The organism is Pseudomonas sp. BIGb0176, assembly GCF_024810175.1.
In the GTDB taxonomy this organism is placed as follows: Bacteria; Pseudomonadota; Gammaproteobacteria; order Pseudomonadales; family Pseudomonadaceae; genus Aquipseudomonas; species Aquipseudomonas protegens.
The window spans coordinates 171026-228696 of sequence record NZ_JANUEC010000002.1; the positions used below are offsets into that span (position 1 = coordinate 171026).

44 protein-coding genes, 1 other RNA gene and 1 pseudogene (2 of these 46 running past the window's edge) are annotated in these 57671 nt (G+C 62.8%); 20 read left to right on the forward strand and 26 right to left on the reverse strand.

Annotation, left to right across the window (positions count from 1 at the left end; genetic code table 11):
- Positions 1–1657, reverse strand: partial view of a DNA polymerase III subunit gamma/tau gene (gene dnaX, locus M2395_RS11610; protein ID WP_011060224.1) — the 5' portion only. Its footprint begins 422 nt before the window's first position; only the first 1657 of its 2079 coding nucleotides appear in the window; the start codon lies at positions 1655–1657; its stop codon lies off the left edge, out of view.
- 139 nt (positions 1658–1796) lie between these two features.
- Here dnaX and M2395_RS11615 point away from each other — a divergent pair, with 139 nt between their 5' ends.
- A complete protein-coding gene (locus M2395_RS11615) occupies positions 1797–2567 on the forward strand; it encodes an ABC transporter substrate-binding protein (protein ID WP_019093852.1) in 771 nt (256 codons plus the stop codon).
- Here the strand turns inward: M2395_RS11615 and M2395_RS11620 are convergent.
- The 3 genes and pseudogenes from M2395_RS11620 to M2395_RS31800 all read right to left on the reverse strand — a co-directional run.
- On the reverse strand, positions 2540–4258 hold the full coding sequence (locus tag M2395_RS11620; RefSeq protein ID WP_011060222.1) for a bifunctional diguanylate cyclase/phosphodiesterase: 1719 nt from the start codon (positions 4256–4258) through the stop codon (positions 2540–2542). The two genes, M2395_RS11615 and M2395_RS11620, sit on opposite strands and share 28 nt — an antisense overlap.
- 18 nt (positions 4259–4276) lie before the next feature.
- On the reverse strand, positions 4277–5386 hold the full coding sequence (locus M2395_RS11625) for a methyl-accepting chemotaxis protein (protein WP_373365324.1): 1110 nt from the start codon (positions 5384–5386) through the stop codon (positions 4277–4279).
- A 174-nt stretch (positions 5387–5560) separates the two neighbouring features.
- Positions 5561–5842 (reverse strand): annotated as a pseudogene (locus M2395_RS31800) (PAS domain-containing protein); the annotation flags it as partial.
- 444 nt (positions 5843–6286) lie between these two features.
- Between M2395_RS31800 and M2395_RS11630 the strand changes: the two are divergent.
- The 3 genes from M2395_RS11630 to M2395_RS11640 all read left to right on the forward strand — a co-directional run bounded on the left by M2395_RS11630 (position 6287) and on the right by M2395_RS11640 (position 8144).
- Positions 6287–6601, forward strand: a complete 315-nt coding sequence (locus tag M2395_RS11630; RefSeq protein WP_011060220.1) for a helix-turn-helix domain-containing protein — start codon at positions 6287–6289, stop codon at positions 6599–6601.
- Between the two features lie 146 nt (positions 6602–6747).
- The gene (locus M2395_RS11635; RefSeq protein ID WP_053150057.1) at positions 6748–7119 is read left to right on the forward strand and encodes a VOC family protein; all 372 of its coding nucleotides are present in this window, start codon (positions 6748–6750) and stop codon (positions 7117–7119) included.
- A gap of 131 nt (positions 7120–7250) precedes the next feature.
- Positions 7251–8144, forward strand: coding sequence for a DUF2167 domain-containing protein (locus M2395_RS11640; protein WP_123430276.1), 894 nt, complete (start codon positions 7251–7253; stop codon positions 8142–8144).
- A 55-nt stretch (positions 8145–8199) separates the two neighbouring features.
- On the opposite strand, the gene M2395_RS11645 is transcribed toward M2395_RS11640, so the two are convergent.
- A complete protein-coding gene (locus M2395_RS11645; RefSeq protein WP_041752046.1) occupies positions 8200–9129 on the reverse strand; it encodes a DMT family transporter in 930 nt (309 codons plus the stop codon).
- A gap of 105 nt (positions 9130–9234) precedes the next feature.
- Here M2395_RS11645 and M2395_RS11650 point away from each other — a divergent pair, with 105 nt between their 5' ends.
- Positions 9235–10101, forward strand: coding sequence for a LysR family transcriptional regulator (locus M2395_RS11650; RefSeq protein ID WP_011060216.1), 867 nt, complete (start codon positions 9235–9237; stop codon positions 10099–10101).
- A 53-nt stretch (positions 10102–10154) separates the two neighbouring features.
- Here M2395_RS11650 and M2395_RS11655 read toward each other — a convergent pair whose 3' ends face one another.
- The 7 genes from M2395_RS11655 to M2395_RS11685 all read right to left on the reverse strand — a co-directional run bounded on the left by M2395_RS11655 (position 10155) and on the right by M2395_RS11685 (position 20214).
- Positions 10155–10658, reverse strand: coding sequence for a GrpB family protein (locus M2395_RS11655; protein ID WP_015634772.1), 504 nt, complete (start codon positions 10656–10658; stop codon positions 10155–10157).
- A gap of 192 nt (positions 10659–10850) precedes the next feature.
- Positions 10851–10947, reverse strand: an RNA gene (gene ffs / locus M2395_RS11660) — signal recognition particle sRNA small type.
- A gap of 225 nt (positions 10948–11172) precedes the next feature.
- A complete protein-coding gene (locus M2395_RS11665) occupies positions 11173–12339 on the reverse strand; it encodes a putative zinc-binding metallopeptidase (protein WP_011060214.1) in 1167 nt (388 codons plus the stop codon).
- Between the two features lie 120 nt (positions 12340–12459).
- Positions 12460–14826, reverse strand: a complete 2367-nt coding sequence (ligA, locus tag M2395_RS11670) for an NAD-dependent DNA ligase LigA (RefSeq protein ID WP_011060213.1) — start codon at positions 14824–14826, stop codon at positions 12460–12462.
- Between the two features lie 125 nt (positions 14827–14951).
- Positions 14952–15806 carry a cell division protein ZipA gene (zipA, locus tag M2395_RS11675; RefSeq protein ID WP_011060212.1) on the reverse strand — a complete coding sequence of 285 codons (855 nt, stop codon included), beginning with the start codon at positions 15804–15806 and terminating at the stop codon, positions 14952–14954.
- Positions 15807–16063: 257 nt separating this feature from the next.
- Positions 16064–19552: a chromosome segregation protein SMC gene (gene smc, locus M2395_RS11680; protein ID WP_053157085.1), complete on the reverse strand. Its 3489-nt coding sequence runs from the start codon at positions 19550–19552 to the stop codon at positions 16064–16066.
- Between the two features lie 2 nt (positions 19553–19554).
- Entirely contained in the window at positions 19555–20214 is a 660-nt protein-coding gene (locus M2395_RS11685) for a GntR family transcriptional regulator (RefSeq protein WP_011060210.1), read from the reverse strand.
- Between the two features lie 266 nt (positions 20215–20480).
- Between M2395_RS11685 and xdhA the strand changes: the two genes are divergently transcribed.
- The 4 genes from xdhA to guaD all read left to right on the forward strand — a co-directional run bounded on the left by xdhA (position 20481) and on the right by guaD (position 26584).
- The gene (xdhA, locus tag M2395_RS11690) at positions 20481–21935 is read left to right on the forward strand and encodes a xanthine dehydrogenase small subunit (RefSeq protein WP_123430275.1); all 1455 of its coding nucleotides are present in this window, start codon (positions 20481–20483) and stop codon (positions 21933–21935) included.
- Positions 21928–24327: a xanthine dehydrogenase molybdopterin binding subunit gene (xdhB, locus tag M2395_RS11695; RefSeq protein WP_011060208.1), complete on the forward strand. Its 2400-nt coding sequence runs from the start codon at positions 21928–21930 to the stop codon at positions 24325–24327. The genes xdhA and xdhB overlap by 8 nt, the downstream gene beginning before the upstream one ends.
- Before the next feature lie 85 nt (positions 24328–24412).
- Entirely contained in the window at positions 24413–25255 is an 843-nt protein-coding gene (gene xdhC / locus M2395_RS11700; RefSeq protein WP_123430274.1) for a xanthine dehydrogenase accessory protein XdhC, read from the forward strand.
- A 24-nt stretch (positions 25256–25279) separates the two neighbouring features.
- On the forward strand, positions 25280–26584 hold the full coding sequence (gene guaD / locus M2395_RS11705; protein ID WP_123430273.1) for a guanine deaminase: 1305 nt from the start codon (positions 25280–25282) through the stop codon (positions 26582–26584).
- A gap of 83 nt (positions 26585–26667) precedes the next feature.
- On the opposite strand, the gene M2395_RS11710 is transcribed toward guaD, so the two are convergent.
- From M2395_RS11710 to M2395_RS11720, 3 genes are all read right to left on the reverse strand, one after another.
- Positions 26668–27501, reverse strand: coding sequence for a hypothetical protein (locus M2395_RS11710; RefSeq protein WP_015634766.1), 834 nt, complete (start codon positions 27499–27501; stop codon positions 26668–26670).
- A 148-nt stretch (positions 27502–27649) separates the two neighbouring features.
- Entirely contained in the window at positions 27650–28600 is a 951-nt protein-coding gene (locus M2395_RS11715; protein WP_123430272.1) for a LysR family transcriptional regulator, read from the reverse strand.
- Between the two features lie 208 nt (positions 28601–28808).
- On the reverse strand, positions 28809–29573 hold the full coding sequence (locus M2395_RS11720; protein ID WP_011060203.1) for a GntR family transcriptional regulator: 765 nt from the start codon (positions 29571–29573) through the stop codon (positions 28809–28811).
- A 319-nt stretch (positions 29574–29892) separates the two neighbouring features.
- Here M2395_RS11720 and M2395_RS11725 point away from each other — a divergent pair, with 319 nt between their 5' ends.
- A complete protein-coding gene (locus tag M2395_RS11725) occupies positions 29893–31083 on the forward strand; it encodes a benzoate/H(+) symporter BenE family transporter (protein WP_015634764.1) in 1191 nt (396 codons plus the stop codon).
- 190 nt (positions 31084–31273) lie between these two features.
- On the opposite strand, the gene M2395_RS11730 is transcribed toward M2395_RS11725, so the two are convergent.
- The gene (locus tag M2395_RS11730; protein WP_011060201.1) at positions 31274–31618 is read right to left on the reverse strand and encodes a YggL family protein; all 345 of its coding nucleotides are present in this window, start codon (positions 31616–31618) and stop codon (positions 31274–31276) included.
- 234 nt (positions 31619–31852) lie between these two features.
- On the opposite strand from M2395_RS11730, the gene dacB reads away from it, so the two are divergent.
- Positions 31853–33313 (forward strand): D-alanyl-D-alanine carboxypeptidase/D-alanyl-D-alanine-endopeptidase, encoded by a 1461-nt coding sequence (dacB, locus tag M2395_RS11735; protein WP_015634763.1) that lies wholly within the window; start codon positions 31853–31855, stop codon positions 33311–33313.
- Between the two features lie 42 nt (positions 33314–33355).
- Here dacB and M2395_RS11740 read toward each other — a convergent pair whose 3' ends face one another.
- Both M2395_RS11740 and rlmKL read right to left on the reverse strand, forming a co-directional pair.
- Positions 33356–35755, reverse strand: a complete 2400-nt coding sequence (locus tag M2395_RS11740; protein ID WP_123430271.1) for a diguanylate cyclase — start codon at positions 35753–35755, stop codon at positions 33356–33358.
- A gap of 136 nt (positions 35756–35891) precedes the next feature.
- Complete coding sequence (gene rlmKL / locus M2395_RS11745; RefSeq protein WP_015634761.1) at positions 35892–38156, reverse strand: bifunctional 23S rRNA (guanine(2069)-N(7))-methyltransferase RlmK/23S rRNA (guanine(2445)-N(2))-methyltransferase RlmL; 2265 nt, start codon at positions 38154–38156, stop codon at positions 35892–35894.
- A 544-nt stretch (positions 38157–38700) separates the two neighbouring features.
- Here rlmKL and rmf point away from each other — a divergent pair.
- Positions 38701–38916: a ribosome modulation factor gene (rmf, locus tag M2395_RS11750; RefSeq protein WP_015634760.1), complete on the forward strand. Its 216-nt coding sequence runs from the start codon at positions 38701–38703 to the stop codon at positions 38914–38916.
- Positions 38917–39049: 133 nt separating this feature from the next.
- Here rmf and M2395_RS11755 read toward each other — a convergent pair whose 3' ends face one another.
- Positions 39050–40069: a quinone-dependent dihydroorotate dehydrogenase gene (locus M2395_RS11755; RefSeq protein WP_011060197.1), complete on the reverse strand. Its 1020-nt coding sequence runs from the start codon at positions 40067–40069 to the stop codon at positions 39050–39052.
- 232 nt (positions 40070–40301) lie between these two features.
- Between M2395_RS11755 and M2395_RS11760 the strand changes: the two genes are divergently transcribed.
- From M2395_RS11760 to cobA, 8 genes are all read left to right on the forward strand, one after another.
- Entirely contained in the window at positions 40302–41513 is a 1212-nt protein-coding gene (locus M2395_RS11760) for a CmpA/NrtA family ABC transporter substrate-binding protein (RefSeq protein ID WP_123430270.1), read from the forward strand.
- Positions 41514–41528: 15 nt separating this feature from the next.
- A complete protein-coding gene (locus M2395_RS11765) occupies positions 41529–42104 on the forward strand; it encodes an ANTAR domain-containing response regulator (RefSeq protein ID WP_123430269.1) in 576 nt (191 codons plus the stop codon).
- Positions 42105–42448: 344 nt separating this feature from the next.
- Entirely contained in the window at positions 42449–43660 is a 1212-nt protein-coding gene (locus M2395_RS11770) for a NarK/NasA family nitrate transporter (RefSeq protein WP_041116866.1), read from the forward strand.
- Between the two features lie 7 nt (positions 43661–43667).
- Positions 43668–45338, forward strand: a complete 1671-nt coding sequence (locus M2395_RS11775; protein WP_041116865.1) for a bifunctional protein-serine/threonine kinase/phosphatase — start codon at positions 43668–43670, stop codon at positions 45336–45338.
- A gap of 390 nt (positions 45339–45728) precedes the next feature.
- Positions 45729–48182, forward strand: coding sequence for a nitrite reductase large subunit NirB (nirB, locus tag M2395_RS11780; protein WP_123430268.1), 2454 nt, complete (start codon positions 45729–45731; stop codon positions 48180–48182).
- A complete protein-coding gene (gene nirD, locus M2395_RS11785; protein WP_015634753.1) occupies positions 48179–48496 on the forward strand; it encodes a nitrite reductase small subunit NirD in 318 nt (105 codons plus the stop codon). The genes nirB and nirD overlap by 4 nt, the downstream gene beginning before the upstream one ends.
- Positions 48496–51213, forward strand: a complete 2718-nt coding sequence (locus tag M2395_RS11790) for a nitrate reductase (RefSeq protein WP_077933640.1) — start codon at positions 48496–48498, stop codon at positions 51211–51213. Before nirD ends, M2395_RS11790 begins: the two co-directional genes overlap by 1 nt.
- 9 nt (positions 51214–51222) lie before the next feature.
- A complete protein-coding gene (cobA, locus tag M2395_RS11795; protein ID WP_015634751.1) occupies positions 51223–51975 on the forward strand; it encodes a uroporphyrinogen-III C-methyltransferase in 753 nt (250 codons plus the stop codon).
- Between the two features lie 76 nt (positions 51976–52051).
- On the opposite strand, the gene M2395_RS11800 is transcribed toward cobA, so the two are convergent.
- The 7 genes from M2395_RS11800 to M2395_RS11830 all read right to left on the reverse strand — a co-directional run.
- Positions 52052–53029 carry an OmpA family protein gene (locus tag M2395_RS11800; RefSeq protein ID WP_011060196.1) on the reverse strand — a complete coding sequence of 326 codons (978 nt, stop codon included), beginning with the start codon at positions 53027–53029 and terminating at the stop codon, positions 52052–52054.
- A gap of 107 nt (positions 53030–53136) precedes the next feature.
- A complete protein-coding gene (gene sigX / locus M2395_RS11805) occupies positions 53137–53727 on the reverse strand; it encodes an RNA polymerase sigma factor SigX (RefSeq protein WP_011060195.1) in 591 nt (196 codons plus the stop codon).
- 88 nt (positions 53728–53815) lie between these two features.
- Positions 53816–54640 carry a mechanosensitive ion channel family protein gene (locus tag M2395_RS11810; protein ID WP_008048604.1) on the reverse strand — a complete coding sequence of 275 codons (825 nt, stop codon included), beginning with the start codon at positions 54638–54640 and terminating at the stop codon, positions 53816–53818.
- A 2-nt stretch (positions 54641–54642) separates the two neighbouring features.
- Complete coding sequence (locus M2395_RS11815) at positions 54643–54888, reverse strand: hypothetical protein (RefSeq protein ID WP_011060193.1); 246 nt, start codon at positions 54886–54888, stop codon at positions 54643–54645.
- A 63-nt stretch (positions 54889–54951) separates the two neighbouring features.
- Complete coding sequence (locus M2395_RS11820; protein ID WP_077933638.1) at positions 54952–55947, reverse strand: zinc transporter ZntB; 996 nt, start codon at positions 55945–55947, stop codon at positions 54952–54954.
- A gap of 25 nt (positions 55948–55972) precedes the next feature.
- Positions 55973–56464 (reverse strand): ribonuclease E activity regulator RraA, encoded by a 492-nt coding sequence (gene rraA, locus M2395_RS11825; protein ID WP_011060191.1) that lies wholly within the window; start codon positions 56462–56464, stop codon positions 55973–55975.
- Positions 56465–56711: 247 nt separating this feature from the next.
- Positions 56712–57671: the 3' portion of an alpha/beta fold hydrolase gene (locus M2395_RS11830; protein WP_015634749.1), read on the reverse strand. 30 nt of this gene lie beyond the right edge of the window; 960 of the gene's 990 nt are visible here — the last part of the coding sequence; its start codon lies beyond the right edge, outside the window — the gene reads right to left on this strand; its stop codon occupies positions 56712–56714.

Consider the following 57671-nt stretch of genomic DNA (forward strand, 5'->3'; position numbering starts at 1 on the left):
GTTCGGGCTCGGGTTCCGGCGCCGGATCGGCTGCGTGCTCACTGGCCAGTTCGTCCAGGTAGCTGTAGGCCGAATCCATGTCCGGCTCGATATAGTCCTCGTCCAGCGGCGGCTCGTCGTCCAGGTCGATACCCGGAGTGGCGGCGTCGACTTCCGCCACCGTGGGTTCCGGCACCGGGGCGCTGACCCACTCCGGCGCGTCCGGCACCACGCTGTCCGGCGTCGGGGTCGGCATCGGCGTCAGCTCAGGCTGCTCGGCGGCCACCTCCAGCACCGGCTCGACCGCTGGCTGCTGTTCGATCTGTGGCTCCACCGGATCGTTCCAGGGCAGGTCGACCACCGCTTCGGCAACCACCGGCTCGGGTTCGACAGCGACCGCTTCGGCCACAGGGGGCGCGACAGGTTCGGGCGCGGCAACAGGTGCTGGCGCCACTGGAGCACTCACAACCGGAGCCGGGGCAACGGTCGCTACAGGCACGGCAGGTGCCGGCGCCGCCACGGCTTGGGCGGAATCAACTGTGGCCTGGCTGATCCCCACTGGCTTTAGCGGCTGTCTCGGTGCATCCGCGGTATCGGCTGGGCGGAAGGCCAGCATTCGCAGCAGGACCATTTCAAAGCCGCCGCGCGGGTCCGGCGCCAACGGCAGGTCGCGTCGACCGATCAGGCCCATCTGGTAATAGAACTGCACGTCTTCGGCAGGCAGGGCCTGGGCCAGGGCCAGCACCCGGTCACGATCGCCGTGCCCGTTGTCGACCCCTTCCGGCAATGCCTGGGCAATCGCCACCCGGTGCAGCACGTTGAGAATTTCCGAAAGCACGCCGTTCCAGTCCGGCCCCTGCTCCGCCAAATGCCGCACCGCCTCGAGCAACGCCTTGGCGTCGCCGTTGATCAGCGCATGCAGCACGTCATAGACCTGGCCGTGATCGAGGGTGCCGAGCATGGCCCGCACATCGGCCGCCATGACCTTGCCTTCACCGAAGGCAATCGCCTGGTCGGTGAGGCTCATGGCATCGCGCATCGAGCCATCGGCGGCGCGGCCCAGCAGCCACAGGGCGTCATCCTCGAACGGCACGTTCTCCACGCCCAGGACGTGGCTCAAGTGCTCCACCACCCGTTCCGGGGTCATGTTCTTCAGGGAGAACTGCAAGCAGCGCGAGAGGATGGTCGCCGGCAGCTTCTGCGGATCAGTGGTCGCCAGGATGAACTTGACGTAGGGCGGCGGCTCTTCGAGGGTCTTGAGCAGGGCGTTGAACGAGTGGCTGGAGAGCATGTGCACTTCGTCGATCAGGTAGACCTTGAAGCGCCCGCGGCTCGGTGCGTATTGCACGTTATCCAGCAATTCACGGGTATCCTCGACCTTGGTCCGGCTCGCGGCGTCGATCTCGATCAGGTCGACAAAGCGCCCCTCATCGATCTCGCAGCACACCGAACAGGTGCCACAGGGCGTGGAAGTGATACCTGTTTCACAGTTCAGGCATTTGGCAATGATTCGCGCGATGGTGGTCTTGCCCACCCCGCGAGTGCCGGTAAACAGGTAGGCGTGGTGCAGCCGCTGGCTGTCCAAGGCATTGATCAGAGCCTTGAGCACATGGGTCTGGCCGACCATTTCGCGGAACGAGCGCGGACGCCATTTACGTGCAAGAACCTGATAACTCATCGAAAACCGTCGCAACTGGAAAGCGGAAGCCGGTAATGCTAGCGGAGCAAGGGCGAAATTGCATCCGGCGCGCTCGTCTAATCTGTCTAAGCTTGCATTTTGCAAAGGATTGCTCGCCCGCCGACACCCTGGAGACTGTATGCGTTTGACCTGGTGCGCCCTGTTTCTCTTCAGCGCCAGCCTGGAAGCCGCAGAGCCGCCCCTGCGCTTTGCCATCGCCGACAGTTGGACCATGCCGGCCATCGAGGTCGAAGGCGACCAGCCCACCGATGGCATCCTTTTCGACACCATGAACAGCCTGGCCCGGCACCTGGGTACCCCGGCGCAGTTTCATGTCCTGGCCCGGGCCCGGGTGCAGAACGCCATGGCCCAGGGCGAAGTCGACGTGCGCTGCTACGCTGCCCAGGCCTGGCTGCCGAACCTCTCTGGGGATTACCTGTGGAGCGTGCCGCTGTTCATCCAGCGCAACCTGCTGGTGAGCACCCATCCGGAGCCCTCGGTGGTCAACCTGCAGCAACTGTCGCGCCAGCATATCGGCACCGTCCTCAGCTATACCTACACCCCCTTGCAGCCGCTGTTCGACACCAACCAGCTGATACGCGACGACGCCCGCAACGAGGAGCAGGTGCTGCAGAAACTGGTGGTCGGGCGTTACCGCTACGCCATCGCCAGCCAGTGGACCCTGGACTGGTTCAACAAGACCCAGGCCACCGGCAACCCGCTGTACAGCGTCGCGGTGCTGCAGGAGCAGGCCGTCGGCTGCTATGTACGCAACGATCCGAGAGTGCCGGCCCAGCGCATCCTGCGCACCCTGTTGCGAATGAAGATGTCCGGCGAGATCGACGCCATCATCCAACGTTACGTCGGCCCTCAGGACGACGCTCAGCCTCCCGACATCGCCTCGCCCTGAAGCTCGTCGCTTCGCCATGCCCGCGGTGGCTCAAAGCTACGCACCCAGTCCAGCACCGCCTCGGCGGGCATTGGTGGCGCAATGAAATCCCCCTGGGCGACGTCGCAGCCAAGGGCCATCAAGCGCTCGCCATGCGCCAGGCTTTCCAGCCCCTCGGCCACCACGCGCCGGCCAAAGGCCTGGGCCAGCCCCACCAACGCCTGGATCAGCGCCTGATCGTCCGCGTCGTGCAGCATGTCGCGCACGAACAGCCGGTCGATCTTGATGGTCTGGGTGCGCAGGCGCTTGAGGTAGCTGAGGGACGAATGGCCAGTGCCGAAGTCCCCCAGGGAGAACTGCACGCCAAATCCCTGGCAGGCATCGAGGCAATCGCTGACCCGCTGGATATTGTCGATGGCCACCGACTCGACGATTTCCAGGTCCAGCAACGCCGGCAATACATCCGGATAGCGATCGAGCATGTCCTTGAGCCGCTCGACGAAGTCCGGGCGCTGGAAATGCCGGGCCGCCACGTTCAGGCTCACCGGCCAGCCCAGCCCCGCCTGCTGCCAGCCTTGCAGGCGGGTCATCACCTGGTCCATGACCCATTCGCCGATCTCGACGATCAGGTCGGTCTCCTCCACCTGCTGCAGAAACTCCTGGGCCCCCAGCATGCCGCGCTGCGGGTGCTGCCAGCGCAGCATCGCCTCGAAGCCCACCACCTCACCGGTGCGCATGTTCACCTTGGGCTGGAAGTACAGGCGCAACTCGCCTGCGAGCAAGGCCTGGCGCACCTGCTCGACGGTCTGATAGGTGACCATCACTTCACGGTCGCGCAGTACATCGAACAGGTGGAAGCGGTTGCGTCCGCTCTGCTTGGCCACATACATGGCCTGGTCGGCGTGGCGCAACAAGGTGTCGGCGTCGTGATTGTCGGTGGGGTACAGGGTCACGCCGATGCTGGCGAAGACGTTGATGTCCTTGCCCTGGATCGAGTACGGCTGGGAAATGGTCGCCAATACCCTTTGCAACGCCGCGCGCAGCTCCAGCATGTCGCGCACGTAACGCAAAATCAGCACGAACTCGTCGCCGGCCAGGCGAGCCACCACGTCCTCGCCGCGGATGATCGAACGCAGCCGCGCAGCCACCTCCACCAGCAGCAGGTCGCCACAGGCGTGGCCATAGCCGTCATTGACCGCCTTGAAGCCATCCAGGTCGAGCATGCAGACCGCCAGGGGAATATCCTGCGCCCGGGAGAAATCCAGAGCCTGGTGCAGCAGGTCCGAGAGAAAGGCCCGGTTGGGCAGCCCGGTAAGCACGTCGTGGCCGACCCGCCATTGCAACGAATGCAACAGCTGACGCTTTTCGCTGACATCGAAGCGGATCGACACATAACGCACCACCTGCCCGGAGCGCTGATCCACCAGCGGCACCATGGTGCTGTCGACCCAGTACAGGCTGCCGTCCTTGGCGCGGTTGCAGATCTCGCCCTTCCACACCCGGCCCTGGGTAATGGTCTGCCACAACTCGGCAAAGAACTCCGGCGGATGCAGCCCGGAACTGAGCATGCGGTGGTTGGCGCCGATCAGTTCTTCACGGCTGTAGCCCGAGACCTGGCAGAACAGATCGTTGACATAAGTGATGCTGCCGCCCAGGTCCGTCTCGGAGAAGATGGCGGCGGCATCGACGGCCCTGCGGTATTTCTCATCCATGAGTCGAACTCACTGTCGCTAGCGGTTGAACCGCTCGACCAGGGCACGCAGCCCGGAAGAGATGTTTTCCAGCTCGGCGCCGCGAACCACTCCGGCGCTGGCATTCTCGGCAGTGCGCTGCACAGTGACGGCGACACTGTTGATCTGTTCGGAGACCGATTCGGCTACATGGGACTGCTCCTGGGATGCCGCGGCCATTTGCTGGCTCATATCGGTAATGCGCTCCACTGCCGCGCCGATGCCTTGCAGCGCCTGCTGGGCCTGGACCACCTGCTGCACGCCCTGCTCCGCCTCCTCGATGCCCAGGCTGGCGATCTGCACGGCTTCGTCGGCCCCGGCGCGCAGGCTCTGGATGATGCCCTGGATCTGCTGGGTCGACTCGCGGGTCTTGCCGGCCAGGGCCCGCACCTCATCGGCGACCACGGCAAAACCACGGCCCTGCTCACCAGCTCGGGCTGCCTCGATGGCCGCATTCAGGGCCAGCAGGTTGGTCTGGTCGGCAATCGCCTGGATCATGCTCGCCGCCACCATGATCTCCTGGGTCTGCCCGGCCAGGTCGCCCACGGCCTGGTTGATCTGGGTCACGGTGCGCGCCAGCAACTGGATGGCATCCCGCGAGGTGCCGGCCACCTCGCTGCCCTGCCGGGCCAGCAGGTTGGCGGTGTGGGCTTCGCTGGCGGTGTGCTGGACGTGTTCAGCGACCTCGGTGATTGAAGCAGCCATCTGGGTCATGGCGGCCGCGGTCATGTCGGTTTCCGCCCGCTGCTCCAGCAGCGCCGACTCGGTGCGGCTGGACAATTGGCTGGAATCGGCCGCTGCGGTAGCCATCTGCCGGGCCAGATCGCTGAGGCGGGTCAGGGCGGTCTTTAGGCGCGCCTCCTCACTGATCAGGATCATCTGCAACTGCGCCGCCGGCCCCAGTGCTTCGCTGTAGGCCAGGGCGCAGATCGGATCGGCAAAGGTGTTCGGTGTGCTACTGACAATCTGCTTGAGCTGCTGCCCCAGGCGGCGCTGGGCCAGCAGCCCGACAGCCACGAAACCCGCGACCGTACAGCCCTGGGCGGCCAGCGTCGGCAGCCAGTGGAAGGCGGCCAGGCAGCCTACCGCCACCGCCACCGGCAGCAGCAAGGGCCGGGCTGCGGCCTCGATGCGGCGCCAGGCGCAAACCGGCGCCTTGTCGGCCCGCAGGCGCGCATACAAGGTTTCGGCGCGGCTGACCTGCTCTCGGCTTGGCTTGACCCGCACCGACTCGTAGCCCACCAGTTTTCCGTCCTCCAGGATCGGCGTGACATAGGCGCTGACCCAATAGAAATTGCCGTTCTTGCAACGGTTCTTCACCACACCCATCCAGCTCTGGCCGGCCTTCAGGTAACCCCACATCGACTCGAACACCGCCGCCGGCATGTCCGGGTGGCGAACCAGGTTATGGGTGCTGCCGATCAGTTCGGCCTGGCTGAAACCGCTCATCGCTGCGAACTCGGCGTTGCAGTACGTGATGTGACTGTTGATGTCGGTGGCGGATATGAGCCGCTGCTGGTCGGGAAAGGTCTGCTCAACAGAGGTGACCGGCAAATTGAGACGCACTTTAGAACTCCATAGACAGCCTGCGATCAACAGTTACCGGCACCCGGCAAGAGGCTGATTCGCGATGTACTTTCCTGGCGGTACGGCTCAATCGGAAGGTTCGCCCTGATTGCAGCCGTACAGCGGTTTGCGCGGCAGTTGACCATCGATTCGACGGAGATCAACTAGGATCAGATGAGGCGTCAGGTGGGGACGGCGGACGGAGCGTTGGCGGGATTTACGAGACGTTCGAGCCTCTGCCAAGTCCTTGGTTTAGGTGAACAAGGGAAATGCAATGATTTCTTGTTTCATAAACCAGCCTTCTGAAACTAGATCACCAAATACCTGTCCGAAGCGCCGATTCTACGAAATGCATCACATTTTGCAAAGCAAGGTGATGAACCATGGTGTTGTCTAATGCCAATATTTATCGTTAAGTTCTTGATTCTAAATGGGAATTGAGCGATGCAAATTTCAAGTTTGGGTGCAGCCATCAAGCGCTATCGAAAGGTAGCGGGGCTTACTCAGGCTGAACTAGGTGAAAAAACCGGTTTTGACCCAAAAACCATCAGCCGCTTCGAAACCGGCACCTACACCCCCAGCGTTGAAGCTCTATTTCTGCTAGCCGAAGTACTGGGAGTGAAGCTGAAAGCCTTCTTCGCCGATCTGGGCGACGAAGAGGAACAGCGGGCTTATTTGTTCGGTGTCATTCACAAAGCCACCCCGAAGGATCTGGGAAAGCTGATAGCAGCGGTAGACCAGGCCTTGTCCAAGCCTTGAGCCCCGCAACAAATCAACTCCAAGAGGCAGGTTTATCGACACCGATAAGCCGGCCTCTTTTTCAATCGACGACTCCTGACAGGAACTGACAGGCCAGCCCCCTAAGCTTGCGCCCAACGCACCACCCAAAGGCCTCTGGAGTCGCCATGATCACCAACACCTATTTCCTGCTCTACGTGGACAGCCCTGCCCTCAGCGCAGAGTTCTACAGCCGCTTGCTGGATAAACCGCCGGTGGAATCCGGCCCGACTTTCGCCTTGTTCATCCTCGACTCGGGGATCAAGCTTGGCCTCTGGTCCCGACACACTGTCCAGCCGAGCGCTCAGGCCGTCGGCGGTGGCGGCGAACTGGGCTGGGCCGTGGACAGCCGCGAAGCGGTGGATGAACTGCATCGGCACTGGCAAGCCCTGGGCATGACCATCGCCCAGCCGCCGACCCAGATGGATTTCGGCTACACCCTGGTGGCCCTCGACCCGGACGGCCACCGCCTGCGGGTGCTGTACCTGACCATCGACTGAGTCGCCAGCCCTGAAACGGCGCCGTATCGGCGCCCGACCCTGCAGCAAAATAAAACCGACCGCCACATTGAGCCGCCCGGCACTCATCGTTATCCTCCCCGCCAACTTGTCACAAAATGTAAGGGAATACGATGAAGTACCTGCGCCTCCTCATGGCCATGGCCGCCCTCTGCGCCATGCCCTTTCTTGCCAGCGCCGCCACCGCGCCCGAGAGCAAGGACGCCGAACCCCAGACCGCCGAACAGTTTCTCGCCTCGCTCTCCCCACGCCACGGCAACGTCAAGCTGCCCGGGGATATCGCCAGCCTCGATCTGAGCAAGGAGTTCTACTACCTCAACCCCAAGGACACCGAGAAGCTGCTCACCGAGGGCTGGGGCAATCCACCTGGCTTCACCACCCTGGGCATGATCGTGCCCAGCGCCGTCAGCCCGCTGTCCGCCGAAGGCTGGGGCGTGATCATCAGCTACAAGAACGATGGGCACATCTCCGACGACGACGCCGCGAAGATCAACTACCAGGACCTGCTCAAGCAGATGCAGGAAGCGGACGAGGAAGACAACAAGCAGCGCCAGGAACAGGGCTACGGCGCCATTCACCTGTTGGGCTGGGCCGAGCAGCCAAGCTATGACGCGCAATCGCACAAGATGTACTGGGCCCGTGAACTCAAGGCCGAAGGCGCCCAGAGCCACACCCTGAACTACAGCATCCGCGTGCTGGGCCGCGAAGGCGTGCTGGAACTCAATGCCGTGGCTTCAATGGACGACCTGGACACCATCAAGCGCGAGATTCCCAAGGTGCTGGCCTTTACCAACTTCACCGACGGCAATCGCTACGCCGACTACAACCCGAGCACCGACAAACTGGCTTCCTACGGCCTCGCCGCCCTGGTGGCCGGCGGCCTCGCCAGCAAGGCCGGGCTCTTCGCCAAGCTCGGCGTACTGCTCCTGGCCGGCAAGAAATTCATCGTCCTGGGGGTATTGGGCCTTGCCGCCTTCATCGGCCGCCTGTTCAAGAAAAAGAGCTGAATCCCGCCCGGCAGCGCCCCGCCATTGCGCGGCGCTGGCACTTGCAAGGCCGGCACTAGCGGCCTTGCCCGGCAGGCACCTCATTGGCAGGTGTCGCCGACAAGCGCCGGCGCCACCGCCAACGCCCGTCCAATTGCATCGCCATCACGCTACCCAGCACCACCGCCGCCCCCAGCACCACGCTGGACTGCAGAGTTTCGCCCAGCACCGTCGCGGCCAGCAGCATCGCCACCGGCGGGATCAGGTACATGGCGATCGACGCGCGGCTGACCTCGACCCGTGCCAGCACATAGGCCCAGGCCAGGTAAGCCAATGCACTGGGAAACAGCCCCAGCAATAGCACCGCGAGGTTCACCCGTAGTGATGCCTGGGCCACCGCCTGCGTCAGCCCGGGGGCATACACCAAGAGCAGTAGCGTACCGCCCCAGACCATGTAGCAGACAGTGGTCAACACCCCATAACGCCCGGAAAAGCGCCGCTGCAAGACGAAGTACAGCCCCCAGGAAAACGCCGCCAGAAGCACCAGCAGCCCTCGCGGCTCGATCGCCCCCAGGCCCTTGTCACCGGCCACCACCAGCACCGCCCCCAACAGCCCGATCACCACACAAAGCCAACGCCAGCCACTGACCGGCTCCCTGAGCCAGAAAAACGCGATCAGCGTGCTGAAGATCGGCGCGGACTGCGCCAGCACGCTGGATGCTCCGGCGCTCAGCCCTTGCTGGCCGTAGTTGAGGCTGACGTGATGAAAAGCGATGGCGAAGAAACCCAGTACCAGCAACCAGGGCAGGTCGCGCCAGCGCGGCAGGGAGATCTTCAGCACCAGCGCCATTGCCGCCATGAACAGCGAGGCAATCAGGAACCGCAGCAAGGCCAGGTGCCCGGGGCTGTAGCCCTCCAGGCCGATATGGATACCCACCGGCGAATAGGCCCAACACAGAATCACCGCAGCGGTGGCCAGCACCAGCTTGAACAGGGGCGAGAGCATCACGACACAGATATCCAGAGGCAAGAAGAGGACCTGCAGTGTCCCGCCCTGCACAACTCACCACAATTAATCGATACTGAGGTTATTCCTCACTGGAAATGAGCAATGGAACTGACCCAACTGAAAATGGTGAAGGCCGTGGCCCGCACCGGCAGTATTGCCCGAGCGGCCGAGCAACTGCATTGCGTGCCGTCCAATATCACCAACCGCCTCAAGCAGCTGGAAGGCGAGCTGGGCACCGAGCTGTTTACCCGGGTCGGACGCGGCCTACGGATCAGCCCCGCCGGGGAAATCTTCCTCGGCTACAGTGAACGCATCCTGGCCCTGGTGGATGAAGCCAAACGTGCGGTGGACAACCAGGCCGAACCCAGCGGCCTGTTGCGCCTGGGCTCGATCGAGTCATGCGCCGGTGGGCGCCTGCCTCCCCTGCTGGCGCAATACCACAAGCGCTATCCGAAGGTGAGCGTGGAGCTGGTGACCGGAACCTGGTCGCAACTCTTTGAAGAGCTGCTGCACCAACGCATCGACGGCGCCCTGGTGGCCATCGACAGCCTGCCGGCCAAACTGCAACAGACCGTGCTCTACCACGAACCGCTGGTGCTGATCTCCAGCGGAAACAGCGCCCCTATCCGCAGCGCCAGCGACTTGCAGCACCACAACCTGTTCATGTGGCCGCCGGGCTGCCCCTATCGCCGCGCCCTGGAAAACTGGCTGGGCAGGCACGGTCTGAACCTGCCCATCACCGGCTATGCCAGCTGGGGCACCATCATCGGCTGCGTCAGCGTGGGGGCCGGGGTCTCGCTGATACCGGAAGGGGTGCTGGAGCGCTATTCGCAATCGGCCAACCTGAGCGTGCAGCGCTTCGACGACCTGCTACCGGTGGATAACCGTTTTGTCTGGCACAAGGATGTACAACACCATGGCGCCAGGGACGCCTTTGCGCAGTTGCTGAGGGAGCAGCTGGGGGCCTGACAGCCCGCAGCAACCTTGCAGGCAACACCGAGCATTTGGGCACAACGAGGCAGTCACGATGACTGAGCCCCCATCAGGGCGTCGATAAAGGGGGCCTTCTGCGCAAGGTACTCGCCAATGCCCTCGCGATTGCTGGCCTCAAGCCGAAACTTCAGATCCTGATACTGTTGGCGGATGCCGCTGTCCTGACGCAACAGATCGCGAAAGCGCAGCATGCGCCCCACCTGCTCATGACCGGCGACACAGACATGCACCTTGTGGGTGCGTATACCCTCTACATCGCGACGGTAAAAATGATGCCCGGGGGACAGATTGCTACCCCGGACATACCCCAGGGTCGCCATGAAGGCATTGCGCGCGGCTTCATCCACCTGCTCCGCGACCACCACCAGCAGATCGATTTCCGGCTTGGCCGCCAATCCTGGAACAGCAGTGCTCCCCACGTGATGAATATCCATCAGCTCGCAACCGAAGCCTTTGGCTATGCGCGCCTTCTCCCCTGCAAATGCCGCAGGCCAACGATCGTCATAGAGGGAGATCTTACTGGTTAGCGCCATGACCACTCCTTGATGCAAAGGCGTTGGATATTCCAGGAGCCCGCCGCCCGGGCCAACAGGACACAGGGATTGGCGAACCACAAACAAGGCGCACGACAACGGCACGTCAACAGAAATGCTGCACGAGCTCGAAGGTTGGCAGGAATTTTGATTCATCTCGTTGAGGACCAACGAGGAGCGTTATGGAGGCAACCCCACCAGCCACACCCCGGCACACAATGTTCCCGCTGTGGCTGCTGCCTTCCGGCTCTGACCAGGTTCACGGGTAATCGTTGCGGGGGGACCGATGGGGTCACCATAACGACGCTCGCCTGACGGCGAGCCGCGCCATTGTACCTATCTGAGTCGAACTTACAACCGCTGGCTGCAGATTAAAATTCGATGGGCTTCAAGCACTTGGCCGTGGCCCACCTGCCGTGGGGGCGAACTTGCTGGCGAAACAGGCATCGCGGTGCACCAGGGAAATCGCGCTGGGGCCTTCGCGAGCAAGCTCGCCCCTACAGGACGGCGAGGATCAGTCCAGGGACAGGACTTCGTCGGCGCGGCCGCCTTCCTGCTGGATCACCAGGTGGATGAAATGCAATTTGGCAATCACCGCAGGCGGCAGGATGAAGGGGTAGAAATCCGGTTGGCCCATGCTGCGGGACAGTTCGTTGAGCATGCCCGCCAGTTCGATCCAGGCGTTGACGAAAGCCAGGAACGCCGGCCCGCCTGGATGCTGCGGATCATAGAGGCTGCTCAAGGGAAACGGCTGGTAGTCGAGGTCGACGTCCCGGGCGCTCATGCCGAAACCCAGGGCGGTGTCCACTGCGTCCACCATGTGCAGGTAGTGAGCCCAGGTCTCCGCCCAGTCTTCCCAGGGGTGCATGGTGGCGTAGGCGCTGACATGGCTTTGCTGCCAGCCAGCCGGCGCGCCCTTCTGATAGTGCCGCTCCAGAGCTTGCGCGTAGCTGTAGCGTTCATCGCCGAAGAGGCTGCGAAAGGCTTCCAGCCAGGGGCTGTTGGCTATCAACCGGTCCCAGTAGTAATGCCCCACTTCGTGACGGAAATGCCCGAGCAGGGTGCGGTAAGGCTCATGCATCTGGGCCCGGATCTTTTCCCGGTGGGCGTCGTCGGCTTCCTTGATATCCAGCGTAATAAGGCCGTTGGCATGCCCGGTAACCGGCGCCCTGCCCTCCAGATCGACACCGATGAAATCGAAGGCCAGCCCGGCCTGCTCATCCTCGCCCTTGGGGATCACCTGCAGCCCCAGGTCAAGCAATTGCGCCACCAACCGCCGCTTGGCAATTTCCACCTTGCGCCAGCGCTCCGGGTTCTCGGCTATGGACAGGTCGGGAATGGTGCGATTGAGCTTGCAGGCCACGCACAGGCTGTCGGTCAGATGCGCCGGCAGCAGCCAGTTGCAGGCTGCCGGGGTATCGAGGTTGGCGCAACGCCTGAAGGCGCCGGCTTCGGGCTTGGCATCCAGCACCCAGGTATCGCCCGCCGGCCCGGGCTGCAGGGAAGACAGCAGACCCAGGTGCGGTGCATAGCCAAGCATTGCCGAACAGGCCAGGCACTGGCTGTTGCGAAAGAACAGCGATTGCCCGCAGCGGCAGGACCAGAGTTTGCTATTACGTGAACGGTCGCCGACGAAGGGTGCGGCGATCCGGGAACTGAGCTGCTCGAAAAAGCGGTACATGGCGAATCCTCCCTGGGGCTTGCCAAGACTAGATCATGGGCAAGCCTGTGGGGTTCCAAGATTCGTACCACTGCGCCGCTGGCGACGAGGCGCACCCGAAGGCACGGCAGCGGCTACAGGTCAGGTCGGGACGCCGTGCTCGGTCAGGAAAGCCACGAAGGCTTCTTCGTCCAGCACCTTGAGCCCCAGTTCGTTGGCCTTGGCCAGTTTGGAACCGGCGCCGGGGCCGGCCACCACGCAGTGAGTCTTCGCCGAGACCGAACCCGCTACCTTGGCACCAAGGCTTTCCAGCTTGTCCTTGGCCACGTCGCGGCTCATCAGTTCCAGGGAGCCCGTAAGCACCCAGGTCTGCCCCGCCAGCGGCAGGCCCGCAACCACCTTCTTCTCGCTCTGCCAATGCATGCCAAAGGCCTGCAGCTGCTGTTCGATGGCCTGGGCCAGTTGTGCATTGGCCGGGTTGTCGAAGAATTCACGCACCGCCTTGGCCTGCTTCTCTGGCAGCGCCTGACGCATATCCAGCCAGTCGGCCTCGATCACGCCTTGCAGTGAGCCGAACTTGTCGGCCAGTTTCTGCGCGGCGCCCGGGCCTACTGAAGGGATGTTGAGCTTGTCGAGCATGCCGCCCAGGGTGGTGCTGGCGGCGAATTCGGCGCCCAGTTCGCCCTGATCCTGCAGCACCAGGCCGCATTGATCTGCCGCCAGCAGGGAACCGATGACTTCCTGGTTATGACTGTCCTCAAAGAAGCTGTGGATTTCGTGAGCCACTTCCAGACCGACATCCGGCAGATAGGTCAGCACTTGCGGCAGTGCCTGCTGAACCCGCTCCAGGCTGCCCAGGGAGCGTGCCAGGACCTTGGCGGTTTCCTCGCCGACATCCGGGATACCCAGGGCATAGATGAAGCGCGCCAGGGCCGGACGCTTGCTGTCTTCGATGGCCTTGAGCAGTTTGTTGCTGGACACCTCGGCAAAGCCTTCCAGGTCGATGATCTGCTCGTATTTGAGCCTGTAGAGATCAGCCGGCGAGGCAATAAGGTTCTCGTCCACCAACTGTTCGATGGTCTTGTCCCCCAGGCCTTCGATATCCATGGCACGACGGGACACAAAATGGATGATCGCCTGCTTGAGCTGGGCCCCGCAGGCCAGCCGGCCAACGCAGCGATACACCGCACCTTCGCTGACGGTTTCCCGGCCCTTGCTGCGCTTGACCAGTTGCGTGCGCTCTACGTGGGAACCACAGACCGGGCAGCTCTCGGGGATCTGCACCGGGCGGGCGTTCTCCGGACGACGCTCGGTTACCACTTGCACCACTTGCGGAATCACGTCGCCGGCACGGCGGATGATCACCGTGTCACCGATCATCAAGCCCAGGCGCGCCACTTCATCCATGTTGTGCAAAGTAGCGTTGGATACAGTGACCCCGGCCACCTTGACCGGCTGCAAGCGCGCCACCGGCGTCACGGCGCCGGTACGACCAACCTGGAACTCCACGTCCAGCAGCTCGGTGAGCTCTTCCATGGCCGGGAACTTGTGGGCGATGGCCCAGCGCGGCTCCCGGGCACGGAAACCCAGTTCCCGCTGGGAGGCGATGCTGTTGACCTTGAACACCACGCCGTCGATCTCATAAGGCAACGCATTGCGCCGCTCGCCGATCTCGCGGTAGTAGTCCAGGCATTCGTCGATGCCCTTGGCCAGCCGCAGTTCACGACTGATGGGCATGCCCCACTGCTTCAACCGTTCAAGGTTGCCGATATGGGTGTCGGCGATGTCCGCGCTGACCTGGCCCAGGCCATAGCAGCAGAACTCCAGGGGCCGACTGGCGGTGATCTTCGAATCCAGCTGGCGCAGGCTGCCCGCCGCTGCGTTGCGCGGGTTGGCGAAAGTCTTGCCGCCCGCTTCCAGTTGCGCAGCGTTCAGGCGCTCGAAGCCGGCCTTGGACATGAACACTTCACCGCGCACTTCCAGGGTTGCCGGCCAGCCACTGCCTTGCAGCTTGAGGGGAATGTTGCGCACGGTACGCACATTGACGCTGATGTCTTCACCGGTGGTGCCATCGCCACGGGTGGCGCCGCGTACCAGTACGCCATCCTGGTACAGCAGGCTGACTGCCAGGCCATCGAGCTTGGGCTCGCAGCTGTACTCCACCGCCGCGCCGCCACCGAACAGATCACCGGCCGGCAGGTCCAGGCCTTCGTTGACCCGGCGATCGAACTCGCGCATGTCGACTTCCTCGAAAGCGTTGCCGAGGCTGAGCATGGGGATTTCATGACGCACCTGGGTGAAGGCCGAAAGCGCTGCGCTGCCGACACGCTGGGTTGGCGAATCGCTGGTCACCAGTTCAGGGTGCTCGGCTTCCAGGGCCTTGAGCTCACGGAACAGCCGGTCGTATTCCGCATCCGGGATGCTGGGTTCATCCAGTACGTGGTAGCGGTAATTGTGCTGGTCCAGCTCAGCGCGCAGCTCAAGAATGCGGGTTTCGGCGGCGGTCATGGGGTTCTCTCACAAAGCAAAAGAGCAGCCTAGGCTGCTCGATCTGAAGATTGGGGCAAGGACTTCGCTGGCAAGCCAGTTCCTGTACAAGCCAGCCCCTACATGGAGGGGCTGGCTTCAGGAGCTTAGCGCTTTTGGGTCAGGGCGCGGCGTTCGAATTCGACGATGCGCTGGCGGTAGTGTTCGATGGTCTGGGCAGTCAGGACGCTGCGTTGATCGTCCTTGAGCTCGCCATTGAGCTCCTGAGACAACTTACGCGCCGCCGCCACCATCACGTCGAAGGCTTGCTTGGGGTGACGCGGGCCCGGCAGGCCGAGGAAGAAGCTGACAGCCGGGGTGCTGAAGTGGTCGATATCGTCCAGGTCGAACACGCCCGGCTTGACCGCGTTGGCCATGGAGAACAGCACCTCGCCGTTGCCAGCCATGCTTTCGTGGCGGTGGAAAATATCCATCTCGCCAAAACGCAGGCCGCTTTCCAGGATGTTCTGCAACAGGGCCGGCCCCTTGAAGCCGGCAGCGTCGCGGCAGATCACGCTGATCACCAGCACTTCTTCGGCTTGCGGCTGGTCCTTGTCGCTGTGGCTCGCAGACTTGCTTTCCTCAACCGGGAAATCATCGTCGCGGCTGCTGAAGCTCGGGCCACTGTCCAGATCCAGGTCCAGGTTGAGGTCGCCCTGATGCGGCTCGCCACCGCGCTTGCCGCGCTTGGACGAAGAGCTTTCCCGCGGTTCGCGGGCAGGCATGCTGACCGACGGCAGGTCATGCTCGTCCAACTGCGGCTCTTTATGGGTATCCAGAACGCGGGGCGGGCCCAACAGCTCGGCACTGCCTTCATCGTCCGGCAGATTGGAAAGACTTCGATCAAGACGGAACTTCAACTTCCCCTTGCCGCCGCGCATACGCCGCCAGCCATCAAAAAGAATACCGGCGATAACAATAATGCCGATGACGATCAGCCACTCGCGCAGACCGATTTCCATGTAATCCCGTGCCTCTATAAAAAATGCTGAAAAATAAGGGGTTTACAATCTGCAAACCGCTTTAAAACGTGGCGCCAACTCTATGTTCTGAATGGCGTTTTGCCCACGCATAGGAAAAATTGACATTAAACTAGCACGACCAAAGGCAACTTTACACCGTCTGTCGCAACGGCTAGGGCCAATATATCGATTGGCCAGCTGGGTAATGGGAAAAATCCCCCCTACTTGCCCCCTACAGTCGCCTCAGTCGCCCGGACTCAAGCGTCCACCATCGCCATCGCCTCCTCGACATCCACGGCTACCAGGCGCGAACAACCGGGTTCGTGCATCGTTACCCCCATCAACTGATCAGCCATTTCCATGGCGATCTTGTTGTGGGTGATATAGATGAACTGCACGGTCTGCGACATCTCTTTAACCAATCTCGCGTAGCGTCCAACGTTAGCGTCATCCAGCGGTGCGTCAACTTCGTCGAGCATGCAGAACGGCGCCGGGTTCAACTTGAAGATGGCAAATACCAGGGCCAATGCGGTCAATGCCTTTTCGCCACCGGAGAGCAAATGAATGGTGCTGTTCTTCTTGCCCGGAGGACGCGCCATGATCGTTACCCCTGTATCGAGTAGATCTTCGCCCGTCAGTTCCAAATATGCGCTGCCGCCACCGAAAACTTTTGGAAAGAGTGCCTGCAAACCGCCGTTGATCTGATCAAAGGTATCTTTGAATCGATTACGGGTTTCCTTGTCGATCTTGCGGATCACGTTCTCCAGGGTTTCCAGGGCCTCCACCAGGTCGGCATCCTGGGCATCCAGATAGCGCTTGCGCTCGGACTGCTGCTGATACTCGTCGATGGCCGCCAGGTTGATTGCGCCCAGGCGCTGGATCCGTGCGGCAATCCGTTCCAGCTCTTCTTCGGCGGCCTGCTCGCTGGCTTCTGCGGTCAGGGTCGCCAGCACGCCGTCCAGGTCGTAGCCGTCGGCCAGCAGTTGCTCCTGCAAGGTCTTGCGGCGCACGGTCAGGGCTTGCCATTCCATGCGCTGCTGCTCCAACTGGCCACGAATCAACTGCGACTGCTGCTCGGCCTGGTTGCGGCGCTTCTCGGCATCGCGCAGTTCGCGGTCGGCATCTTCCAGGGCGATCTGCGCGGTCTTGAGCTCCACATCCACGGTCATGCGCTTTTCCAGCAGCTCTTCGAGCTTCAGGCGCAACTCTTCCAATGGCGCCTCGCCTTCTTCCAGGTTGAGGCTGAGTTGTTCGCGCTTCTCGGTCAGACGCTCGGATTGCAGTTCCAGACGCTCCAGAGCCTGCCGGGTGGAATCATGCTGGGCCTTGAGCGAGCCCATGCGCACTGCCAACTGGTGGGCGTGATCCTTGTGCTGGCGCGCTTCCTGGCGCACCCGGTCAAGACGCTCGCGCAGGCTGTCGCGCTGGGCCAGCAGCAGCTCACGCTGCTCGGTGTCCAGGGCCATGCTGTCGAGAGCGTCCTGCAATTGCAGGCGCGCCTCCCCAATCTGTTCGTGTTCCAGCTCGCGCTGTTCGCCAAGCTCCACCAGCTCTTCATCGAGACGGGTACGCCGCAAGGTCAGTTGTTCGGCCTTGGCCTTGCCGGCAGACAGCTTGGCCTTCAGCTCACCTTGCTGGCGGGCTTCGTCCTGCAGCAGACGGCGCAGATGCTCGCGACCGTTCTCCTGCTGGCGCTGCTGGGCCCGCAGGTTGAGCAACTGGCTTTCCAGGGCCTCGACACTGGCTTCGCGCTCATCGCGCTCCTGGGTCAATTGCTGGATTTCCTGGCCCCGGGCCAGCACGCCGCTTTCCGCTTCGCTGGCGCGGCGCACCCGCAAAAAATGCCGGCCGACCCAGTAGCCATCGCGGCTGATCAGGCTCTGTCCGGCAGCCAGTTGCCCCCGCAAGGCCAGGGCCTGTTCGAGGTTTTCCACCGGTTTGACCTGACCCAGCCAAGGCGACAGATCCACCGTGGATTCCACCTTGTCCAGCAGGCTGCCGGGGATGCGCATTGCATCGCCTTGCTGGCTCAGCAGGCGCAGATCGCCTTGCTGGAAACCCGCGAGGTCAAGGCCGGTAAAATCGTCCACCAGCACCGCCTGCAGATCGGCGCCAAGCACGGTTTCCACCGCCAGCTCCCAGCCCGCTTCCACATGCATGCCATCGGCCAGGCGCGGACGCTCGGCCAACTGCTGCTCACGCAACCATTCAGCAGTGCCAGTAGCGGGGTCCAGCGCGGCCTGCTGCAAGGCTTCCAGGGAGGCCAGCCGGCCATTGAGGCGCTGCAATTCACCCTGGGCCTGCTGCTGTGCCTGGGTCGCCTGCTGCAATTGCTGGCGCAGTTGTTCCAGGCGCTCGACCTGGGACTCCTCGCTGGCTTGCAGGTCTTCCAGGGTCGCCTCACTGGCGGCCAGTTGTTCGTTGAGTTCAAGGATCGCCGCATCTTCCGGGTCGGCCGAAAGCAACTCGCGCTCCTCCCCCAGGCGCCGTTGGCGCTCGGACAGCCGCTCCATGCTGCCTTCGAGCTGCTGGATGCGCGACTGCTGCACTTCCGCCTGGCGCCGCGGCTCGGCGGAGCTCAGGTTGAAGGCGTCCCACTGCTCCTGCCAGCCGTGCATGGTGGTTTCGGCCTCTTCCAGGGTTGCGGCGGCTTCTTCGGCTGCGGCGGCGGTGACTTCCTGCTCGGGCTCGAGCATCGCCAGTTCTTCCCCCAGGGTCGCCAGCAAAGTGCGGTCGTGCCCCAGGTGCGACTCGGTTTCCAGGCGCGCGCGCTCGGCTTCCTTGAGGTCGTCCTGCAACTGCCGCAGGCGCTGCTGGCCATGCTGGATGCTCTGCTCGACCCGGGCGATGTCACCGCCCACCGAATAGAAGCGCCCCTGCACCAGATTGAAGCGTTCGGAGAGCTCGTGGTGCCCGTCACGAAAGCGTTCGATAGCAGCATCGGCATTGCGCTGCTCGGCCACCAGGGCCTCGAAGCTGACTTCCTGGCTACCAATCACCGACTCGCGCTGGCCCACCTGCTCATTCAGGGCTTGCCAGCGCAGGGCCGACAGTTGCGCCTTGAGCTGGCGCTCCTCGGCCTTGTACTCCTGATACTTCTCGGCGGCCTGGGCCTGGCGATGCAAGCGTTCGAGCTGACGCTCCAGCTCTTCGCGCAGGTCGGTCAGGCGGGCGAGGTTCTCGTGGGTGCGGCGGATGCGGTTTTCCGTCTCGCGCCGGCGCTCCTTGTACTTGGAGATGCCCGCGGCTTCCTCGATGAAGTTGCGCAAATCCTCGGGCTTGGCTTCGATCAGCTTGGAGATCATGCCCTGCTCGATGATCGAGTAGCTGCGTGGCCCCAGGCCGGTGCCGAGGAAGATGTCGGTGATATCCCGACGGCGACATTTGGCGCCGTTGAGGAAATAACTGTTCTGGCTGTCGCGGGTCACCTTGCGGCGAATGGAGATTTCCGCATAGGCGGCGTACTCGCCCACCAGGGTGCCATCGGAGTTGTCGAACACCAGTTCGATGCTGGCCTGGCTCACCGGCTTGCGGCTGGTGGAGCCGTTGAAGATGACGTCGGTCATCGACTCGCCGCGCAGGTTCTTCGCTGAACTTTCGCCCATGACCCAGCGCACGGCGTCGATGATGTTCGACTTGCCGCAGCCATTGGGCCCGACCACCGCCGCCATGTTACTGGGGAAGTTCACCGTGGTCGGATCGACGAAGGACTTGAACCCCGCCAGCTTGATGCACTTGAGTCGCACGTTTACGCATCCGCCAACGCAGATACCACCAGATCGCTGCTGCGCTCGGCGTAGGCCGTCAGCACCTGGCGGATCTGCACCAGGTCACGGGCCAATACCGCGGCCAGCAGTTGCTCGAACAACGCCAGGTACTCGCTCATGGATGCCTTGCGCTGGTCCAGCGCCAGGTAATAGGCGCGGCTCATGGCCGGCTGCAGGTTCTCGACAGTCTCCTGCAGGTAGGGGTTGTTGGCGAACGGATAAGCCGCGCGCATCACGCTGAAGCTGTCTTCGACGAAGGCGCGGATGTCCTGGCGTTCGTAGGCACTCTCCAGGCGCTGCTGGATCTGCAGGAATGGCGTCATGTCGCTCTGCTGTGTCCAGCCGCTGGCCACCGAGTTGCCCAGCAGGATGTACAGCTCGCTCATCAGCGTGCACAGGCTGCGGACCTTGTGCTCGGTGAGCTCGGTCACATGGGCACCACGGCGCGGCAAGATGGCGATCAGATGGCGGCGCTCGAGGATCAGCAAGGCCTCGCGGACCGAACCACGGCTGACATTGAGGGCCAAGGTGACCTTCTGTTCCTGAATGCGCTCCCCAGGCTTGAGATCCCCGCGAATGATACGTTCGGCGAGGTGGTGAGCAATTTGCTCGGCGAGGCTGTCCGGCGCCTTGAACGTCATGGTTTTCCTTCAAAATCTTTAATCGGCACAAGCCGCGCAGTGTAGCGCAATTGCCACTTCATCGCGGAGTGCCCAAGGGGCGGAATTTGGCACGAAATAAGCAAATTGACCGTGATCCGAGCAATTTTCCATAGCCGTTCATACTTGAATTGTTGGAGTCGAAAATTTCCTGACCTTGAAGTCAGAAAATCATTGACCGAAAAGTCAGACATGACTAAATTCGGCTGACGTCGGTTAACAACAATAATGAGTCTGCGAGGCCTTCCGTGATCCAGTTTTTACTCAACCAGGAACTCCGTAGCGAGCATGCCCTGGACCCCAACCTGACCGTGCTCAACTATCTGCGCGAGCACCAGGGCAAGCCCGGCACCAAGGAAGGCTGCGCCAGCGGCGACTGCGGCGCCTGCACCGTGGTGGTGGGCGAGTTGCAGACGGATGCGCAAGGCGGCGAAAGCATTCGCTATCGCAGCCTCAATTCGTGCCTGACCTTCGTTTCCTCCCTGCACGGCAAGCACCTGATCAGCGTCGAAGGCCTCAAGCACCAGGGGCAACTGCACAGCGTGCAGCAGGCCATGGTCGACTGCCACGGCTCGCAGTGCGGCTTCTGCACCCCGGGCTTCGTCATGTCGCTGTTCGCCCTGCAGAAAAACAGCAGCCAGCCCGACGCCCACAAGGCCCATGAAGCCCTGGCCGGCAACCTCTGCCGCTGCACTGGCTACCGGCCGATCCTCGCCGCCGCCGAGCAGGCCTGCTGTGGTGGGCAGAGCGATCAGTTCGATGCGCGCCAGGCCGAGACCATCAGCCGCCTCAAGGCCATTGCGCCCAAGGACACCGGTGAGCTCAACAGTGGCGACAAGCGCTGCCTGGTGCCGCTGACGGTGGCTGATCTGGCCGACCTTTATGACGCCTACCCGCAAGCCCGGCTGCTGGCCGGCGGCACCGACCTGGCCCTGGAGGTGACCCAGTTCCACCGCACCCTGCCGGTGATGATCTACGTCGGCAACATTGCCCAGATGAAGCGCATCGAGCACTTCGACGATCACCTGGAAATCGGCGCCGCCACCGCCCTCACCGACTGCTACGACGCCCTGCGCGCCGAGTATCCGGACTTCGGCGAACTGCTGCAGCGCTTCGCCTCGCTGCAGATCCGCAACCAGGGCACCCTGGGCGGCAACATCGGCAACGCCTCGCCCATCGGCGACTCGCCGCCGCTGCTGATCGCCCTGGGCGCGCAGATCGTCCTGTGCAAGGGCGAAGTGCGCCGCACCCTGGCCCTGGAAGACTATTTCATCGATTACCGGGTCACCGCCCGCCAGGAAAGCGAGTTCATCGAGAAGATCATCGTGCCCCGGGCCAGCGCCGAACGGCTGTTCCACGCCTACAAGGTCTCCAAGCGCCTGGACGACGACATTTCCGCGGTCTGCGCGGCTTTCAACCTGCGCATCGACAACGGCGTGGTCAGCGATGCGCGCATCGCCTTCGGCGGCATGGCGGCGATCCCCAAGCGCGCCAAGAACTGCGAAGCCGCACTGATCGGCGCGCCCTGGAATCAATCGAGCATCGAGCGGGCCTGCGCCGCCCTGGCAGAAGACTTCACCCCGCTCTCGGATTTTCGCGCCAGCAAGGAATACCGCCTGCTGAGCGCGCAGAACCTGCTGCGCAAATACTTCATCGAACTGCATGCACCGCACATCGAGACCCGGGTGACCGCTTATGTCTAATCATCACAAGGTCGAGAAGACCCAGGCCGAACTCACGGCCCTGTTTCACCAGGACCTGACCAGCGGCGTCGGCCGCAGCGTCAAGCACGACAGCGCCGACAAACATGTGTCCGGCGAAGCGGTGTACATCGACGACCGCCTGGAATTCCCCAACCAGTTGCACGTCTACGCGCGACTGTCGGATCGGGCCCACGCCAAGGTCATCAGCATCGACACCGCCCCCTGCTACGCCTTCGAAGGCGTGCGCATCGCCATTACCCACGAGGACATTCCCGGCCTCAAGGATATCGGCCCGCTGCTGCCCGGCGACCCGCTGCTGGCCATCGACACCGTGGAGTTCGTCGGCCAGCCGGTGCTGGCGGTGGCCGCCAGGGACCTGGAAACCGCGCGCAAGGCGGCCATGGCCGCGATCATCGAATACGAAGACCTGGAGCCGGTGCTCGACGTGGTCGAGGCCCTGCGCAAGCGCCACTTCGTGCTGGACAGCCACACCCACCAGCGCGGCGACTCGGCCAGCGCCCTCGCCAGTGCCGAGCACCGCATCCAGGGCACGCTGCACATCGGCGGCCAGGAACACTTCTACCTGGAAACCCAGATCTCCTCGGTGATGCCCACCGAAGACGGCGGCATGATCGTCTACTGCTCGACCCAGAACCCCACCGAAGTGCAGAAGCTGGTGGCGGAAGTCCTGGACGTCTCGATGAACAAGATAGTGGTGGACATGCGGCGCATGGGCGGCGGCTTCGGCGGCAAGGAAACCCAGGCCGCCAGCCCCGCCTGCCTGTGCGCGGTGGTGGCACGCCTGACCGGCCAGCCGACCAAGATGCGCCTGCCACGGGTCGAAGACATGCTGATGACCGGCAAGCGCCACCCTTTCTACGTCGAATACGACGTGGGCTTCGACAGCAGCGGGCGCCTGCACGGCATCCAGCTGGAACTGGCGGGCAACTGCGGCTGCTCACCGGACCTCTCGGCATCCATCGTCGACCGTGCCATGTTCCACTCCGACAACTCGTACTACCTGGGCGATGCCACCATCAACGGCCACCGCTGCAAGACCAACACGGCGTCGAACACTGCCTATCGCGGCTTCGGTGGCCCGCAGGGCATGGTCGCCATCGAGGAGGTGATGGACGCCATCGCCCGCCATCTGCACCTGGACCCTCTGGCGGTACGCAAGGCCAACTACTACGGCAAGACCGAGCGCAACGTCACCCACTACTACCAGACCGTCGAGCACAACATGCTCGAGGAAATGACCGCCGAACTGGAAGCCAGCAGCCAGTACGCCGAACGCCGCGAAGCCATCCGCCTGTACAACGCCAACAGCCCGATCCTGAAAAAGGGCCTGGCACTGACCCCGGTGAAATTCGGTATTTCCTTCACCGCCAGCTTCCTCAACCAGGCCGGCGCGCTGATCCATGTCTACACCGACGGCAGCATCCACCTGAACCACGGCGGCACCGAAATGGGCCAGGGCCTGAATATCAAGGTGGCGCAAGTGGTGGCCGAGGTGTTCCAGGTGAACATCGACCGGGTGCAGATCACCGCCACCAATACCGACAAGGTGCCCAATACCTCGCCCACCGCCGCTTCCAGTGGTGCCGACCTGAACGGCAAGGCCGCGCAGAACGCGGCGCAGACCATCAAGAACCGCCTGGTGGAATTTGCCGCGCGCAAGTATCAGGTCAGCGAAGAAGATGTGGAATTCCACAACGGCCATGTGCGTGTCCGCGAGCATATCCTGACCTTCGAGGAACTGATCCAGCAGGCCTATTTTGCCCAGGTGTCGCTCTCCAGCACCGGCTTCTACAAGACCCCGAAAATCTACTACGACCGTGCCCAGGCCCGGGGCCGGCCGTTCTACTACTTCGCCTTCGGCGCGGCCTGCGCCGAGGTGATAGTCGACACCCTGACCGGCGAGTACAAGATGCTGCGCACCGACATCCTGCATGACGTCGGCGCCTCGCTGAACCCGGCCATCGACATCGGCCAGGTCGAGGGCGGCTACATCCAGGGCATGGGCTGGCTGACCACCGAGGAACTGGTGTGGAACACCAAGGGCAAGCTGATGACCTGCGGCCCGGCCAGCTACAAGATCCCGGCAGTGGCCGACATGCCCCTGGACCTGCGAGTCAAGCTGGTGGAAAACCGCAAGAACCCGGAAGACACGGTGTTCCATTCCAAGGCCGTGGGCGAACCGCCGTTCATGCTGGGTATCGCCGCCTGGTGCGCGATCAAGGATGCGGTGGCGAGCCTCGGCGACTACCGCCACCAGCCGCAGATCGATGCGCCGGCGACACCGGAGCGAGTGTTGTGGGGCTGCGAGCAGATGCGTCGCTTGCAGGTGACCAGGGCCGCGGACCCGCAAGCCGAGCTGGCGCCGCTGTAACGGCCCGCGTCGGCAAGCCGGCTCCTGCAGGAGCCGGCTTGCCGAGGAAGAGGCCCACACAGACAACCAAGATGTCGAGGTGAACATGTACAACTGGATCAGCGCCCTCGCCGACCTGCAGACCCAGGGTGAACCCTGCGTGCTGGTGACCATCATCGAGGAGCTCGGCTCGACGCCGCGCAATGCCGGCTCGAAAATGGTGGTCAGCGCCACCCAGGCCTTCGACACCATTGGCGGCGGGCACCTGGAATACAAGGCCATGCAGATCGCCCGGGACATACTCGCTGCCGGCAAGCAGGCGACCCATCTGCAGCGCTTCAGCCTCGGCGCCAGCCTCGGTCAGTGCTGCGGCGGTGCCACGGTGCTGCTGTTCGAACCCATGGGCCAGGTGCAGGCGCAGATCGCCGTGTTCGGTGCCGGGCATGTCGGCCGCGCGCTGGTGCCACTGCTGGCCAGCCTGCCCTGCCGGGTACGCTGGATCGATTCCCGGGAGCAGGAGTTTCCCGAGCAGATCCCCCCTGGAGTACGCAAGATCGTCAGCGAAGAACCGGTGGACGAAATCGACAATCTGCCCGCCGGCAGCTATTGCATCGTCATGACCCATAATCACCAGCTGGACCTGGAGTTGACCGCGGCCCTGCTCAAGCGCAACGATTTCACCTATTTCGGCCTGATCGGCTCGAAGACCAAACGGGTCAAGTTCGAACACCGCCTGCGTGACCGCGGTTTCGACGCCGAAACCTTGCAGCGCATGCGCTGCCCGATGGGGCTCGGCGAAGTCAAAGGCAAGTTGCCTGTGGAAATCGCCATCTCCATTGCCGGCGAGATCATCGCCACCTATAACGCCCATTTCGGCCAGCCCAGCGCCAGTGCCGAACCCATTGCCAAACTGCTGCCGGTATCACGCCGCAGCCAGGCTGCAAACTGACACGCCACACACTGAGAATCCCCCATGCCTTTGACTCGCAAAGCCTACCGTGCCGCCATCCTGCACAGCATCGCCGACCCGGCCGAAGTCGGCATCGAAGCCTCCTATGAGTACTTCGAAGACGGCCTGCTGGTAGTAGAAAACGGCCGGATCAGTGCCCTCGGCCACGCCAGCGAACTGCTGCCCGGTCTGCCCGCCGGGGTGCAGGTCGAGCACTATCCCGATGCCCTGATCACACCGGGCTTCATCGACACCCATATCCACCTGCCGCAGACCGGCATGGTGGGCGCCTATGGCGAGCAGTTGCTGGACTGGCTCAACACCTACACCTTCCCCTGTGAAAGCCAGTTCGCCGACCCGGATCACGCCAATGAAGTGGCGGACATCTTCATCAAGGAACTGCTGCGCAACGGCACCACCACCGCCCTGGTGTTCGGCAGCGTGCATCCGCAGTCGGTCAATGCCTTCTTCGCCGCCGCCGAGAAGCTCGACCTGCGGATGATCGCCGGCAAGGTGATGATGGACCGCAACGCCCCGGACTACCTGACCGACACCGCCGAATCCGGCTACCAGGAAAGCAAGGCGCTGATCGAGCGCTGGCACGGCAAGGGCCGCCTGCACTACGCAGTCACCCCGCGCTTCGCCCCCACCAGCACCCCGGAGCAACTGACCCTGGCCGGCCAGTTGCTGACCGAATACCCCGACCTCTACATGCAGACCCACATCAGTGAGAACCTGCAGGAAATCCAATGGGTCAAGGAGCTGTTCCCGGAGCGCAAGGGTTACCTGGACGTGTACGACCACTACCAGTTGCTCGGCGAGCGTTCGGTGTTCGCCCACGGCGTGCACCTGTGCGACGACGAATGCGCACGCCTGGCTGAAACCGGTTCGGCCGTGGCCTTCTGCCCCACCTCGAACTTCTTCCTCGGCAGCGGCCTGTTCAACCTGCCGATGGCGGAAAAGCACAAGCTCAATGTCGGCCTGGGCACCGACGTCGGTGGCGGCACCAGCTTCTCGCTGCTGCAGACCCTCAACGAGGCCTACAAGGTCATGCAACTGCAAGGCGCGCGCCTGAGCCCGTTCAAGTCGCTGTATCTGGCCACCCTCGGCGGCGCCCGGACCCTGCGCCTGGAACACAAGATCGGCACCCTGCATCCGGGCACCGACGCCGACTTCCTGGTCCTCGACTACCACGCCACTCCGCTGCTCAGCTACCGCCTCAAGCAAGCCAACAGCATTGCCGAAACCCTGTTCGTGCTGATGACCCTGGGCGACGATCGCACCGTGCTGCAGACCTTTGCCGCCGGCCAGCAGGTCCACCAGCGCTAACCCCGGAAAATGAAAATCCCCCGTTCGCCAGACGCGTACGGGGGATTTTTTTGCCTGCATCCAGGCCCGGACTGCGGGCGAGCCTAGAAGGTCACTTCCATGTTCAGGGTCGGTGTCGAGGTGCGGCTGCCACGGCCGCCGTCCACCCCGAACTTGTTGTGCCAGTACTCGTAGCCGACACCCAGATACAGGTTGGGCTTGACGTTCTTGCCCGGCAGCACTGCCACCATCAACGAGGTACGCATCAGGGTTTCGGGGGCAGTGTCGCGGTAGTTGTAGTCGTGGCCCTTCTCCCCGGTGTAGTTGACGAAACCCTGGAACTTGGCAGCGTGGGTGCCGACTTCGAAAGGTCGCATCCAGGCCAGGTTGAGCAGGTAGGTGTCGTCGAAGGTGTGATCCGGGTCCTTGGCCCCGGGGATCCCGGAATGGTTGTTTTCCTTGTAGTACAGCAGGCTCAGGTCCAGCACCCCGACGGTGTTGAACTTAAGGGTCGGGCCGAAGACCAGGGCACGCTTTTTCGCCGACCCCAGGTTGTTGTTGCGGCTGGCGTCAAAACCCATGGTCAGCGCGTAGTCCTTGATCAGGCCGGTGCCCAGCGGCGTGTCCAATACCCGGGAGGAATAGAGCTGGTGGCGATAGACCCCGTAGACCTCGCTGCTGCCCTTGTTGGTGCCCTTGCGCGGGTCGTCGTTGTCGGAGAGCAGCACATCCAGGTGCAGGTAGTTGCTGCCGTACTGGTAACCGCTGGCGTGGGTGAAGCTGTAGATGCGCTTGCTGATGTAGTGCGGGTTGTTCGGGTTGGTGAACTCCTTGCCGTATCGAAAGCCGACGCTATTGTTCATCCACTCGAGGGCGGCCGCTTCCCCTGCTCCGATCATGCTCATCAGCAGGGTTGCGCCTTGTAGTGCCTTTTTCATTTTTATTATGTCCTGTGGCGGTGTGGCTTTAGGCAGCTTCGCTGGCTGCCGACCGCACGCAGTATCGACACAAGCGCTACAGCGCCCAAAGCACAGAATATCGACCAGGGCGCTGCCGAAATGGCAACACAGGCCCAGGAGGCCGGACTCAGAGCACCGGCTGGCCGTAGGCGCGCTCGGCCCGTTCGCGAAGAGCGATCTCCTCACTGAGCAAATGCGCCAGCGCCTCCACCGCGCTGGGCAGGTCGCGCCCGCTGCGGGCGTAGAGCCCCAGGTCGCTGTAGATGCCGCCCTGGTCGCTCAGGGGAATATGCAACAGCTCACCCTTTTGCAGATCCGCCTCGACCCCGACCCGGGTCTGGAACGCCACCCCCATGTTGTGCCGGGCCATCTGCCGCGCCAGCTCCATGGAGTTGCTCTGCAGCGGCGGTTTGTCCAGCAGGCCCAGACGCTTGTGCAGCGGCGCCAGCAGGTGATGGATCGACAGCTCGCTCTTGGCCAGGATCAGCCCGTGCTCGGCACAGGTGGCGAAATTGACGCTGCCGCGCTCGGCCAGCGGGTGGTCCGGGCTGACCAGCGCCCCGAGGCGGAAATGCCCGACACTCAACTGGCGGATTTCCGCGGCCCGTGGCACAGCAAAGGCCAGGCCCAGGTCGGCGCGGCTGTTGATCAGGGCCTGGGGAATGGATTGCGAACCCTGCACGGTCACACCGATGGTCACTTGCGGGTAGTGATCACGCATGCGCTTGAGCACCGAGGGCAGCAGATCCACCGTGGCACCTTCGGCGGTGGCGATCTCGACGTGGCCGCTTTTCAGGCCGCGCAAGGCGTCGAACTCCAGGCGCACCCGCTCCAGGTCCTGCAACACCAGGTTGGCGTGACGGCTGAGAATCTCCCCGGCCATGGTCAGGCGCAGGCCGCCGGGCAAGCGCTCGAACAGCGGCGCGCCGATCTCGTCCTCGATCTTGAGAATCTGCCGGTTCACTGCCGAGGACGCGACATTCAAGCGCCGGGCAGCCTCGCGGATCGAGCGGCAGCGCCGGACCATGTCGAAATAGTGGATCGCGGAGGAATGAATACGTAGCGTTCTGCCGCTCATGCCGCGGGCTCCTTTCGCAGGGCGAGAGGCGAGCCTTGGCCGACTGCTGCCGGGCCATGCGCCTCGAAGCAGTCACTGTATACAATCTGAAACAAAAACCGCAACAAAATGCCCAAGCCAAGGCCCGGCAAGGGGCCGCAGAAACAAGAATCCCTCGCTCCGTGCAGCACACGAAGCGAGGGATTGCTTGAAACGCAAGGCTTGCAGCTTAGAGCTTGGCGCTTGGCCGCCCCGGTTTCTTGGTCTGCAGCAAGTGCGAGAACACCGCATGCAGGTCGTCCGAGGCACTTTCCTCGTCGAGGTTGAGCTTGCTGTCGATGTGGTCCATGTGGTGCATCATCAGGTTCACCGCCAGCTCGCCGTCCCGGGCTTCGATGGCATCGATCAGTTGGGTGTGCTCATCGTAGGAGCAGTGCGAACGGTTACCGCTTTCGTACTGGGCAATGATCAGCGAGGTCTGGGACACCAGGCTGCGCTGGAAGCTGATCAGCGGGGCATTCTTCGCCGCTTCCGCCAGCTTCAGGTGAAACTCCCCGGAAAGGCGGATACCGGCACCACGATCGCCGCGGGAAAAGCTGTCGCGTTCCTCGTTGACCATCTGCCGCAACTCCAGCAACTGCTCGGCAGTGGCATGCTGCACGGCCAGTTCGGTAATGGCCCGCTCCACCAGGCGCCGGGCGAGAAATACCTGGCGGGCTTCCTCGACGCTCGGGCTGGCGACGACCGCGCCACGGTTGGGCCGCAGCAGGACCACGCCTTCATGGGCCAGGCGCGACAGCGCGCGACGGATGATGGTCCGACTGACTCCGAAAATCTCCCCCAGCGCCTCTTCGCTCAATTTGGTGCCCGGCGCCAGGCGCTGCTCGAGGATGGCCTCAAAGATGTGCGCGTAGACAATATCGTCCTGGGTTCCGCTGCGACCGGCTTTGCCTGCTCGCGGTTGTTTCTTGAGAGGTTGCAACTGTTCGTTCATGGGCACTCGGGTCGGGAGGACTGCGGCGATTTCAGCGTGACTTTAATACGCCACGGTGGGTCGCTGGCAAGTATCGCGTTAAAACAGGGGCACATTGTACACAACCCATGGCCATCACTAGCAAAAAGTGTTGTCGGGCCCGCGACTTGTTCAACGACTGTACGGCTATTTGTAGTCACGGCTGTATTGCAATGCAAAGTTACTTTTAAGTTTAGGCTTGGACCTTGAACCTCATTACTGGCCCATTGCTCGAGCCCGCCTCGATCAATGCGCGCCGGATGTGGTTTTTTGCGTCTTTCAAGAACAAGGAACAGCAGTAATGTCCGATGCCACTCCCGCGCAGCTACGCCCTCTGGCCGACACTTCGCCGTCTGCCATAGTGGCCGGCTTCATCGCCATGATGACCGGCTATACCAGTTCCCTGGTGCTGATGTTCCAGGCCGGGCAGGCCGCCGGGCTGACCAGCGGTCAGATTTCCTCGTGGATCTGGGCCATTTCCATCGGCATGGCGGTGTGCAGCATCGGCCTCTCCCTGCGCTATCGCACCCCCATCACCATCGCCTGGTCGACCCCCGGCGCCGCCCTGCTGATCACCAGCCTGTCCGGAGTGACCTACGGCGAAGCCATCGGCGCCTATATCACCTGCGCCGTGCTGGTGACCCTGTGCGGCCTGACAGGCAGCTTCGAGCGGCTGATGAAAAAGATCCCGGCGTCCCTGGCGGCGGCCCTGCTGGCGGGGATCCTGTTCAAGATCGGCAGTGAAATCTTCGTCGCCGCCCAGCACCGCACCGGCCTGGTGCTGGGCATGTTCCTCACCTACCTGGTGGTCAAGCGCCTGTCGCCGCGCTATGCGGTACTGGCTGCGCTGCTGATCGGTACGGCCTTGTCCGGGGCCATGGGCCTGCTGGACTTCAGCGGCTTTCACCTGGAAGTGGCGACCCCGGTATGGACCACGCCGCACTTCTCCCTGGCCGCCACCATCAGCATCGGCATTCCGCTGTTCGTGGTGGCCATGACCTCGCAGAACATGCCGGGGATCGCCGTGCTGCGGGCCGACGGCTACAACGTCCCGGCTTCGCCGCTGATCACCGCCACCGGGTTGGCCTCGCTGCTGCTGGCGCCCTTCGGCTCCCATGGCATCAACCTGGCGGCCATCAGTGCCGCCATCTGCACCGGCCCCCATGCCCATGAGGATCACAGCAAGCGCTACACCGCGGCGGTGTGGTGCGGGATTTTCTACGGCATCGCCGGGGTCTTCGGCGCCACCCTGGCGGCGCTGTTCGCCGCCCTGCCCAAGGAGCTGGTGCTGTCCATCGCGGCCCTGGCGCTGTTCGGCTCGATTATCAACGGCCTGAGCATCGCCATGAGCGAAGTGAAGGAACGGGAAGCGGCGCTGATCACCTTCATGGTCACGGCGTCGGGGCTGACGCTGTTCTCCATCGGCTCGGCGTTCTGGGGAATTGTTGCCGGGGTGGTGACCCTGATGATCCTGAACTGGCGCAGCGCCTGAAGGGCTTCGCTGGCAAGCCGGCTTCTACACCGACCGGCGCTCGCTCACGCGCCGGCTTGCCGGCGAACGGCGCCCACGACAACGCCCGGGGCTGGCCCGTGGCAGAGGCAAGGATACAAAGGGGAAAATCGACAGGTTGCCCTCGGGCAACAACGCATGAGCGACCCGGACGGGTCGCTCATGCATGACATCACGCGACTGGGTTGATCGCGTTGTCCGGGTACCACACGTCCAGCAGCGGACTGACTTCAACGGTGGTCAGCTCGGTGCGCGCCTTGAGCCAGGCTTCAACGGTGGCACGTTGCTCTTCGCTGACGGAACCGCGCTTGCTCAGGCAAACCAGACCGAAGTCGTCGCCGCCTACATAGCCCAGGCCGTTGGCTTCCATCGCTTCTTTGAGGAATGCGTCGAGGAAAGCGTCGATAGCTTCGTCAGCCAGACCTTCTTTGAAATCCAGGTTCAGCTCAAAACCCAGCTCCTGAAATTCATCTACGCAGAGTTTTTTGCGCAGACGGCGGGAACGGTTAGTGGCCATGGAACAATCCTCATAAGTAATAACGGGCGGCACTTTACCAGTTTAGGCAGGCGATTGCCTGACTCTATGAGGATGCAACCCTGCCATTGGTAAAAAAAATACCGCCCCAGCGGCCCGTGGCACGGCACAAGCCGCTATACCTTGGGGCATAATGCCGACACTTTCATGACCACTGAGGGATTTTATCTGCATGCCCTCGCCTTTTTTCCCCTCGACTGCAGGGTTCCATTTCATATGATCAAATCGTTGCGTCCTCTGTTGCTGGCCAGTGTTTTTCTCCCCCTGGCCTTTCCCGTTTCCGCGGCCCCGGTCAACACCACCCTGACCCCCAAGGTCCAGCAAGCCCTCAAAGCCAGCAAACTTCCGGATAACGCCCTGTCCCTGGTGATGATTCCCCTGAACGGCCCCGGCACCCCGACCATCTTCAACGCCGATGTATCGGTGAACCCGGCCTCCACCATGAAACTGGTGACCACCTACGCGGCCCTGGAAATGCTCGGCCCGACCCACCAGTGGAAAACCGAGTTCTACACCGACGGCACCCTCAGCGGCGGCATCCTCAATGGCAACCTGTACCTCAAGGGCGGCGGCGACCCCAAGCTGAACATGGAGAAGCTCTGGCTGCTGATGCGTGACCTGCGGGCCAATGGCGTACAGCAAGTCACTGGCGATCTGGTGCTGGACCGCAACTTCTTCGTGCAGCCGCAACTGCCGGAATTCAATGACGATGGCAACGACGAGAACAAGCCGTTCCTGGTCAAGCCGGACGCCCTGATGGTCAACCTCAAGGCCCTGCGCTTCGTTGCCCGCAATGACTCAGGACGGGTCCTGGTTTCGGTGGAGCCGCCGATCGCCAAGATCCGCATCGACAACCAGGTCAAGGCGGTCAACACCAAGCAGTGCACTGGAGACGTGCGCTACAACCCCGTCACCCAGGCCGATGGCAGCGTGATCGTGACCGTCGGCGGGCAGTTGGGTGATGGCTGCAGTTCCCAGACTTACCTGTCGCTGCTGGACCACGCCACCTACACCGCCGGCGCGGTGCGGGCGATCTGGAGCGAGCTGGGCGGCAGCATCCAGGGCCAGGATCGCCTGGCCGTGGTACCCAAGGATGCCAAGGTCCTGGCCCGCGCCTTCTCCCCGGACCTCGCGGAAATCATCCGCGACATCAACAAATACAGTAACAACACCATGGCCCAGCAGTTGTTCCTGAGCCTGGGGGCCAAGTACCGCAACGAAGCCGATGGCGACGACGCCAAGGCAGCCCAGCGTGTGGTGCGCCAATGGCTGGCGAAGAAAGGCATCACCTCGCCACACCTGGTGATGGAGAACGGTTCCGGCCTGTCGCGTGCCGAGCGGGTCAGTGCCCGGGAAATGGCCGGCCTGCTGCAAGCGGCGTGGAAGAGCCCCTACGCCGCCGAGTTCATCAGCTCGATGCCGATCGCCGGCATGGATGGCACCATGCGCAAGCGCCTCAAGCGCACCGCCATGTCTGGTGAGGCGCACATCAAGACCGGCACCCTGAACACCGTACGCGCCATCGCCGGCTACAGCCGCGACGACAACGGCAATACCTGGGCGGTGGTGGCAATCCTCAACGATCCACGGCCATTCGGCGCCTCTTCGGTGCTCGACCAGGTCCTGCTGGACCTGTACCGCCAGCCGAAACTGGCGACCAGCGCTTCGGTGCTGTAAGCGGCGATGCTGGCGGCGGCAAGCCTTGCGCGCCGCCAGTGTTCACGGCTGTTCCATCAGGACCCGGTCCCGCCCCGCCTGCTTGGCGGCATAGACCGCAGAGTCGGCCCGCAGCAGCAGCTCATCTGCACCCTCCCCCGCACGCCAACTGGCGATACCGAAACTGGCGGTGACACTCTCCACCGGCCCGATCGGCGAACTGCGCACACCGTGCCACAGCTCCTGCGCCAGAATCAGCGCTTGCTGGCCGCTGGTGTCCGGGCACAGGACCATGAACTCCTCTCCCCCCAGACGGCAGAAGACGTCGATGCGCCGCAGGCGCCGGCCGATGCGCTCGCACAACCCGCGCAGCACCTGATCCCCCACACCGTGACCGTACTGATCGTTGATCCGCTTGAAATGGTCGATGTCCAGCATGATCACCGCCATGACGCCACCACCTCGCTCCAGGCGGTGCATCTCGGCCTGTAGCCGCTCCTGGAAATAGCGCCGGTTGTGGATACCGGTCAGGGAGTCGGTGACCGACAATGCCCGCAGTTCCTCCTCGACCCGCTTGAGATCGGAGATATCCGATATATAGCCGTGCCAGAGCACACCGCCGCCCCGCAGGCTTTCCGGGCTCGCTGCACCGCGCATCCAGCGCACCCCCCGCTGCGGCAGGCAGACCCGGTACTCCTCGCGCCAGGGACTGAGCTGCTGCGCCGAAACCCGGATCGACTCACGCACCCGCTCCACATCCTCAGGATGGATGCGCTCGAATGCCGCCTCGGCATCCTGCTGCAGCAGTTGCGGCTCGATCTCGTAGATCTCGCGCAGGCCATCGCTGGCATAGGGAAAACTGGTATGCCCGTCGGCGTCCAGCTTGAACTGATAGATCCCGCCGGGAACGTGGGCGCTGAGCCGCTGCAGCAAGCGGTCACGGGCGGCCAGGGCTTCATGCACGCGCTTGCGTTCGGTGATATCGATGCAGATGGCCAGATGGCCGATCCACAACCCCTGGTCGTCGAGCACCGGGGTAGCCAGCATGTTGACTTGCAGATGGCTACCGTCACGCCGTACCAGGGTCCATTCCCGGGCCTCATGCCCGCCGGCCATGCCCTCTTCCACCAGCATCGCCTGGGACACCGGGATGGCTTTGCCGTAACGCTGGGTGAGGCTCTGGGCCCAGCTTTCCAACTCTTCGGGCAGGTGTAGGCTTTCCAGGGTCAGGTGCCCCACCGCCTCACTGCTGCTGTAGCCGAGCATCTGCTCGGCCCCGGCATTGAAAGTGCTGATCACTCCGCGCAGGTCGGTGGCAATGATCGCTACCTGAGTGGCGGCATTGAGCACGCAGCGCAACTGGCTGTGGGTGCCGCGCAACGCCTGCTCGCTGCTACGCAGCTCCTCGGTGCGCTGCTCCACCAGGGCCAGAGCCCGCTGACGCTGGCTGACCAGGACGTAGAGCAAGGCGCTGAGCAGCAGGCTGAGCATGCCGCCAAGGATCACCAGGCTACCCAGGGCTGAATGGTTGGCGTGCAGGAAGGCCGCGCTGGGGCGGATGTCCACTTGATAGTCCCGGTCCGCCAGGCGCAGCAGGCGGCTGGCGGTCAGGCCGCTGCTGATGGGCGGGTTGTTCGACTCGTAGAGCACCTCGTGCTGGCCCTCGGTGGACAGGTCGAGAATCCGCACCGACAGGTTATCGCTGGCAGGAACCGGCAGGCCGTCCGCCACCAGTTGCCGCAGGCTGATGATCGCCAGAACATAACCGTAGGGCCGGTCCTGGGGGCCGGAAGCATCCTGCGCGCGCCTGACCGGCGCCGCCAGCAGCACCCCTCGCGCATAGGCCTGGTCCACGGCCACCAGTTGCAAAGGCGGAGAGACCGCCAGGCCATTGAGTTCCCGAGCACGTTCCAGGGTGGCTCGGCGCAGGGGTTGAGCCAGGAGGTCGTAACCCAGGGGCGACCCCAGGGGGCTCTGGGTCTGGCTGTACAGCACCGGCGCGTAGTCATCGTGCTCGCCGGCCGGCTCCATCTGGCCCGTGGCATTCAACTGCAAAATGGAAAAACCCGGCAGCCCCTGATCGCGAATCGACTGCTCGAACCCCGGGCGCTGGGCGCGGCTCACCAGAGGCGCCCAGGCATAGGCCTGGGTGCGGCGTAACAAGGGTTTGGCGTAGCCATCGAAATCCTGGCGGGTCACCAGGTCGGAATTGACAAAGAAGCGCCGCAAGCCGTCCAGGCGTTGTTCCTGGTCTTGAAAGCGTTCTTCGATGCGGCTGTAGCGTTCGCCGGCCAGCAACTGGAAGCGCTGGCGCACCTGCTGCTTGTTCAGGCTGTAGGTGGACCAGGCCAAGAGCCCGGTGAGGATGCCGCCCGCAACCAGGACCAGCACCGCCACCAGCCAGGCAGATACCTCTTCACTTATGAAACCCAGGATTTTCGGGCGTACAACATGCAGAGGCATAAGCAGAACTCATCACGCCAGCGAGTTTGGGCATCATCCGGACCAAGTGTGAGTTATAGCTATTAGCCACTAATTTGACCAGCGCTAAACAGCCCCCGAAACCTGAAAAAACAGGCCTCGGGGACATATCCGGCCATCAGCGTGCGGTGACTTTCCAGGCACGGTGGATTTTGCCGTTGCGGGCGAAATCCGGATCGATGGTTTTCGCCGTGATTTCCTCGATCTGGTAGCGCGCGGCGAGGTTTTCATCCAACTGGAACTTGCGGAAGTTGTTGGAGAAATACAGCACGCCCCCCGGCGCCAGGCGTGCCATGGCCAGGTCCAGCAACTGCACCTGGTCACGCTGCACGTCGAACACCCCTTCCATGCGCTTGGAGTTGGAGAAGGTCGGCGGGTCGATGAAGATCAAGTCGAACTCGTCACGGCAGCTGTCCAGCCAGGCCATCACATCGCCCTGCTCCAGGCGGTTCTTGTCGGAGAAACCGTTGAGCGAGAAATTGCGGCGTGCCCAGTCCAGATAGGTTTTCGACAGGTCGACACTGGTGGTGCTGCGCGCGCCGCCCTTGGCCGCGTGCACACTGGCGGTGGCGGTGTAGCAGAACAGGTTGAGGAAACGCTTGCCCGCCGCCTCTTGCTGAATACGCATGCGCATCGGCCGGTGATCGAGAAACAGCCCGGTATCCAGGTAGTCGGTAAGGTTCACCAGTAGCTTGATCCCGCCTTCACGAACTTCGGTGAACTGGCCCTGGGCACTCTGGCGCTCGTACTGCTTGGTGCCGCTCTGGCGCTCGCGACGCTTGATCACCACCCGGCTCTTGTCGACATTCAACGCCTGGGGAATCGCCGCCAGGGCATCGAACAGACGTGCCTGGGCCTTTTCTGGGTCCACCGATTTGGGCGCCGCGTATTCCTGCACGTGCACCCAATCCTGGTAGAGGTCGATGGCCAGGGAGTATTCCGGCATGTCGGCATCGTAGACACGGTAGCACTCGATGCCCTCGCGCTTGGCCCACTTGCCCAGTTGCTTGAGGTTCTTTTGCAGGCGGTTGGCGAACATCTGCCCGCCCTCGCTCAGGCGCGCCTGTTCGACCACGGGAGCAGGAGCCGGGGCCGGCTTGATCGGGTTGCCATTCTTGTTGTACTGGCGCACGGGTACTTCGTCCGCGGCGGCCTGGGCCTGCTCGCGTTCCACCTGGCGCTGCTCGGCGGTGCGGCGCTCGCCGGTGACGAACTGATCCGGCAGGACCTTGATCAGCAGCAGCTTGCAGGGCAAGGCGCCGTTCCAGAACGAGTACTGTTTGTGGCTGCGGATGCCCATGCGCTTGCCCAGGTCCGGGGCGCCGGTGAACACCGCCGCTTCCCAGTTCAGGCAGGCCTGGCGCAGGCGCTCGCCGAGGTTCTGGTAGAGGTACAGCAGGCTGGCTTCGTCACCCAGGCGCTCGCCGTAGGGTGGGTTGCAGATCACCAGGCCTTTCTGGTTCTGGTCCGGGCGCGGCTCGAAGGTGCCCACTTCGCCCTGGTAGATCTTGATCCACTCGCTCAGGCCGGCGCGCTCTACGTTGTTGCGGCCGGGCTGGATCAGACGCGGATCGGCTTCGTAGCCGCGGATCCACAGTGGTGGCTTGGCAAGGCCGGCCTGGGCCCGGGCCAGCGCTTCGTCGTGCAGCTTGCGCCACAGCGCCGGCACGTGGCCGAGCCAGGCAGTGAAGCCCCATTGTTCACGCTTGAGATTGGGGGCGATGTCGGCGGCGATCATCGCCGCCTCCACCAGGAAGGTACCCACGCCACACATCGGGTCGGCCAGGGCGCCGCCTTCGGCAGCGATGCGCGGCCAGCCGGAACGGATCAGGATCGCCGCCGCCAGGTTTTCCTTGAGCGGCGCGGCGCCTTGCTGCAGGCGGTAGCCGCGCTGGTGCAGGCTGTGGCCGGAGAGGTCCAGGGAGAGGATGGCTTCGCCGCGGTCCAGGCGCAGGTGGATGCGCAGGTCGGGGTTGAGCTTGTCCACCGAAGGGCGCTCGCCGGTCGGAGTGCGCAGCTTGTCGACAATGGCGTCCTTGACCTTCAGGGCGCCGAAGTGGGTGTTGTCGATGCCCGAGCCATGGCCGCTGAACTCCACGGCCAGGGTGCCGTCGGCCAGCATGTGGTCCTGCCAGTCGACATCCAGCACGCCGTGGTAGAGATCCTCGGCGTCCTTCATCGGGAAGCGCTTGAGCACCAGCAGCACCCGGTTGGCCAGGCGCGACCACAAGCACAGGCGATAGGCTGTCTCCATGTCGGCCATGCCGCGCACGGCAGAAGTGTGCTCACGCGCTTGCTCAAGGCCAAGCCCGACGGCTTCCTCGATCAGCAGGCCTTCAAGGCCTTTGGGACAGGTGAGGAAGATTTCGTAACGATCCGACATGGGAATACCAGGGCCTTTAGCAATAAGTGAACGGGCAACGCATCGCCCGTTCGGTTTTCAATCAAGCGCTTTTCTTCAAGAGCGCTCGTGTGGCGCGAAACTGCGCCGTCCCACCCCGGCAGGCTGGCTTTCTTGCAGGGCAAAAGAGCTTAGAGGCCGGGACAGATAAAAAGTCAGGGCAACAAAATGACATAAGTCGACCCTTCGTCGAATAGTAGTTGAGTGCAACCGTTCGACATTCTCACTAAAGCATTAACCTCATCATCTAGTGAGAGGCTGATCACAGGGGGCTTTGCGTGACAGGCACGATACAAAACCGCCCCAGGCTTATGGCCTGGACAGCATTATCGTTACGTCCTTATGACAAAACGATCATTCACTTGCTGTGACCTATTGGTTAGAACTCAACACAGGTTGGCGCCGCAACGGCGTCAACATCAAGGCTCGCGACGCCGGCAGCGAGCACCAACGGCAGAAGCAATCTGCCCGACCTCAACGAAGGTCGACGGGACATAAAGCAGTCAACAAGTGAGGGAAACACCCTATGAGAAGACTAAAGCGTGATCCGTTGGAAAAAGCGTTTTTACGCGGATATCAGTATGGCGTTAATGGCAAGTCCCGTGAGCTTTGCCCATTTACTCTACCGTCGGTACGCCAAGCCTGGATTAACGGCTGGCGAGAAGGACGCGGCGACAACTGGGACGGTATGACAGGCACTGCGGGCATCCACAGACTCAACGAACTTCGCGCTGTCGGCTGATCAGGGCACATTCCGACACCTAAAACTTGAATAGATGACGACTTAACCACGCACGCCCCATCCGGGCGGCGGGCTTCGGCCCAGGGGCTCCTTCGAGGAGCCCTTTTTTATGCCCGCGTGCCGTCCTTCCCTCTCAGCCCATGGCCGCGATGGCATCCACCGACTCGCGAATCAGCGCCGGCCCCTTGTAGATGAACCCCGAATACAGCTGCACCAGGCTGGCGCCCGCAGCGATCTTCTCAGCCGCGTGCTTGCCTTCGGTGATGCCGCCCACGGCGATGATCGGCAAACGGCCGGCCAGTTCAGCAGCCAGTACCTTGACCGTGTGGGTGCTCTTTTCCCGTACCGGTGCGCCGGACAGGCCGCCGGCCTCGGCGCCGTGCTCCAGGCCTTCGACACCTTCACGGCTCAAAGTGGTGTTGGTGGCGATCACTGCGTCCATGCCGGTTTCAAGCAGGGCGCGGGCCACTTCCACGGTTTCCTCGTCGCTCATGTCCGGAGCGATCTTGATGGCCAGCGGTACACGCTTGCCGTGGATCGCAGTCAGTTCCTGTTGGCGCTGGCTCAAGGCCGCCAGCAGTTGCTTGAGCGACTCGCCAAATTGCAGGCTGCGCAGGCCCGGGGTATTGGGCGAGCTGACGTTGACCGTGACATAGCTGGCGTGGGCATAGACCTTGTCCAGGCAGATCAGGTAATCATCCACCGCCCGCTCCACCGGGGTGTCGAAGTTCTTGCCGATATTGATCCCCAGCACGCCCTTGTATTGCGAGGCCGCGACCCGTGCCAGCAGGTTGTCGACCCCCAGGTTGTTGAAGCCCATGCGGTTGATGATGGCCTCGGCCTGGGGCAGGCGGAAGATCCGCGGCTTGGGGTTGCCCGGTTGCGGGCGTGGGGTGACGGTGCCGATCTCGACAAAACCAAACCCCAATTGGGCGAAGCCGTCGATGGCTGCGCCGTTCTTGTCCAGGCCCGCAGCCAGCCCTACCGGGTTCGCAAACTCCAGGCCCATGACCTTGACCGGCATCTGCGCCGGGGCCTTGCACAACAGCCCGTTAAGGCCCAAACGCCCGCCCGCGCCGATCAGGTCCAGGGACAGATCGTGGGAGGTTTCCGGGGAGAGTTTGAACAACAGCTGGCGGGCCAGGGTATACATGGGTGGGATGAACTCGGTTGGCGGCGAAATAGGGCGCCGATTATAGCCGGCCCCGGGGCTTGCAGGCGAGGCGCGAAGTGAAATCCCCGCCGGGCTGGCATATGCCTTGCACTCTCATGTGCATGCAGACCTCGGCCAAGGGCGGCTGAGGTCCCAGGACAATGGCGTCGTCACCCGCCCCGGCCTCACCCGGTCGGCGGGTACGACGCTTTTTTATGCAAGGTGCCACGTCATGACCGATCTCCCCAACACCCCGCTGGCCTGGGTCAACGGCAGCGATGCCCCGGAAAAGTCCGCCATCGACCTGGGCTTCATGGCCCTGACCGATTGCGCCTCAGTGGTGGTCGCCGCCACTCAAGGCTTCGCCCAACCCTACGGCCTGACCCTGAACCTCAAGCGCCAGAGTTCCTGGGCCAGCCTGCGGGACAAGCTGGTGAGCGGCGAGCTGGACGCCGCCCACAGCCTGTATGGACTGATCTACGCGGTACACCTGGGTATCGGCGGCACCAACCCCTGTGACATGGCAGTGCTCATGGGCCTGAACCAGAACGGCCAGAGCATCAACCTGTCCCGGGAACTGCAAGCCCTCAAGGTGACCAGCCCTGAGACATTGGACCGCCATGTGCACCAAAGCCGGGCACGACTGACCTTCGCCCAGACCTTCCCCACCGGTACCCACGCCATGTGGCTGTACTACTGGCTGGCCAGCCAGGGTATCCACCCGCTGCAGGATGTCGACAGCGTAGTGGTGCCGCCACCGCAGATGGTGGCTCATCTGCAGGCCGGGCGCATCGACGGGTTCTGCGTCGGCGAACCCTGGAGCGCCAGTGCAGTGCAGCAGGATCAGGGTTTCACCCTGGCCACCAGCCAGGCGATCTGGCCGGATCACCCGGAAAAAGTCCTCGGCTGCACCCGCGCCTTCGTCGAGCAATACCCGAACACCGCCCGGGTCCTGGTGATGGCGATTCTCGAAGCCAGCCGCTTTATCGAGCAAAGCCCGGAAAACCGCCGCAGCACCGCCCAGTTGCTGAGCGCTGCCGATTACCTGAATGCACCGCTGGACTGCATCGAGCCGCGGCTGCTGGGGGATTACGCCGACGGCCTGGGCAATTGCTGGCAGGACCCCCACGCCCTGCGTTTTCACCATCATGGCGCCGTCAACCTGCCCTACCTGTCCGACGGCATGTGGTTCATGACCCAGTTCCGGCGCTGGGGCCTGCTGCGGGAAGACCCGGATTACCTGGGCGTCGCTCGCCACGTGCAGCAGCTGGAGCTATACCGCGAAGCCGCCACCGCGCTGGGCATCGCCGCCTGGGGCCAGGACATGCGCAGCAGCCAGTTGATCGATGGCAAGGTGTGGGACGGCTCTGAGCCTGCCGCCTATGCCCGCAGCTTCCGCCTGCATGCGATGAACGGCACCCCTCCCCTTGTTGCCCAGCGCTGATCGGAGCCCGCGAACATGCTGCGTATCCTGCTGATCAACGACACCGCGAAAAAAGTCGGAAGGCTCAAGGCCGCCCTCAGCGAAGCCGGTTTCGAGGTGATTGACGAATCCGGCCTGACCATCGACCTGCCGGGCCGCGTCGAAACAGTGCGTCCGGACGTGATCCTGATCGATACCGAGTCACCCAGCCGCGATGTCATGGAGCAAGTGGTGCTGGTCAGCCGCGATCAACCCCGGCCCATCGTGATGTTCACCGATGAACACGATCCGGGGGTAATGCGCCAGGCGATCAAGTCCGGGGTCAGCGCCTACATCGTCGAGGGCATCCAGGTCCAGCGCCTGCAGCCTATCCTCGACGTGGCCATGGCGCGCTTTGAAAGCGACCAGGCCCTGCGCGCGCAACTCCAGGCCCGGGACCAGCAAATGGCCGAGCGCAAGCGCATCGAACTGGCCAAGGGCCTGTTGATGAAGATGAAGGACTGCGACGAAGAACAGGCCTACACCCTGATGCGTCGCCAGGCCATGAGCAAACAGCAGAAGCTGATCCAGGTCGCGGAACAGATCATCGCCATGCAGGATCTGCTGGGCTGACCTGCGCCCCGTAGGAGCCGGCTTGCCGGCGAATAGGCCTCTGAACCTTGCGCCAGTCTTGAGGGTGCCTTCGCTGGCAAGCCAGCTCCTACAGCGAACCAGCCCATGCGAGCCAGCATCGGCCGCAGGTTGGCGCGGCTCTTGCTATCAGCTCCACACCGGTAACCAACGGCGGTTGCCCCACCTACGACAAAGACGTCGCGCGCCCTGCTCGCCCTCAACGAGCCGGGTGCCGACGTTTTTTCGTTTTGGCCCCACTGACCGGGGTCGGTGGCGCGGCCGTGGCGGCGCTCCACCTGCAAGCTCATGACGACTCCAACGACTCTTATCAGCTGAGGTGCGCGATGAATTCAAGCTTCTGGAAATCCGGCCACACCCCGACCCTGTTCGCGGCCTTTCTGTATTTCGACCTGAGCTTCATGGTCTGGTACCTGCTGGGCCCCCTGGCGGTGCAGATCGCCGCCGACCTGCACCTGAGCACTCAGCAACGCGGACTGATGGTGGCCACGCCGATCCTCGCCGGCGCAGTGCTGCGCTTCATCATGGGCCTGCTGGCCGATCGCCTGTCACCCAAGACCGCCGGCCTGATCGGCCAGGTGATCGTCATCGGCGCGCTGTTCATGGCCTGGAAGCTGGGCATCCACAGCTATGAGCAGGCGCTGCTGCTGGGGGTATGCCTCGGCATGGCCGGGGCTTCCTTCGCCGTGGCCCTGCCCCTGGCCTCGCAGTGGTACCCGCCGCAGCACCAGGGAAAGGCCATGGGCATCGCCGGCGCCGGCAACTCCGGCACGGTGTTCGCCGCCCTGCTGGCACCGGTACTGGCAGCGGCCTATGGCTGGAGTAATGTGTTCGGCCTCGCCCTGATTCCCCTGCTGGTGACCCTGGCGCTGTTCGCCTGGCTCGCCAAGAACGCCCCCCAACGGCCCCAGGCCAAGTCCATGGCCGACTACTTCAAGGCCCTGGGTGATCGTGACAGCTGGTGGTTCATGTTCTTCTACAGCGTGACCTTCGGCGGCTTCATCGGCCTGGCCAGCGCCCTGCCCGGCTACTTCAACGACCAGTACGGTCTGAGCCCGATCTCCGCAGGCTACTACACCGCCGCCTGCGTCTTCGGCGGCAGCCTGATGCGCCCTCTGGGCGGCGCCCTGGCCGACCGTTTCGGCGGTATTCGCACCTTGCTCGGCATGTATAGCGTGGCGGTGGTGTGCATCGCCGCCGTAGGCTTCAACCTGCCCAGTTCCTATGCGGCGCTGGCGCTGTTCGTCTGCACCATGCTCGGTCTCGGCGCAGGCAATGGCGCGGTATTCCAACTGGTGCCGCAGCGCTTTCGCCGGGAAATAGGGGTCATGACCGGGCTGATCGGCATGGCCGGCGGCATCGGCGGTTTTGCCCTGGCGGCGGGCATGGGTGCGATCAAGCAGAGCACCGGCAGCTATCAACTGGCGCTGTGGCTGTTCGCCAGCCTCGGGGTCCTGGCCTGGTTCGGCCTGCACGGGGTCAAGCGCCGCTGGAGAACCACCTGGGGCTCCGCCGCCGTGACTGCGGCGCGGGTCTGAGGGCGTCATGGGCCTGCAATTGAGCCACGCCGAGGCCAGCGCCACCGGACCGCGGGCGGAAAATCAGGACGCCCTGCGCCGGGTCACCCCGGCGCCGGACCTGGCCGCAAGCAAAGGCCTGTTGTTCGCCATCGCCGACGGTGTGAGCCAGTGCGCCGACGGCGGCCTCGCCGCCCGTTCAAGCGTGCAGGCCCTGGCCCTGGACTACTACGCCACCCCGCAAACCTGGGCTGTGGCCCAAGCCCTGGAACGCCTGCTGGTCGCCCAGAATCGTTGGCTCCAGGCCAACGGCGGCGGCCAGCCACTGCTCACCACCCTCAGCGCTTTGGTGTTGCGGGGCCGGCGCTTCACCCTGGCCCATGTCGGCGACTGCCGGGTCTACCGCTGGCACCGGCAGCAGTTGCAACGCATCAGCCAGGACCACGTCTGGGAGCAACCGGGCATGCAGCATGTGCTCAAGCGTGCCCTGGGCCTGGACCAACATCTGGTGCTGGACTTCCTCGACGGCGAACTGCGCCAGGGCGAAAGCTTCCTGATGCTCAGCGATGGAGTCTGGGCCACCCTGGGCGACAGCGCCATCGCTGCCATTCTGCGTGACCAGACGGACCCGGACAGCGCTGTACAGACCCTGGTCCGCGCCGCCCACCTGGCCGGCAGCCAGGACAACGCCAGCGCGCTGCTGGTGCGAGTCGATGAGCTCGGCGAAAGCAGCCTCGGTGACGCCCTGCTGCAGCTGCAGCAATGGCCCCTGCCGCCGCCGCTGAAACCCGGCCAGCGCTTCGAGGGCTGGCAAGTCGAGGCATTGCTCAGCCACAGCCAGCAGGCCTTGCTGTATCGGGTACACGACGAACAGCAACAAACCTGGCTGCTGAAGACCTTGCCCCCGGCCCTGCACAACGACCTGACGGCCTGCCAGGGACTGCTATGCGAAGAATGGCTGCTGCGCCGCGTTGCCGGGCGTCACTTTCCCCAGGTACACAGCGCAACTTCACGCCAGCACCTGTACTACCTGATGCGCGAATACCCGGGCCGTACCCTGGCACAACTGCTTCGCCAGAACGGCCCCTTGCCCCTGGCCCAGTGGCAGCCCCTGGCCGAGCATCTGCTACGCGCAATCGGTCTGCTGCACCGGCGGCAGATCCTGCACCGGGATATCAAACCGGACAACCTGCTGCTGGGGGACGATGGCGAACTGCGGGTACTGGATTTCGGCCTGGCGTACTGCCCCGGCCTCTCGGCGGACCCGGCACACCTGCTACCCGGCACCCCGAGCTTTATCGCCCCGGAAGCCTTCGACGGTGAACCTCCCGGCCCGCAACAGGACCTCTATGCGGTAGGCGTCAGCCTGTACTACCTGCTGACCGGGCACTACCCCCACGGCGAGATCGAAGCCTTCCAGCGCCCGCGTTTCGGCGCAGCGACGAACCCCGGCCGCTACCGCCCGGACCTGCCGGAATGGTTGGCACAAAGCCTGGAGCGCGGGGTGAATGCCGATCCGGCACAGCGCTACGAAACTGCCGAAGAATGGCTGCTGGCGCTGGAACAGGGCGAACGCCGTAGCTTGAGCACCAGATCGCGGCCATTACTGGAACGCGAACCGCTGAAAGTCTGGCGCGGCATCGCCCTGCTCGCCTTGCTGCTCAACCTGATCTTGTTGCTGTCACTGCTGCATCACTGAGGCCATCGGGTGGGTGGCCTTGCTCCTCAAACTCCCGACAAACCTCAGGCCCCTGCGTCCCTAGGAGCCGTTGATCCAAACGCGACCCGATCTGCCACAAAGAGCCGAAACAGGGCATAGCGTCTCAATTCAGTGCAACAGCCGAGATCAGCACGCACAGAACCTTCATCAAAGCTCAATAAAACCAGCACCTCGGCCACTTGGCACAGGCGCTGCATTGCGTCAGGCAACAGACATAAAGCCCGGCCTTCAACGACGAAGGCAGGCTTCCCGAGAGAACGGGATCGGACAAAGGCGTCCTCGTCAGGCCACTGACGGGACGCCTTTTTTGTTTGCGCGCATTTTGTCGAGCCAGGCGTCACTGACCCTGCCTGAGCTCCGGAGAAGCCCATGAAAAGACCCAAACTGGTGATGATCGGCAACGGCATGGCCGGGGTCCGCACCCTGGAAGAACTGCTCAAGCTGAGCGATGAGCTGTACGACATCACGGTCTTCGGCGCCGAACCCCACACCAACTACAACCGCATCCTGCTGTCGCCGGTGCTGGCCGGTGAACAGACGTTCGAGGACATCGTCCTCAACGACCTGGACTGGTACCTGGACCACCACATCAAGCTGCTGCTCAACCGCAAGGTGGTAGAGATCGACCGGATCAGGCGCCGGGTGATCGCCGAGGACGGCAGCGAAGCCGAGTATGACCGTCTGCTGATCGCCACCGGCTCCACGCCCTTTATCCTGCCGATTCCCGGCAAGGACCTGCAGGGGGTGATCGGCTATCGCGACATTGCCGACACCCAGGCGATGATCGACACGGCCAAGACTCACACGCATGCGGTGGTGATCGGCGGCGGCCTGCTGGGGCTGGAGGCCGCCAACGGCCTCAAGCTGCGCGGCATGGATGTGACCGTGGTGCATATCGGCGAATGGCTGCTGGAACGACAACTGGACCAGACCAGCGGCCAGTTGCTGCAAAGCGCCCTGGAAAGCCGCGGCCTGAAGTTCCGCCTGTGCGAACAGACCCAGGCCCTGATCGATGCCGGCAATGGTCGGGTCGGGTCGGTGCAGTTCAAGAATGGCGAGATCATCCCCGCCGATCTGGTGGTGATGGCCGCCGGCATCCGCCCCAACACCGAGCTGGCGGAACGGGCCGGCCTGCCCTGCAACCGCGGGATACTGGTCAACGACACCCTGCAAACCTTTGACCCGCGCATCTACGCCATCGGCGAGTGCGCCAACCACCGCGGTATCGCCTACGGCCTGGTGGCGCCGTTGTTCGAACAGGCCAAGGTCTGCGCCAACCACCTGGCCCAACTGGGCTTCGCCCGCTACCAGGGCTCGGTGACGTCCACCAAGTTGAAGGTCACTGGCATCGATCTGTTTTCCGCCGGGGATTTCATGGGTGGCGACGGTACCGAAACCATCACCCTCGCCGACCCCATTGGCGGGGTCTACAAGAAGCTGGTGATCAAGGACGACGTGCTGGTCGGCGCCTGCCTGTATGGCGACACCGCGGATGGCGGCTGGTACTTCCGGCAGATCCGCGAGCAGCAGGCCATCGGCGAGATCCGCGACCACCTGATGTTCGGTGAGAACGCGTTGGGCGACGTCGGCCATCAGGGCCAGGACAAGGCCATGAGCATGGCCGACACTGCCGAGGTCTGTGGCTGCAATGGGGTGTGCAAGGGCACCATCGTCAAGGCCATTCAGGAACAGGGGCTGTTCAGCGTCGACGAGGTCAAGAAGCACACCAAGGCCGCCAGCTCCTGCGGCTCCTGTGCCGGGCTGGTGGAACAGATCCTGATCAATACCGTGGGCGGCGCGGCGGACGTCAAGCCGAAAAGCGAAAAAGCCATCTGCGCCTGCAGCGACCTGAACCACGGGCAGATCCGCCAGGCGATCCGCGACCAGCACCTGCTGACCATCGCCGGCACCATGAGCTACCTCAACTGGCGCACCCCTAACGGCTGTGCCACTTGCCGTCCGGCGCTGAACTACTACCTGATCTCCACCTGGCCGGGGGAAGCCCGGGACGATCCGCAATCGCGGCTGATCAACGAACGGGCCCACGCCAACATCCAGAAAGACGGGACCTACTCGGTGGTGCCGCGGATGTGGGGCGGCGTGACCAATCCGTCCGAGCTGCGACGCATCGCCGATGTCGCCGACAAGTACCAGGTGCCCATGGTCAAGGTCACCGGCGGCCAGCGCATCGACCTGCTGGGCATCCGCAAGGAAGACTTGCCCGGAGTCTGGAAAGACCTGGACATGCCGTCCGGCCACGCCTACGGCAAATCCATCCGCACCGTGAAGACCTGCGTCGGCAGCGAGTTCTGCCGCTTCGGCACGCAGAACTCCACCCAGCTGGGAATCGAGCTGGAACACGACCTGTTCAACATGTGGTCGCCGCACAAGGTCAAGCTGGCGGTCTCCGGTTGCCCGCGCAACTGCTCGGAAGCCGGGATCAAGGACGTGGGCATCATCGGCGTCGATTCGGGCTGGGAGATGTACATCGGCGGCAACGGCGGGATCAAGACCGAGGTGGCGGAGTTTTTCGTCAAGCTCAAGACCGCCGAAGAAGTGCGCGAATACAACGGCGCCTTCCTCCAGCTGTACCGCGAAGAAGCCTTCTACCTCGAACGCACCGTGCACTACCTGCAACGGGTCGGCATGGAACACGTGAAAAAGGCCGTGCTGGAAGACCCGCAGCGGCGCAAGGCGCTGAACGAGCGCCTGCAGTTCTCCCTGTCCTTCGAGCAGGACCCATGGCAACAGCGCCTGGCCGAGCCGCAGCTGAAAAAAGAGTTCGAGTCGATCCCCGTAAAACAACTGGAGGTGCCGGCATGAACTGGCTGGATATCTGCGCCCTGGAAGAAATCAACACCCTGGGCTCGCGCATCATCAAGGGCCCCAAGGGCGATATCGCAATTTTTCGTACCAGCGATGATCAAGTCTTCGCTCTCGACGATCGCTGCCCGCACAAGGGCGGGCCGCTATCCCAGGGGCTGATCTACGGCAAACGGGTAGCCTGCCCGCTGCACAACTGGCAGATCGATCTGGAGTCCGGGCAGGCCCAGGCCCCAGACCACGGCTGCGCCCACCAGCATCTGGCCCGAGTGGAAAGCGGCCGGGTGCTGCTGGCCCTGCAGGATGCCGGGTAATGGAGCGCCAGAGCACGGCCTCGACCTGCTGCTACTGCGGGGTCGGCTGCGGGGTACTGATCGAGCATGACGGCCGACATATTCTCGGGGTCAGTGGCGACCCGACGCACCCGGCCAACTTCGGCAAACTGTGCAGCAAGGGCGCCAGCCTGCACCTGACCGGCGACCACGCGGCCCGCGCGCTGTACCCGGAACTGCGCCTGGGCAAGGCCCTGGCCCGCAACCGCTGCGACTGGGACAGCGCCCTGGAACATGCCGCTGGGGTGTTCGCCCAGGCCATCGCCGAGCACGGCCCGGACAGCGTGGCGTTCTATATTTCCGGGCAACTGCTGACCGAGGACTACTACGCCTTCAACAAACTGGCCCGGGCCCTGGTGGGCACCAACAACATCGACAGCAATTCCCGGCTGTGCATGTCTTCGGCGGTGGTGGGCTACAAGCGCAGCCTGGGGGCCGACGCGCCGCCGTGCAACTATGAGGATCTGGAGCAAAGCGACTGCGTGATGATCGTCGGTAGCAACATGGCCTACGCCCATCCGGTGTTGTTTCGTCGCCTGGAACAGGCCAAAAGCCAACGCCCACAGATGAAAGTCATAGTGATCGACCCGCGTCGTACCGACACTTGCGACCTGGCTGACCTGCACCTGGCGATCTTGCCCGGCACAGATGTCGCTTTATTTCACGGCATCCTTCACCTGCTGCTGTGGGAGGACTGGATCGACCGGGATTTCATCCAGCAACACACCGAGGGCCTGGTGCAGCTCAAGGCCCTGGTCCGCGACTACACCCCGCCGATGGTGGCCCAGCTGTGCGGCATCAGCCTCGAGCAATTGCAGGAATGCGCCCAGTGGGTGGGCAATGCGCCAAGTTTTCTGTCCCTGTGGTGCATGGGCCTGAACCAGTCCAGCGCCGGCAGCGCGAAAAACAGTGCATTGATCAACCTGCACCTGGCCACCGGGCAAATCGGCCGCCCCGGTGCAGGCCCCTTCTCGCTCACCGGTCAGCCCAATGCCATGGGTGGGCGCGAAACCGGCAGCTTGAGCAACCTGCTGCCTGGACACCGCGAGGCTGCCGACCCGGAACACCGCGCCGAAGTCGCCGCCTACTGGGGCGTGGAGCAACTGCCCGCCAGCCCTGGCTTGAGCGCAATGGAGCTGTTTGAACAGATGCGCAGCGGCCGCATCAAGGCCTTGTGGATCGCCTGCACCAACCCGGCGCAATCCCTGCCGGACCAGAACCGAGTGCACGAGGCGCTGCTGAACTGCCCTTTCGTGGTTCTGCAGGAAGCCTTTGCCACCACCGAAACCGCGGCATTCGCCGACCTGTTGCTGCCAGCCGCCAGTTGGGGCGAAAAACAAGGCTCGGTGACCAACTCCGAGCGCCGGGTTTCCCATGTCCGCCAGGCCGTTGCCGCCCCCGGCGAGGCCCGAGCGGATTGGGCGATCACCGTGGATTTTGCTCAACGCCTGGAGCGATTCCTGCGCCCCGGCCTGCCGAGCCTGTTTGCCTTCGATAGCGCCGCCCGGGTGTTCGATGAGTACAAGGGCCTGACCCGCGGCCGCGACCTGGATCTGAGCGGCCTCAGCCACGAGTTGCTCGACCGCCTCGGCCCACAACAATGGCCCTTCCCTGAAGGCGCGACCCAGGGTACTGAGCGCCTGTATGTACACGGGATCTTTCCCACCGCCAATGGCCGTGCGCGTTTTGTCAGCGACCCTTATGTAGCAGCCAAGGAGCAGCGGGACGCACGCTTCCCCCTGACCCTGATCACCGGCCGCCTGCGCGACCAATGGCACGGCATGAGCCGTACGGGCACTGCGGCGCAGTTGTTCGGCCATGTCAGCGAAGCCTTGCTGAGCCTGCATCCGGACGAACTGCGGCGCCAACGCCTGCGAGATGGAGAACTGGTGAACCTGAAGAGCCGGCGCGGCAGCGTAATCGTGGCAGTGACCGGCGATGACAGCGTGCGCCCCGGGCAAGCCTTCCTGCCCATGCACTTCGGCGATCGCTTCCTCAAGGGCGGGGTCAATGCCGTCACCCAGCCCGCCTTCGACCCCTTGTCCAAACAGCCGGAACTCAAGCACAGCGGCGTGCGCCTGGAACCGGTGCAACTGCCTTGGCAACTGTTCGTGCTGATTGAAGGTGATGTGCAGGCGCATTTCCGGGCCCTACGCCCTCTTTGCCAGGCTCTGGCCTATGTCAGCCTCAGCCTGACCGGTCGCGAGCGCCCGGCACTGGTGATTCGCGCCGCCCATGCGCAAGCACCACAAGCGGCACTGCTTCAGGCCATCGACCGGCAATTGCAGCTCGACACAGGCCCGGTACTGGCCTACGACGACCTCCGCCGGGCCATCGGCAAGCGAGTGCGGATCGAACAGGGGCGAATTATCGCCATCCGCTTGTCCGGGGAAACCCTGGCACAGCATTGGCTGCACGAGCTGTGGCAGCAAGGCCGCGCCGATGAACAACTAAGGCGCTGGCTGCTGGCGCCGATGAGTGCACCGCCAGACGCCAGCGGCCTGGGAGGACAACAGGAGCGCATCTTGTGCAATTGCAGGAACGTCAGCCACAGCGCGGTCTGCGCCGGAATCGCGCAAGGCCTGGATATGGAACAACTGAAACAGCAACTGGGTTGCGGCAGCCAATGTGGCTCCTGCGTGCCGGAGATCAAGCGCCTGCTCGCGGCTTGCGTGCAACCTGTCGTCGCCCTGGAGTGAGGAAACCCTATGAATGCAAAAGTCTGGTTGGTAGGCGCTGGCCCCGGAGACCCGGAGCTGCTGACCCTCAAGGCCGTACGCGCCCTCGGTGAGGCCGATGTGGTGCTGATCGATGACCTGGTGAACCCTGCCGTGCTGGAGCATTGCCCCGGGGCGCGTGTGATTCCGGTGGGCAAGCGCGGCGGTTGTCGCTCGACGCCCCAAGCCTTTATCTACCGCTTGATGCTGCGCTACGCCCGACAGGGCCGCTGCGTAGTGCGCCTCAAAGGCGGCGACCCGTGCATTTTCGGGCGTGGCGGCGAGGAGGCGCAGTGGCTCAAGGCACGGGGCATCGAAGTGGAGCTGGTAAACGGCATAACCGCCGGCCTGGCAGGTGCCACACGCTGTGATATTCCCCTGACCCTACGCGGCGTTGCTCGAGGCGTGACTCTGGTAACTGCTCATACGCAGGACGACAGCCAACTGAACTGGCAGGCGCTGGCACACAGCGGAACGACCCTGGTGATCTACATGGGCGTGGCGAAGCTGGCGGAGATTGCCGAGCAGTTGCTCGGTGGTGCACTGGCGGCGGATACGCCGGTGGCGATGATTGAAAACGCCTCGCTGCCGCAGCAGCGCGAATGCCGCAGCGTACTGGCGAACATGGAACGCGACGCCCAGGTTTTCGCCCTCAAGAGCCCGGCAATCCTGGTTATCGGGGCAGTCGCGGCAACCGCGTCGGTCACGGCCCCTACCTCTGAAACCCAGGTGCAACTGGCCTGACTCTCGCGCCAGGAAGGCAAATCGCAGGCAAAGAAAAACCCGGCCTAGGCCGGGTTTTTCCAAGCTACAAGGCTAATTACTTAGCTTGAGCTTCTACCGAGGCTTCTACGCGACGGTTAACTGCGCGACCAGCTTCAGTTGCGTTGTCGGCAACTGGGCGGGACTCACCGTAACCAACGGATTGAACGCGGTTAGCGCCAACGCCGTACTGGTTAACCAGAACTTGTTTAACGGCGTTTGCACGACGCTCAGACAGCTTCTGGTTGTAAGCGTCAGGACCGACGGAGTCAGTGTGACCTTCAACAACGGTGGTGGTCTGTGGGTACTGCTTCATGAAGTCAGCGAGGTTCTTGATGTCAGCGTAGCTGTTAGGCTTGACGACCGACTTGTCGAAGTCGAACTTCACGTCCAGCTCAACACGAACCACTTCAGCAACTGGAGCTTCTGGAGCTGGCTCTGGAGCTGGAGCTGGTGCTACTGGAGCTGGAGCGACTTTGCCGCCGCTGCCACCGAAGTTCACACCCAGACCGATGGTAGGAGCGTAGTCCCACTTGCCGTTGTCCAGCTTGTAGTCAGCTTCAACGCCAGCACGGGCGAACAGGTTGTCGGTGATGTACCACTTAACACCAGCGCCTGCAGTCAGGAAAGTCGACTGGTCGCGACCGCTGTGGCCGTCGGCCTCAACGTTGGTCATGCTCTTGTGAGCAACACCGCCGGAAACGTATGGACGCAGAGCGTCACCCACGGTACCAAAGTGGTACTGAGCGTTCAGGCCGAAGTTGTCGCCTTTGATTTTCTGGTTACCAGTACCGTCGTTGGAACGGGTGTGGTTGGTCTTGTCGTAGGTGGCGTTCAACGACAGATCGTCGGTCAGGAAGTAGCCGATCGATGCGCCTGGGTTGAAGCCGTCTTCAACGTGATTAACGCTGTCGTTGTACTGTTTTTTGTAAAACAGTTCACCCTCGACCGCGCCTTGGCCTTGCGCCAGAACGCCGAACGAAGTCACGGCAACAATAGAACCAATGGCAATGCCCAAGGTGTTTTTCAGTTTCATCCGTTAAATCCCCATCTGGTGATTGTAAAGCAGTCCCACATACCGGGGGACAACTCGGCGGTAAGTCTATCAGAACTCACCTAGACGTAAGAGATATTTGCGCCGAACTAAGTTTCAGCAATACCTGCAAATTTCTCACGCAATTTATCAAGAGCACGTTTGTAACGCATCTTTGTAGCACTCAACCCCATATGCATGATGTCCGCGATCTCTTGAAATTCCAGCTCTGCGACAAATCGTAGCACCAGAATTTCCCGATCAATCGGGTTCACATGCACCAACCAGCGATCAAGTCCACCCTTTTCCTCAGGTTTCGGCGCCTTCTCTTCAGACGCCTCCTCGAGGGGGTCAAGACTTAAAGCGTCCATCAACCGACGCTTGCGCCGCTCCTTGCGATACTGCGTGATGCATTCGTTGTACGTGATGCTATATAGCCATGTCTTGAACTTCGATTTACCCTCAAAGTTCTTAAGGCCATACAGCACCTTCAACATCACTTCCTGACAGACATCATCCGCATCCCGATCGTTCCCCAGATAACGTGCACAAACATTAAATAGGGTCCTCTGATAGCGCCGCATCAACTCTTCATAGGCGCGTGTTACGTGAAACAGCTCCGTATGCGAGCGCGCAACCAACTCCTCATCAGAGAGCTCACGGGGGTCATAGCGCGTGGATAGCGATTGGGTTTTATTCAAAACGAGTCGTGCCGACAGTCAGGTCAATGTCCGCCGCAGCCCGATGACGAGCATTTTGCGGCGGCATACATTAGCAGGGTTTGCCGGGTTAGCGGCTACTTACATGCTGCTCCAGCAGGATCCGATTGGAGAGAGAGACTAGCTCACCCTCATCGGTCAGCAATGTAGTTTTAACCGTGCCAATCTCTTCGATCTGGCCTTCGACCTCACCAACACGTACTTGTTGCCCAACCTGATACAACTCACGCACATAGATTCCCGCAAGAATCTGCCCGGCAATTTCCCGGCTTCCCAACCCCATGGCCAGTGCAACAGCCAGACCAACGGTAATCAATACAATGACGATCACATGGTTGAGCAGGTCGGTTTTAACCTCCAACTGACTGATCGCCACGGAAATACTGATGATGATCACCAGCCCCTGGGCAATTCGCCCCAGGCCGCTGGCGTAATCCAGGCCTACGCCTTCTGCGGCGCCGCGCACCAGGCCATTGGCCAGTTGCGCCAGCAAAACCCCCACCAGCAGCACCAGCGCAGCACCGAAAACCTTCGGTAAATACAGCGCAAGCATATCGAGCGTAGCCGAAACTCGCTCAAGGCCAAGGGATTCAGCAGCAGAAACCAGAAAAATCAGCAAAACGAACCAATAGACGATCTTGCCGATCAGGGTCGAGATGGGTACCTGCAAACCCGCACGAGACAGCAACTTGGTCAGGCCGGTGCCGCCCATGAGGCGATCCAGGCCCAGCTTGGCCAGCAATTTCGAGAGCAGGGTATCGAGCAGCTTGGCCACCACGAAGCCCAGCAACAGCACCACCAACGCGCCGAACAGGTTCGGAATGAAGTTCGCCACCTTGGTCCACAAGGCGGTCATCGCCGTGACGAGGCTCTGCGTCCAGAGATCCAGTTCCATATTCAATCAGCCTTATCAGCAGTGCGAGCAGAAGATTTACGACGAGAAACCGGCGCAATATGAGCCGATCCGTTATTCAAGGCGATCATCAGCGCCGGCAGCCAGCGGCCCAGAAGGCTGAACAGATCCCCCGCCCCCACCTGACGGTTGGCGGTTTTCAGTACGCGGCCCAGGCAGGCATCGTCATCGCGGCTCGATGGCGAGGCTTTGAGCATGTCACGCAAAGACTGTTCAAACGGATCGTGCATACGCACCTCTGGTGATGTCTGAAAAAGACGCGATCAGATTTATTCGGGTCACATGAAGCATCATCACACCCAGCGCAAACGACGAAACAACCACCATTGCCCCACGGCCACCGCCAACAATAAAAGGCAGGCGATGATGAAACCATAAGGGCTGGCCGAGAACGGAATGCCGCCAACGTTGATCCCCAAAAGGCCGGTGAGAAAACTCATCGGCAGGAAGATCCCGGTAATGATCCCGAAGCGGTACATGGTGCGATTCATGCGCACGCTCAAACGCCGGTCTTCGGCCTCCAGCACAAGCCCCACGCGCTCTCGGGTCAATTCCAGCTCTTCCAGGTAACGGGTCAGACTGTTGTGCAGCTCGTTCCAGTAATCACCATCATCCACGGCGAACCAGGGCAGTTTTATCCGGCTCAACTGGGCGAAGATATCCCGCTGCGGAGCCAGGAAGCGCTTGAGCCCGGCAGCCCGCCGACGGATCTGCAAAATGCTGCCGTGCTCGGGGGTATACCGTTCGTCGGCATCCAGTTTTTCTTCCTCGCCATCGACCACTTCCGAGAGGTCGCTGACCAGGTTCTGCACCTTGTGGGTCAGGTACTCGGCCATATAAAGGAGGAGTTCGGCAGACGTCTTCGGCCCTCGGCCCTCGGCAAGCTGCACCAGCAACTCATCGGTGGCGCGCAACTGACGCAGGCGCAAGGAAATCACCCGCTGGGAAGAGGCAAAGATCCGCACCGAGACCATGTCTTCCGGCTCGGCCCCCGGGTTCAGGTTGATACCCCGCAGAAACAGCAGCAACTCCGAGTCCGGGAGCGCCAGCAGGCGTGGCCGGGTGTTTTCCTCCAGCAGCAGGTCACAGCTGAACTCGCTCAGGCCGCTGGAGCGACGCAACCAGGTCTGGGTCTGCGGATGACTGCGATCCCAATGCAGCCACAGGCTTTCATGGGCCTGCAGTTGCAGGTCGTCGAGCTCAGTCCGGGCAATCGAACGCGCACCGCCTTCACCATCCAGCACCAGGGCATGTACCAGCCCCCATTGCGCGTTTTCTTCCTCGAACATCCGCATCCCTTGTCAGGTCGATTGTTTATTCAGGCATTTTCAGCGGGCTTGGCGAAACGATCACGCCATTGTTGTCGGCGTAGACATACTCGCCAGGACGAAAAGTCACACCGGCAAAGGTCACCGCCACATTGAGGTCGCCAATGCCGCGCTTGTCAGTCTTCATCGGGTGGCTGGCCAGGGCCTGGACGCCAAGATCGGTCTGGGCGATGACATCCACATCACGGATGCAACCGTAGATCACCAATCCTTCCCAACCGTTTTTTGCGGCTTTCTCGGCCAGCATGTCGCCCAGCAGGGCGCGGCGCAGCGAGCCGCCACCATCCACCACCAACACCTTGCCCTGCCCCTTGAGTTCCACTTGTTCCTTGACCAGCGAGTTGTCCTCGAAGCACTTGATGGTGACGATTTCACCACCAAAGGAATCGCGACCACCGAAATTGCTGAACATCGGCTCTACCACCTGCACCAGGTCCGGGTAGGCGTCGCACAGGTCGGGAGTGAGGTAATGGTTCATCGAGAAACTCCTGTAACAGAAAGAACACGATCGAAGGTGTCGGTGCTGCCTTATATAGATACGCGCCCAGACCGCAGATGTTTAACCTGCAAGGCCTGATGAGCGAACCCGCCTGCCCCGTATTTTCGCAGCCAGGCCAGCGGAACGGAAAGCCGACTCAATAACTGAATGTGACCAGAACAGCGCAATGCGTCATATCTTAGCCGCAAGCGCTATCGAGCGAAATGCCCTTGTCAGAGCCTTCGCCTCAAACCGCAGCCACGGGTTCGGCAACAGAAACCAGCAATGGAGCCTGCTGATCCTTGAGCCAGCACGCGACCAGCGGCCAGACCTCAGTCTGCGCCGGTTTGCTCACCAGCATCTCGACGTGACCGAAATTACCGCTGAATCCCTGCTCGCGTCCCAGGCAGACAAATTGTTTCTGCTCGCTGCCCAACTGCTCGAACAACTTGCGACAGGCCCAGGTCGGATCCTGATGATCCCCTGCGGCACTGACTGCCAGTGCCGGCACCGTAACCTGCGCCAGGCCCGCCCACCAATCCTTATCGGCATCGCCGAAACGACCAAACAATCCATGCCAACGCATGCTCTCCAGAGCCAGCCCGATGGGCTCGTCCTCGGGGCCACGTTTGAGCCGCGAGCCGGACAACTGAGCAAAGCGCTTGATCACCAGGCGCCCACCCCACTCCACCATCGGGATCTTCAAGGGCCAGTAGGTACGGCTGATCTGGGTACCGAAAAACGCCGCCGAAGCCACGCCCGCATCACCCAGGTACTGCCCGCCCAAGGCCGCCGCCAGGGTAGTGCCGCCCAGGGAATGACCGATCCAATGGGGAACCTGCGCACTTTGCTCACGGACGAAGGCGGCAATTGCCGGCAAATCGTACCGAGCGTAGTCGGCGACACGGTTCTTGCGGTAGTCGGCATTGCGGCGCGACAAACCGTGACCGCGCATTTCAGGAATCCACACATCGAAGCCTGCGCGGGCCAGATAGGCCCCCAGCCCGATGCCCTTGGGCGAATACCAGAAACGTCGATTGGAAAAGCTGCCATGCAGCAGGACCACGGGGATCCCCCGGGCTTCAGGCTCATCGGCCAGCCCCAGGCGGGTGACGGCCAACTCCACGGAAGGGTCGGGACTGTTGCCGGGCTTCAAGCGATAGACATCTTCGCTGAGGTCGCCTCGACGCTCGGCACTGATCAAGGC

Bases quoted from the DNA above. Each gene is read 5' to 3' on its own strand.
- M2395_RS11615 (WP_019093852.1), top strand. From the start codon at position 1,797: ATGCGTTTGACCTGGTGCGCCCTGTTTCTCTTCAGCGCCAGCCTGGAA.
- M2395_RS11620 (WP_011060222.1), bottom strand. From the start codon at position 4,258: ATGGATGAGAAATACCGCAGGGCCGTCGATGCCGCCGCCATCTTCTCC.
- M2395_RS11630 (WP_011060220.1), top strand. From the start codon at position 6,287: ATGCAAATTTCAAGTTTGGGTGCAGCCATCAAGCGCTATCGAAAGGTA.
- M2395_RS11635 (WP_053150057.1), top strand. From the start codon at position 6,748: ATGATCACCAACACCTATTTCCTGCTCTACGTGGACAGCCCTGCCCTC.
- M2395_RS11640 (WP_123430276.1), top strand. From the start codon at position 7,251: ATGAAGTACCTGCGCCTCCTCATGGCCATGGCCGCCCTCTGCGCCATG.
- M2395_RS11645 (WP_041752046.1), bottom strand. From the start codon at position 9,129: ATGCTCTCGCCCCTGTTCAAGCTGGTGCTGGCCACCGCTGCGGTGATT.
- M2395_RS11650 (WP_011060216.1), top strand. From the start codon at position 9,235: ATGGAACTGACCCAACTGAAAATGGTGAAGGCCGTGGCCCGCACCGGC.
- M2395_RS11655 (WP_015634772.1), bottom strand. From the start codon at position 10,658: ATGGCGCTAACCAGTAAGATCTCCCTCTATGACGATCGTTGGCCTGCG.
- M2395_RS11665 (WP_011060214.1), bottom strand. From the start codon at position 12,339: ATGTACCGCTTTTTCGAGCAGCTCAGTTCCCGGATCGCCGCACCCTTC.
- ligA (WP_011060213.1), bottom strand. From the start codon at position 14,826: ATGACCGCCGCCGAAACCCGCATTCTTGAGCTGCGCGCTGAGCTGGAC.
- zipA (WP_011060212.1), bottom strand. From the start codon at position 15,806: ATGGAAATCGGTCTGCGCGAGTGGCTGATCGTCATCGGCATTATTGTT.
- M2395_RS11685 (WP_011060210.1), bottom strand. From the start codon at position 20,214: ATGACGTTCAAGGCGCCGGACAGCCTCGCCGAGCAAATTGCTCACCAC.
- xdhB (WP_011060208.1), top strand. From the start codon at position 21,928: ATGTCTAATCATCACAAGGTCGAGAAGACCCAGGCCGAACTCACGGCC.
- xdhC (WP_123430274.1), top strand. From the start codon at position 24,413: ATGTACAACTGGATCAGCGCCCTCGCCGACCTGCAGACCCAGGGTGAA.
- guaD (WP_123430273.1), top strand. From the start codon at position 25,280: ATGCCTTTGACTCGCAAAGCCTACCGTGCCGCCATCCTGCACAGCATC.
- M2395_RS11710 (WP_015634766.1), bottom strand. From the start codon at position 27,501: ATGAAAAAGGCACTACAAGGCGCAACCCTGCTGATGAGCATGATCGGA.
- M2395_RS11715 (WP_123430272.1), bottom strand. From the start codon at position 28,600: ATGAGCGGCAGAACGCTACGTATTCATTCCTCCGCGATCCACTATTTC.
- M2395_RS11720 (WP_011060203.1), bottom strand. From the start codon at position 29,573: ATGAACGAACAGTTGCAACCTCTCAAGAAACAACCGCGAGCAGGCAAA.
- M2395_RS11725 (WP_015634764.1), top strand. From the start codon at position 29,893: ATGTCCGATGCCACTCCCGCGCAGCTACGCCCTCTGGCCGACACTTCG.
- M2395_RS11730 (WP_011060201.1), bottom strand. From the start codon at position 31,618: ATGGCCACTAACCGTTCCCGCCGTCTGCGCAAAAAACTCTGCGTAGAT.
- dacB (WP_015634763.1), top strand. From the start codon at position 31,853: ATGATCAAATCGTTGCGTCCTCTGTTGCTGGCCAGTGTTTTTCTCCCC.
- M2395_RS11740 (WP_123430271.1), bottom strand. From the start codon at position 35,755: ATGCCTCTGCATGTTGTACGCCCGAAAATCCTGGGTTTCATAAGTGAA.
- rlmKL (WP_015634761.1), bottom strand. From the start codon at position 38,156: ATGTCGGATCGTTACGAAATCTTCCTCACCTGTCCCAAAGGCCTTGAA.
- rmf (WP_015634760.1), top strand. From the start codon at position 38,701: ATGAGAAGACTAAAGCGTGATCCGTTGGAAAAAGCGTTTTTACGCGGA.
- M2395_RS11755 (WP_011060197.1), bottom strand. From the start codon at position 40,069: ATGTATACCCTGGCCCGCCAGCTGTTGTTCAAACTCTCCCCGGAAACC.
- M2395_RS11760 (WP_123430270.1), top strand. From the start codon at position 40,302: ATGACCGATCTCCCCAACACCCCGCTGGCCTGGGTCAACGGCAGCGAT.
- M2395_RS11765 (WP_123430269.1), top strand. From the start codon at position 41,529: ATGCTGCGTATCCTGCTGATCAACGACACCGCGAAAAAAGTCGGAAGG.
- M2395_RS11770 (WP_041116866.1), top strand. From the start codon at position 42,449: ATGAATTCAAGCTTCTGGAAATCCGGCCACACCCCGACCCTGTTCGCG.
- M2395_RS11775 (WP_041116865.1), top strand. From the start codon at position 43,668: ATGGGCCTGCAATTGAGCCACGCCGAGGCCAGCGCCACCGGACCGCGG.
- nirB (WP_123430268.1), top strand. From the start codon at position 45,729: ATGAAAAGACCCAAACTGGTGATGATCGGCAACGGCATGGCCGGGGTC.
- nirD (WP_015634753.1), top strand. From the start codon at position 48,179: ATGAACTGGCTGGATATCTGCGCCCTGGAAGAAATCAACACCCTGGGC.
- M2395_RS11790 (WP_077933640.1), top strand. From the start codon at position 48,496: ATGGAGCGCCAGAGCACGGCCTCGACCTGCTGCTACTGCGGGGTCGGC.
- cobA (WP_015634751.1), top strand. From the start codon at position 51,223: ATGAATGCAAAAGTCTGGTTGGTAGGCGCTGGCCCCGGAGACCCGGAG.
- M2395_RS11800 (WP_011060196.1), bottom strand. From the start codon at position 53,029: ATGAAACTGAAAAACACCTTGGGCATTGCCATTGGTTCTATTGTTGCC.
- M2395_RS11810 (WP_008048604.1), bottom strand. From the start codon at position 54,640: ATGGAACTGGATCTCTGGACGCAGAGCCTCGTCACGGCGATGACCGCC.
- M2395_RS11815 (WP_011060193.1), bottom strand. From the start codon at position 54,888: ATGCACGATCCGTTTGAACAGTCTTTGCGTGACATGCTCAAAGCCTCG.
- M2395_RS11820 (WP_077933638.1), bottom strand. From the start codon at position 55,947: ATGTTCGAGGAAGAAAACGCGCAATGGGGGCTGGTACATGCCCTGGTG.
- rraA (WP_011060191.1), bottom strand. From the start codon at position 56,464: ATGAACCATTACCTCACTCCCGACCTGTGCGACGCCTACCCGGACCTG.